The 55,646-nt window shown below is 59.8% G+C and carries 51 protein-coding genes and 9 pseudogenes (2 of these 60 cut by a window edge); 37 read left to right on the top strand and 23 right to left on the bottom strand.

The genetic code is table 11. The features are described 5' to 3' along the window. A protein-coding gene (gene ilvD, locus ISN39_RS06125; protein ID WP_194729455.1) for a dihydroxy-acid dehydratase crosses the window boundary here: on the top strand, positions 1-96 show its end. It extends 1,743 nt beyond the left edge of the window; 96 of the gene's 1,839 nt are visible here — the last part of the coding sequence; its start codon lies beyond the left edge, outside the window; it ends in the stop codon at positions 94-96. Positions 97-459: 363 nt separating this feature from the next. On the opposite strand, the gene ISN39_RS06130 is transcribed toward ilvD, so the two are convergent. Together ISN39_RS06130 and ISN39_RS06135 are read right to left on the bottom strand one after the other, a co-directional pair. Then, on the bottom strand, positions 460-1,044 hold the full coding sequence (locus ISN39_RS06130) for a GNAT family N-acetyltransferase (protein ID WP_194729456.1): 585 nt from the start codon (positions 1,042-1,044) through the stop codon (positions 460-462). A gap of 240 nt (positions 1,045-1,284) precedes the next feature. Next, a complete protein-coding gene (locus tag ISN39_RS06135; protein WP_194729457.1) occupies positions 1,285-2,190 on the bottom strand; it encodes a transcriptional regulator GcvA in 906 nt (301 codons plus the stop codon). Between the two features lie 391 nt (positions 2,191-2,581). On the opposite strand from ISN39_RS06135, the gene ISN39_RS06140 reads away from it, so the two are divergent. The 7 genes and pseudogenes from ISN39_RS06140 (at position 2,582) to ada (ending at position 7,633) form a co-directional block, all read left to right on the top strand. Beyond that, the gene (locus tag ISN39_RS06140) at positions 2,582-3,043 is read left to right on the top strand and encodes a VOC family protein (RefSeq protein ID WP_194729458.1); all 462 of its coding nucleotides are present in this window, start codon (positions 2,582-2,584) and stop codon (positions 3,041-3,043) included. Positions 3,044-3,107: 64 nt separating this feature from the next. Then, positions 3,108-3,626 (top strand): SDR family NAD(P)-dependent oxidoreductase, encoded by a 519-nt coding sequence (locus ISN39_RS06145; RefSeq protein WP_210388704.1) that lies wholly within the window; start codon positions 3,108-3,110, stop codon positions 3,624-3,626. Positions 3,627-3,646: 20 nt separating this feature from the next. Further along, positions 3,647-3,838 carry an SDR family oxidoreductase gene (locus tag ISN39_RS37600; protein WP_281438308.1) on the top strand — a complete coding sequence of 64 codons (192 nt, stop codon included), beginning with the start codon at positions 3,647-3,649 and terminating at the stop codon, positions 3,836-3,838. A 428-nt stretch (positions 3,839-4,266) separates the two neighbouring features. Then, positions 4,267-4,767: a GFA family protein gene (locus ISN39_RS06150; protein WP_194729459.1), complete on the top strand. Its 501-nt coding sequence runs from the start codon at positions 4,267-4,269 to the stop codon at positions 4,765-4,767. 459 nt (positions 4,768-5,226) lie between these two features. Then, complete coding sequence (locus tag ISN39_RS06155; RefSeq protein ID WP_194729460.1) at positions 5,227-5,997, top strand: SDR family oxidoreductase; 771 nt, start codon at positions 5,227-5,229, stop codon at positions 5,995-5,997. 116 nt (positions 5,998-6,113) lie between these two features. Beyond that, positions 6,114-6,384 (top strand): annotated as a pseudogene (locus ISN39_RS06160) (ester cyclase); the annotation flags it as partial. A 160-nt stretch (positions 6,385-6,544) separates the two neighbouring features. Continuing rightward, positions 6,545-7,633: a bifunctional DNA-binding transcriptional regulator/O6-methylguanine-DNA methyltransferase Ada gene (gene ada / locus ISN39_RS06165; protein ID WP_246763283.1), complete on the top strand. Its 1,089-nt coding sequence runs from the start codon at positions 6,545-6,547 to the stop codon at positions 7,631-7,633. 963 nt (positions 7,634-8,596) lie between these two features. Here ada and ISN39_RS06175 read toward each other — a convergent pair. Beyond that, positions 8,597-9,480 (bottom strand): annotated as a pseudogene (locus ISN39_RS06175) (LysR family transcriptional regulator). 188 nt (positions 9,481-9,668) lie between these two features. On the opposite strand from ISN39_RS06175, the pseudogene ISN39_RS06180 reads away from it, so the two are divergent. The 3 genes and pseudogenes from ISN39_RS06180 to ISN39_RS06190 all read left to right on the top strand — a co-directional run bounded on the left by ISN39_RS06180 (position 9,669) and on the right by ISN39_RS06190 (position 12,436). Further along, positions 9,669-10,800: pseudogene (locus tag ISN39_RS06180) on the top strand (MFS transporter). Position 10,801: 1 nt separating this feature from the next. Further along, a complete protein-coding gene (locus ISN39_RS06185; protein WP_194729461.1) occupies positions 10,802-11,275 on the top strand; it encodes a cyclophilin-like fold protein in 474 nt (157 codons plus the stop codon). Positions 11,276-11,323: 48 nt separating this feature from the next. Further along, positions 11,324-12,436 carry an alpha/beta hydrolase gene (locus ISN39_RS06190; RefSeq protein ID WP_194729462.1) on the top strand — a complete coding sequence of 371 codons (1,113 nt, stop codon included), beginning with the start codon at positions 11,324-11,326 and terminating at the stop codon, positions 12,434-12,436. Positions 12,437-12,661: 225 nt separating this feature from the next. Here ISN39_RS06190 and ISN39_RS06195 read toward each other — a convergent pair whose 3' ends face one another. Next, a complete protein-coding gene (locus ISN39_RS06195; protein WP_194729463.1) occupies positions 12,662-13,012 on the bottom strand; it encodes a lysozyme inhibitor LprI family protein in 351 nt (116 codons plus the stop codon). A 30-nt stretch (positions 13,013-13,042) separates the two neighbouring features. Beyond that, a complete protein-coding gene (locus tag ISN39_RS06200; protein ID WP_194729464.1) occupies positions 13,043-13,417 on the bottom strand; it encodes a YkvA family protein in 375 nt (124 codons plus the stop codon). A 117-nt stretch (positions 13,418-13,534) separates the two neighbouring features. On the opposite strand from ISN39_RS06200, the gene ISN39_RS06205 reads away from it, so the two are divergent. Both ISN39_RS06205 and ISN39_RS06210 read left to right on the top strand, forming a co-directional pair. Continuing rightward, complete coding sequence (locus ISN39_RS06205) at positions 13,535-14,938, top strand: DegQ family serine endoprotease (RefSeq protein WP_074067614.1); 1,404 nt, start codon at positions 13,535-13,537, stop codon at positions 14,936-14,938. After that, positions 14,935-16,251 carry a replication-associated recombination protein A gene (locus ISN39_RS06210; protein ID WP_074067616.1) on the top strand — a complete coding sequence of 439 codons (1,317 nt, stop codon included), beginning with the start codon at positions 14,935-14,937 and terminating at the stop codon, positions 16,249-16,251. Before ISN39_RS06205 ends, ISN39_RS06210 begins: the two co-directional genes overlap by 4 nt. A 17-nt stretch (positions 16,252-16,268) precedes the next feature. On the opposite strand, the gene ISN39_RS06215 is transcribed toward ISN39_RS06210, so the two are convergent. The 4 genes from ISN39_RS06215 to ISN39_RS06230 form a co-directional block, all read right to left on the bottom strand. Continuing rightward, a complete protein-coding gene (locus ISN39_RS06215) occupies positions 16,269-16,574 on the bottom strand; it encodes a DUF1883 domain-containing protein (RefSeq protein WP_194729465.1) in 306 nt (101 codons plus the stop codon). 142 nt (positions 16,575-16,716) lie between these two features. Further along, entirely contained in the window at positions 16,717-16,881 is a 165-nt protein-coding gene (locus ISN39_RS06220; protein ID WP_194729466.1) for a hypothetical protein, read from the bottom strand. A gap of 119 nt (positions 16,882-17,000) precedes the next feature. After that, positions 17,001-17,999, bottom strand: coding sequence for a 2-dehydropantoate 2-reductase (locus ISN39_RS06225; RefSeq protein WP_074067619.1), 999 nt, complete (start codon positions 17,997-17,999; stop codon positions 17,001-17,003). 101 nt (positions 18,000-18,100) lie between these two features. Then, positions 18,101-18,319, bottom strand: coding sequence for a hypothetical protein (locus ISN39_RS06230; RefSeq protein ID WP_039844655.1), 219 nt, complete (start codon positions 18,317-18,319; stop codon positions 18,101-18,103). Between the two features lie 198 nt (positions 18,320-18,517). On the opposite strand from ISN39_RS06230, the gene ftsZ reads away from it, so the two are divergent. Next, positions 18,518-19,537, top strand: a complete 1,020-nt coding sequence (ftsZ, locus tag ISN39_RS06235) for a cell division protein FtsZ (protein ID WP_194730116.1) — start codon at positions 18,518-18,520, stop codon at positions 19,535-19,537. Positions 19,538-19,600: 63 nt separating this feature from the next. Here ftsZ and ISN39_RS06240 read toward each other — a convergent pair whose 3' ends face one another. Then, positions 19,601-20,446, bottom strand: coding sequence for an oxidoreductase (locus tag ISN39_RS06240; protein ID WP_194729467.1), 846 nt, complete (start codon positions 20,444-20,446; stop codon positions 19,601-19,603). A gap of 129 nt (positions 20,447-20,575) precedes the next feature. Here ISN39_RS06240 and ISN39_RS06245 point away from each other — a divergent pair, with 129 nt between their 5' ends. After that, positions 20,576-21,463, top strand: a complete 888-nt coding sequence (locus ISN39_RS06245) for a LysR family transcriptional regulator (protein WP_194729468.1) — start codon at positions 20,576-20,578, stop codon at positions 21,461-21,463. 281 nt (positions 21,464-21,744) lie between these two features. On the opposite strand, the gene ISN39_RS06250 is transcribed toward ISN39_RS06245, so the two are convergent. The 3 genes from ISN39_RS06250 to ISN39_RS06260 all read right to left on the bottom strand — a co-directional run bounded on the left by ISN39_RS06250 (position 21,745) and on the right by ISN39_RS06260 (position 26,097). Beyond that, a complete protein-coding gene (locus tag ISN39_RS06250) occupies positions 21,745-22,338 on the bottom strand; it encodes a carboxymuconolactone decarboxylase family protein (RefSeq protein WP_074067625.1) in 594 nt (197 codons plus the stop codon). A gap of 136 nt (positions 22,339-22,474) precedes the next feature. After that, complete coding sequence (locus tag ISN39_RS06255; protein ID WP_194729469.1) at positions 22,475-24,862, bottom strand: phosphoketolase family protein; 2,388 nt, start codon at positions 24,860-24,862, stop codon at positions 22,475-22,477. 68 nt (positions 24,863-24,930) lie between these two features. Continuing rightward, on the bottom strand, positions 24,931-26,097 hold the full coding sequence (locus ISN39_RS06260; RefSeq protein ID WP_194729470.1) for an acetate/propionate family kinase: 1,167 nt from the start codon (positions 26,095-26,097) through the stop codon (positions 24,931-24,933). Between the two features lie 188 nt (positions 26,098-26,285). Between ISN39_RS06260 and ISN39_RS06265 the strand changes: the two genes are divergently transcribed. From ISN39_RS06265 to ISN39_RS06280, 4 genes and pseudogenes are all read left to right on the top strand, one after another. Continuing rightward, entirely contained in the window at positions 26,286-26,945 is a 660-nt protein-coding gene (locus ISN39_RS06265; protein ID WP_194729471.1) for a phytochelatin synthase family protein, read from the top strand. Positions 26,946-27,019: 74 nt separating this feature from the next. Further along, complete coding sequence (locus tag ISN39_RS06270; RefSeq protein ID WP_194729472.1) at positions 27,020-27,268, top strand: hypothetical protein; 249 nt, start codon at positions 27,020-27,022, stop codon at positions 27,266-27,268. Positions 27,269-27,597: 329 nt separating this feature from the next. Then, entirely contained in the window at positions 27,598-28,287 is a 690-nt protein-coding gene (locus ISN39_RS06275) for a gamma-glutamylcyclotransferase (RefSeq protein WP_194729473.1), read from the top strand. Positions 28,288-28,337: 50 nt separating this feature from the next. Beyond that, a pseudogene (locus tag ISN39_RS06280) lies at positions 28,338-29,149 on the top strand (alpha/beta hydrolase). Positions 29,150-30,224: 1,075 nt separating this feature from the next. Here the strand turns inward: ISN39_RS06280 and ISN39_RS06285 are convergent. Further along, complete coding sequence (locus ISN39_RS06285) at positions 30,225-31,472, bottom strand: MFS transporter (protein WP_246763284.1); 1,248 nt, start codon at positions 31,470-31,472, stop codon at positions 30,225-30,227. A gap of 343 nt (positions 31,473-31,815) precedes the next feature. On the opposite strand from ISN39_RS06285, the gene ISN39_RS06290 reads away from it, so the two are divergent. The 6 genes and pseudogenes from ISN39_RS06290 (at position 31,816) to ISN39_RS36125 (ending at position 36,471) form a co-directional block, all read left to right on the top strand. Beyond that, entirely contained in the window at positions 31,816-33,063 is a 1,248-nt protein-coding gene (locus ISN39_RS06290) for an NAD(P)/FAD-dependent oxidoreductase (protein ID WP_194729474.1), read from the top strand. A 690-nt stretch (positions 33,064-33,753) separates the two neighbouring features. Continuing rightward, on the top strand, positions 33,754-34,698 hold the full coding sequence (locus ISN39_RS06295; RefSeq protein WP_194729475.1) for a nucleotidyltransferase and HEPN domain-containing protein: 945 nt from the start codon (positions 33,754-33,756) through the stop codon (positions 34,696-34,698). 15 nt (positions 34,699-34,713) lie between these two features. Beyond that, positions 34,714-35,019, top strand: a pseudogene (locus ISN39_RS36120) (DNA helicase); the annotation flags it as partial. Positions 35,020-35,203: 184 nt separating this feature from the next. Beyond that, a complete protein-coding gene (locus ISN39_RS06300) occupies positions 35,204-35,443 on the top strand; it encodes a hypothetical protein (protein WP_092587176.1) in 240 nt (79 codons plus the stop codon). Positions 35,444-35,664: 221 nt separating this feature from the next. Further along, positions 35,665-35,913: a hypothetical protein gene (locus tag ISN39_RS06305; RefSeq protein ID WP_246763285.1), complete on the top strand. Its 249-nt coding sequence runs from the start codon at positions 35,665-35,667 to the stop codon at positions 35,911-35,913. Further along, complete coding sequence (locus tag ISN39_RS36125; protein WP_246763286.1) at positions 35,914-36,471, top strand: hypothetical protein; 558 nt, start codon at positions 35,914-35,916, stop codon at positions 36,469-36,471. It abuts the gene before it with no gap. Positions 36,472-36,748: 277 nt separating this feature from the next. Here ISN39_RS36125 and ISN39_RS06315 read toward each other — a convergent pair whose 3' ends face one another. Then, on the bottom strand, positions 36,749-36,964 hold the full coding sequence (locus tag ISN39_RS06315; RefSeq protein ID WP_194729476.1) for a hypothetical protein: 216 nt from the start codon (positions 36,962-36,964) through the stop codon (positions 36,749-36,751). A gap of 519 nt (positions 36,965-37,483) precedes the next feature. On the opposite strand from ISN39_RS06315, the gene ISN39_RS06320 reads away from it, so the two are divergent. Next, positions 37,484-39,667, top strand: coding sequence for an adenylate/guanylate cyclase domain-containing protein (locus ISN39_RS06320; RefSeq protein ID WP_194729477.1), 2,184 nt, complete (start codon positions 37,484-37,486; stop codon positions 39,665-39,667). On the opposite strand, the gene ISN39_RS06325 is transcribed toward ISN39_RS06320, so the two are convergent. From ISN39_RS06325 to ISN39_RS06340, 4 genes and pseudogenes are all read right to left on the bottom strand, one after another. After that, positions 39,661-40,170 carry a YHS domain-containing (seleno)protein gene (locus ISN39_RS06325; protein ID WP_194729478.1) on the bottom strand — a complete coding sequence of 170 codons (510 nt, stop codon included), beginning with the start codon at positions 40,168-40,170 and terminating at the stop codon, positions 39,661-39,663. The genes ISN39_RS06320 and ISN39_RS06325 overlap by 7 nt on opposite strands. Before the next feature lie 13 nt (positions 40,171-40,183). Further along, the gene (locus tag ISN39_RS06330) at positions 40,184-40,777 is read right to left on the bottom strand and encodes an ankyrin repeat domain-containing protein (protein ID WP_194729479.1); all 594 of its coding nucleotides are present in this window, start codon (positions 40,775-40,777) and stop codon (positions 40,184-40,186) included. 132 nt (positions 40,778-40,909) lie between these two features. After that, a complete protein-coding gene (locus ISN39_RS06335; RefSeq protein ID WP_194729480.1) occupies positions 40,910-41,371 on the bottom strand; it encodes a cupin domain-containing protein in 462 nt (153 codons plus the stop codon). Positions 41,372-41,672: 301 nt separating this feature from the next. Beyond that, positions 41,673-42,097 (bottom strand): annotated as a pseudogene (locus ISN39_RS06340) (VOC family protein). Positions 42,098-42,178: 81 nt separating this feature from the next. On the opposite strand from ISN39_RS06340, the gene ISN39_RS06345 reads away from it, so the two are divergent. Next, a complete protein-coding gene (locus ISN39_RS06345; protein ID WP_194729481.1) occupies positions 42,179-42,727 on the top strand; it encodes a TetR family transcriptional regulator in 549 nt (182 codons plus the stop codon). Between the two features lie 72 nt (positions 42,728-42,799). Here ISN39_RS06345 and ISN39_RS06350 read toward each other — a convergent pair whose 3' ends face one another. Next, the gene (locus ISN39_RS06350; RefSeq protein WP_194729482.1) at positions 42,800-43,219 is read right to left on the bottom strand and encodes a GNAT family N-acetyltransferase; all 420 of its coding nucleotides are present in this window, start codon (positions 43,217-43,219) and stop codon (positions 42,800-42,802) included. Positions 43,220-43,372: 153 nt separating this feature from the next. Beyond that, positions 43,373-44,266: a LysR family transcriptional regulator gene (locus tag ISN39_RS06355; RefSeq protein ID WP_194729483.1), complete on the bottom strand. Its 894-nt coding sequence runs from the start codon at positions 44,264-44,266 to the stop codon at positions 43,373-43,375. Positions 44,267-44,365: 99 nt separating this feature from the next. Here ISN39_RS06355 and ISN39_RS06360 point away from each other — a divergent pair, with 99 nt between their 5' ends. Beyond that, the gene (locus tag ISN39_RS06360) at positions 44,366-44,770 is read left to right on the top strand and encodes a cupin domain-containing protein (RefSeq protein ID WP_194729484.1); all 405 of its coding nucleotides are present in this window, start codon (positions 44,366-44,368) and stop codon (positions 44,768-44,770) included. A gap of 293 nt (positions 44,771-45,063) precedes the next feature. Here ISN39_RS06360 and ISN39_RS06365 read toward each other — a convergent pair whose 3' ends face one another. Beyond that, entirely contained in the window at positions 45,064-45,582 is a 519-nt protein-coding gene (locus ISN39_RS06365; RefSeq protein ID WP_194729485.1) for a GNAT family N-acetyltransferase, read from the bottom strand. Between the two features lie 242 nt (positions 45,583-45,824). On the opposite strand from ISN39_RS06365, the gene ISN39_RS06370 reads away from it, so the two are divergent. From ISN39_RS06370 to ISN39_RS06380, 3 genes are all read left to right on the top strand, one after another. After that, positions 45,825-46,040 (top strand): hypothetical protein, encoded by a 216-nt coding sequence (locus ISN39_RS06370; protein ID WP_194729486.1) that lies wholly within the window; start codon positions 45,825-45,827, stop codon positions 46,038-46,040. A gap of 170 nt (positions 46,041-46,210) precedes the next feature. Continuing rightward, positions 46,211-46,999, top strand: coding sequence for a GNAT family N-acetyltransferase (locus tag ISN39_RS06375; RefSeq protein ID WP_194729487.1), 789 nt, complete (start codon positions 46,211-46,213; stop codon positions 46,997-46,999). Between the two features lie 257 nt (positions 47,000-47,256). Next, positions 47,257-49,044: a flagellin gene (locus ISN39_RS06380; RefSeq protein ID WP_194729488.1), complete on the top strand. Its 1,788-nt coding sequence runs from the start codon at positions 47,257-47,259 to the stop codon at positions 49,042-49,044. Between the two features lie 1,375 nt (positions 49,045-50,419). Here ISN39_RS06380 and dinB read toward each other — a convergent pair. Next, a pseudogene (dinB, locus tag ISN39_RS06390) lies at positions 50,420-51,519 on the bottom strand (DNA polymerase IV). Positions 51,520-51,981: 462 nt separating this feature from the next. Here dinB and ISN39_RS06395 point away from each other — a divergent pair. The 6 genes and pseudogenes from ISN39_RS06395 to ISN39_RS06420 form a co-directional block, all read left to right on the top strand. Further along, positions 51,982-52,722 (top strand): ImuA family protein, encoded by a 741-nt coding sequence (locus tag ISN39_RS06395; protein WP_194729490.1) that lies wholly within the window; start codon positions 51,982-51,984, stop codon positions 52,720-52,722. Then, positions 52,643-52,825 (top strand): annotated as a pseudogene (locus ISN39_RS37840) (DNA polymerase Y family protein); the annotation flags it as partial. The gene ISN39_RS06395 and the pseudogene ISN39_RS37840, both read left to right, overlap by 80 nt. A gap of 37 nt (positions 52,826-52,862) precedes the next feature. After that, positions 52,863-53,545: pseudogene (locus ISN39_RS06405) on the top strand (OB-fold nucleic acid binding domain-containing protein); the annotation flags it as partial. A 138-nt stretch (positions 53,546-53,683) separates the two neighbouring features. Further along, on the top strand, positions 53,684-54,382 hold the full coding sequence (locus tag ISN39_RS06410; protein WP_194729491.1) for a GntR family transcriptional regulator: 699 nt from the start codon (positions 53,684-53,686) through the stop codon (positions 54,380-54,382). Positions 54,383-54,468: 86 nt separating this feature from the next. Further along, complete coding sequence (locus ISN39_RS06415; protein WP_194729492.1) at positions 54,469-54,993, top strand: flavin reductase family protein; 525 nt, start codon at positions 54,469-54,471, stop codon at positions 54,991-54,993. Between the two features lie 10 nt (positions 54,994-55,003). Then, positions 55,004-55,646, top strand: partial view of a 4-hydroxyphenylacetate 3-hydroxylase N-terminal domain-containing protein gene (locus ISN39_RS06420; protein WP_194729493.1) — the beginning only. The gene runs 839 nt beyond the window's last position; 643 of the gene's 1,482 nt are visible here — the first part of the coding sequence; the start codon lies at positions 55,004-55,006; its stop codon lies off the right edge, out of view.

Here is a 55,646-nt window from a genome sequence, read left to right on the forward strand (position 1 = left end):
CACCGCAAGCGCAATGTCACGACGGCGCTGAAGGCCTATGCGGCTTTCGCGACGAGCGCGGACCGCGGCGCCGTGCGCGATCTCGGCGGCCGCTGAGGAACTGCAAGACTCAATCAGGAGACGGCGCGTTGCGGAATGCGGGCGCCGTTTTGTTTGTCTGTTCAGAGTAGTGCGGAATATCTTCCTTTGCAGATAAGGTGTCAGAGCGGTCTGCCGCTCGCACCTTGTCAGTAGATCTTAGATTCGATGGCGAAGTAGTGCAGCCTTGAAGGGCACGGCAACTATGCGCCTCCATGTCGGTCGTTGAAGCTACATCGTCCGACTTCTAAAAGCGGACATCGCCTAAAACCCAACTAGGCGGCGGCCAGCAAACGTCTCGCCGGTCCGCCCATCTTCGTTTCGGGGCTGTGCCGCGCGCCTCGGCGCCGCTACGGCACAAACTATCTGATCGCACGAAGCTCAACGCGGCCGACGCAGCATCGGGACGAGCGTCGGCGACGAACCGACCTGGATCGCGCCGAGCGGTTCGAAGCCATAGCGTCGGTAAAACGGAATGTTGCGCGGGTTCGAGGATTCCAAATAGGCTGGCGCGTGATCGCGGTCGCACCGTGCGAGTGCGTACGCCATCAAGGCGTCGCCGTGACCTTCGCCTTGATGCGCCGGGTCGACGCCGATCAGTGGCAGGTACCAATGTGGTTCGGTCGGGTGGTACCTGGCCATCTGCTCGAATATGGCTGTGGTTTCGGGGGTAAGAGCGCGCGCAACCGTGCTCTCGAGCACCGCACCAAGCCCTTCGTCGTCGGAATGTACCCCGGGCGATAGCCACAGCGCCGTTCCGGCGTAGCCATCGGTGCAAAAGGCACTTCCGTTAGAGAATGCGCTGCTGCCGAACGCCCGGATCATTCGCGGCATCGCCGCAAGGTACTGGTGTGCCTGCGGCCAGGTCCATCGCGCCATAGGATCCGCTGCAAAGGCAAGCATGACCGTTTCGACCGCCAGATCTTCCTCGGCCGCGGCCATGACTCTCACTGTTGGCGATTTCATACTGCCCTCCTGACGTAGGTGGTCCGACGAGGCGCCCGCGACCATTCTCAGCTACGCATCGTAACCCGGACGGCGTGGAAGCGATACCGGTTGCTGCTGGCTCAGCGGCTCCCGATTCGCTCTCCGTAGCCGACAAGTGATTTTTTCGGGAGCCGTGAGAAGTCGTTCGAATGTCTCGAAGTCTCGGATGCGGATTTGCTGAATTTTGTCCGAGGGGCGGTCCCATATGAATTTGCGTGTTCAACTTTCATTAGACCTTGGCGACGAACCCATTTCACCAAACAGCCAGTCGCGAAACGCTCTGATTTTCCGTTGGCGTAGAGCCCCTTCTGGATATACGACGTAGTAGCTCCACCTCGATCGCAGCGTCAGGTCAAAGGGTCGAAGGAGCCGGCCCGCGGCCAGATCGGCCGATACCAGTGCGGCTCTCCCCAGAAGCACCCCCTCACCCTGAACTGCGGCTTCGACGGCGTAGGAGGCGGAGTCGAACCGCACACCTGCGGTGGGGTTCACATCGTGAATGCCCGCGGCCTGAAGCCAGGCTGCCCAGTCGATGCGAAAGTTATCGTGGATCAACCGATGATACTTCAGGTCTGCCGGTGTCCGCAGTGGATGCTCACCGACCAGCAGTTCCGGACTGCAGACCGGAGAGACGTCTTCTTCAGCCAATAATTCGGACACCACGCCCTCATAATTGCCTTCCCCAAACCTGATGGCGATGTCGACCCCGTCCCTGATAAAATCTGCGAAGGTACCCGAGGTCGACAGCCGCACGTCTATGTCGCTATGGGCGCGGTGAAACCGGATTAGCCGCGGCACGAGCCACCGTCCGGCGAAGCCATCCGACGTGCTCACATTGAGAACACCCGCCGATCTTGGCGCGCTGGCAGCAGTCGTCGCGACAGCGATCCGATCGAGCGCTGCGCCGACTTCGGCCGCATATGCGACCCCAGCTTGCGTCAGCTTCACCGATCGTGTCGCTCGTTCGAACAGCAAAGTGCCGAGCCCCTCTTCGAGATTGCGAACAGCCCGGCTGATCGCGCCATGCGTAACGTGAAGTTCCGCGGCTGCTTTGGTGAAGCTGAGATGGCGGGCGGCGGCGTCGAATGCGGGGAGAGTCGTGAGGGGAGGTAGTCGGCGCGGCATCAGTCACCTGTGAGTGAAACTCACAAATACTGCAGGAATAATCGGTTGTCGTCCAGTCCCACTCCGCGCATCTTCGTCATCACAGCAGGCGGAAAGCTCCCTGCCAAATATGAAAGAGATCATCGTGACCACTACTCACACGTTAGATGCCACACCGCTTTTCTGCAAAAGGGCCTCCACGCCTGACGCTCAGATCGAAAATCCAATTAGGCTTGTAGGGCACCAGGCTGTCGCATTGGTCGTCGCCATCCAGGAGTGTTGGAGGATGCGGCACTTCGAACGCTTTTCGTCCGATCGGCTGCAGGACATCGGCTTTGAACGAGATTGGGACGGTTCGATCATCCGGCTCGACCGTCGGGAAAGATGTCTCTCGTGAGAAAGGAGAATCGAGATGAGAATCTTCCCACACCTTTGGTTCGCATCCCAGGCAGAAGAAGCCATGGCGTTCTACACGTCTGTCTTCAAAGAATCGAAAACCCTAGGTCGCGTTGACCTTCCTGATCCTGAACTGTCGGTCGTCCGCTTCGAACTGGCCGGCCTGCCCATCGCCGCTTTGAACGCACATTCCCACGCAACATACAGTGAGGCGTTCTCGTTCCTTGTCGAAACGGACGACCAGGCGGAAACGGATTACTATTGGGACGCCCTGACCTCGGGTGGCGGCAAGGAACAACCATGCGGATGGCTCACTGATAAGTTTGGTGTCTACTGGCAGGTCACTCCGAAGGCGCTCCTGAAGTGGGTTGCCGACCCAGACCGGGAAAGGGCGGGCCGTGTCCTGCAGGCCATGTACAAGATGACGAAGATCATCATCGCTGATCTCGAGCGCGCTTACAGCGGCGAAACTAGCTGAGCGCAAGCGACGGCAGCGTCGCATTTTCCCTGCTCATTATCCCTACTTATCGATGGAGGAACCCATGGCAAATCTGATGGGCAAGAAGGTTATTGTTGTCGGAGGCAGCTCCGGAATTGGCCTTGGTGTCGCGGCCGCAACGCTTGAGCGCGGTGCGGACCTGATGATCGTTGGCAGATCGGCGGACAAGCTGGAGAGGGCGAGGAGGGCTCTAGGTGTTGACGGGCGAGTGGAAACGTTCGCCGCCGACATGACCCAGGAAGCCAACATTGCCGCCCTATTCGAAAGAATTGGAGTGTTCGATCATTTGGTCTCGACGGCCGGCACGCCGCCGCCGGGTGATCCTATCGACCAAACCGATATCGACAATGTCCGGCGCTTTATCGACAACAAGCTCGTCGGTGCAGTTCTCGTTGCCAAATATGCTGCGCGAACGCTTAGCCGCGGCGGTAGCATGACGTTCACGTCGGGGATCAACAAGGATCGTCCGCCGGTCCCTGGTGGTGCGGTCGTCTCTGCGATAGCCGGTTCGTTCACCTATCTCGCGCGAGCACCTCGCTTGAACTTGCGCCGTCACGTGTGAATGTCATATCCCCAGGTTGGGTGGACACACCGATGTTTACCGAGCTCGCTGGCGAGGCGAAGTCTCAGCTCTTCGAGGCCATGGCCGCGCGTCTTCCATCGGGAAAGATCGCGACTCCGGCTGACGTTGCTCTGGCCTATGTCTATCTGATGGAGAGCGAGTTCACGACTGGCCAGACCATCAACATCGATGGCGGTCAGAGCTTGATTTAAGAGCGACTGTTCGCTTGGAAGACAGAGGCTATTGCCCTGGGTAACACAGCCTCCCTTGAGGATGGCAAGAAAGCATGGGCAGGGAGTGACCGTTTTCCTCGAGCAATTCGGCTTTTTCGCGCCCGCATATCGGTCGTCAAAGCCACGTTGAGCAACTTCCAAAAGCGGACTTCGCGAGCGCTCGCACCGGAATTTCGCGGCTGCGGACCCACCCAACTGCCTCTGCGAGCTTCGGCCACCGCTTAACCGACGGTTGAAGCGGAAGTTATGGGCGGACGGTCGAGAAGGCGTGATCGGATCCATTGTTCTGGGCGGGCAAACCACACCCACTAACACCAGAATTGGATCCGCTCTGGGAGGCTGGACGATTAAAAGACGAAAACCTAAAAGAGATTAAGCCCAAACCCGCCTCTTGAAGGAGGAGAAAAATGAAACGCATCGAGATGGAGGTGAGCGGCGGCTGCCAGTGCGGTACCGTGCGCTACCACGCAACCGCTATGCTCGACAATTCACATCTCTGCCATTGCCGCATGTGCCAGAAAGCCTCGGGCAACATCTTTGCCGCGCTCGTCGCCGCGCCCGATGATGCGCTCACCTGGACACGCGGCAAGCCGAGCGTCTGGAAGAGCTCGGAGCTTGTCGAGCGCGGCTTCTGCGCCAATTGCGGCACGCCATTGTTCTTCCACCACCTCGAAAACGGTCGCACCAACCTGATGATCGGTTCGCTTGACGATCCGCACGCCTTCTCGCCGCTTGCCAATACCTGCACCGAGAACATGGTGGCATGGTTCGATACGATCACGGGCATAGAAAATACCGGTGCGACCGAAAACAACGGCGCCGACTGGGCCGCGGCGATCAAGGAGAGCAACAACCAGCACCCCGATCACGATACCACCTCATGGGCGGTGAGGGGGCGTGATGGCTAAGTCCTACTCCGGCGGTTGCCAGTGCGGCGCTGTCCGTTGCTCTCTTCCGAAAAGCCGTCGTGCCGGAAACCAACGACAGCAACAGCTTACTTTCAAGATGATGCACGCAGGGTGCCTGAAGGTGTGCTCTTTAGCTAATTCGTGCCTCGAAGCAGCTCGTCAGCTTCCGGCCCCCCCTCGAGCCATTTTCTCCCGTGCGGCCCTCAATCGGATGTCCGTAGCCGGGACGAACGTCTGGGCAAAACCGAGTAGGGCACTCGCAGGAGCATCACCACCGGCGATCCCTTTCCGCCACCCTTCCCGCCCGCGGCTCGCGCCGCGACGACGCTTGGTCAAGCACATTGCACAGACACTGGTGGGTGCCGACAAGTCATCTGATTGGAAAGCAACAAGCGGAGTGTCGCTGGAGATCCAAAGTGGCATCGTTCTTGAACAGAACTGATGACCAGGAGTTGGATTATGAACATACTTAAGGACAAAGTCGCCATCGTTACCGGAGCAAGTTCAGGTATCGGTTATGCGGCAGCGAAATTGTTCGCACAGGAAGGCGCCAAGGTCGTTGTGGCGGGACGCCGTAAGGTGGAACTCGATGCGCTTGTCGGCGAAATCGAGAAGGCCGGCGGACAAGCGGTCGCCGTTGCGGGCGACGTGAAGGACGAGGCGCACGCAAAGGCTTTGGTCGACACCGCGGTCAGCCAGTTTGGCGGGCTCGACATCGCGTTTAACAATGCCGGTTCGAGTGGCGAGATGGGCCCGGTGCCCGGCCTGTCGATCGCCGGCTGGCACGATACGATCGACACCAACCTGACCAGCGCCTTTCTTGGTGCAAAGTACCAGGTGCCCGCGATGATAGAACGTGGTGGCGGCTCCATCGTGTTCACCTCGAGTTTCGTCGGCAACACCGTCGGTTTTCCAGGCATGGGCGCCTATGCCGCCGCCAAGGCAGGGATAGTCGGCTTAACTCAGGTACTAGCTGCCGAGTTCGGGGGCGAGGGGATCCGGGCGAACGCGATCCTTCCAGGCGCTACCGATACGCCGGCCAATCACGCCAACCTGCCAGGCGCTCCGGAGGGCACTCGAGCCTTCATCGAGGGACTCCACGCGCTCAAGCGTCTTGGGCGGCCTGAGGAGATCGCCCAAGCCGCGCTCCATCTCGCGTCCGACGCATCGAGCTTCATCACGGGTGTCGCGCTCCTGGTGGACGGTGGCGTGTCGATTAACCGGACCTAGGCACTAGGAACGATCCCGCCGGGCGCAGCCAGTGCCTGGCGGATTGCTCGAACACCAGGACCAGCGGACATGCCGCCATCCGAAGGCCTCATCGAAACAACGGCAGCACATAAGGAATGCATCATTCGAAGGAACAGGATAACAAAGCCATCGTGGGACGATGGTTCGAGGGCTTCTGGGGCAACCCCTGGAATCCCGCCATTGTCGAAGAGCTCGCGGCGCCCGATATGCTCGTGCACTATTCGCTGCATGAGCCGCGCCGTGGCCGTGACGATATAAGGGCGTTCATGACCGACTTCCGCGAGGCGTTTCCCAAACCTCGTGTTTGGCGGCGCGGCCGACCTCATCGCCGAAGGCGACTATGTCGTTGGGCGTTGGGAAGGAGGTTTCTAACAACTTCGGCGTGACGCGACCGCGCTGATCGGCATCTGCGCTCGTATTCCGTCTTCACCGACCCTATTTCAATTCAAAAGCAAGAGCGGGAGTGCGGGTAGTGCCGGGGAGCATTAACTTGGGCCTTAGACAAAGAAGTCAGAAAGGGTCGATCATGAGCACGCCCGCGATGGAGAGATCGAATTCGGCTGCAGCTGCCAACGAACAGAACCCGCGGTGGGCGCGTGTTCTCGCCCGCGATCGGTCGATGGACGGCCAATTCTACTATTCCGTCGCAACCACTGGAATCTATTGTCGCCCGTCGTGTCCGTCGCGAACCGCCAACCCAAAGAACGTTCGCTTCCACGACAGCATCGCCGAAGCTGAGGCTGCAGGTTTCAGAGCCTGCAAGCGCTGCAAGCCCGACCAACCTTCGGCCGAGGTTCAGAACGCCGCAATCGTCGCGCGCGTCTGCCGGTTGATTGAGGAGGCCGAAGAGGTTCCACCGCTCGATGAGCTTGCCAAGGCGGTCGGCCTTAGCTCCGGCTATTTCCACCGCATGTTCAAGTCTATCACGGGCGTCACGCCCAAGGACTATGCTGGAGCCCGTCGCGCCGGTAAGGTCCGCGATGAGCTCGAGCGGAGCGAGACGGTGACCGCCGCGATCTACGACGCCGGATTCAATTCTAGCGGTCGCTTCTACGAGAAGTCGGACGAGATTCTCGGCATGACCCCGACCGACTATCGCGCCGGCGGCGCTAATGCCGAAATTCGCTTCGCGGTCGGCGAATGCTCGCTGGGCTCGATCCTGGTGGCAAAGAGCCAGAAAGGCGTCTGCGCAATCCTGTTGGGGGACGATCCGGACATGCTGGCTCGCGATCTGCAGGACCGCTTTCCCCGGGCATGCCTGGCGGGAGGCAACGTCGAGTTCGAGAATCTGGTGGCACGCGTGGTCGGCCTCGTCGAGGCCCCGAGGCTCGGCCTCGACCTTCCGCTCGACGTCCGGGGCACCGCGTTCCAGCAGCGCGTCTGGGCGGCGTTGCGCGAAATCCCGGCAGGCACGACCGCAACGTATACCGGCATCGCGAAAAGGATCGGCGCTCCCAAGTCTGTGCGCGCCGTGGCTGGAGCCTGCGCGGCGAATGCGCTGGCAGTAGCGATCCCCTGTCACCGAGTGGTGAAGAGCGACGGCGCGCTCTCCGGCTATCGCTGGGGTGTCGAGCGCAAGCGGGCCCTTATCGATCGCGAGGCCGCGACTGCCTGAGCGGCCATCGCCGTCACGACTGCTGCCATCACCAATCGCCCAGCCTTTCCTCGGTTCGAAAGCAAGGGTCGGAGTGCCGGTCCTTAAAGGGGATGCGAAAGTGCATCCTGACAAGAAATAGAGGACATCATCATGAACGCCATTCTCGATAGATCAACGTCCATCAGACCGCGGCGGACGATATCCGCTTCGCTTTCGCGACATTTTCGCTCGGTGCGCTACTTGTGGCGATCAGCGATAAGGGCGTCGCCGCTATCCTGATGGGTGACGACCGCGCGGCGCTCACCCGCGAGCTGACGAGCGCCTCCCCACTTACCCGCCTCGCCGCCGACGAGGCGGGACTGGAAAGCACGACGGCGACGATCGTAGCCTTCCTCGATGCACCGAATAACGGATTGGATCTCCCGCTCGATATTCGCGGCAACGGGCTGGAGCAGGCTGTCTGGCAGGCGCTACGCGCTGTGCCGTCGGCGAAACCATCACCTATAGCCAGATCGCCAAGACATTGCCGCTGCCTGCCACTGCCCAGGAGGTCGGCGCGGCCTGTGCGGCAAATATGCTCGCGGTTGCTATCCCCTGCCATCGAGTGGTCAAAGCGGACGGCTCGATCTCGGGCTATCGCTGGGGCGTGCAACGCAAGCGCAAGCTCATCAACCGAGAGGCTTGGCATGAGCACAGCAATGATGAGCACCGCAAGACAAGCCAATGAAGCGAGAGGGGTGGCGCAGAGGCGATCGATTGGCCAGCAGTCAGGTGGGGCGGACATGCCGAAGCTGTCTTTCGTGGAGGTGTGCGTCCAGGGATTTGGATCTCAGCGGAACGACCGCTTGTTGCCAACTTCACCTGACAGCCGACGGGCAGCTTCCGGCCCCGAAGCGGACATTTCAGATCAATGCATTCACCTACTGCTCTGCGCCGCCAGAAGGAGACGTCGGCCCGATCGCGGGTGAGAGGCTTTTCACCTCAAACTCGCAGCGCGTCGACGATGACCTTGAACGCAGGGGAATTCTGCCGCCTGCTAGGATAGTAGAGATAGTAACCCGGAAACATAGGCGACCAGTCGTCGAGGACCTGAACCAATCGTCCCGAAGCAATTTCGCTCGCAACAATGTTTTCGGGCAGATAGGCGATACCATATCCATTGGCCGCTGCATCGATCATTGCGTAGGAAGTGCTGAACGTGAGTTGTCCATCGACACGGACACGAAGCTCCTTCTCTCCCTTTTCGAACTCCCAGGTGTAAAGCCCTCCTGATCGGGACTGGCGATGATTGATGCAGTTATGCGCCACAAGCTCCTGCGGTGAACGGGGAGCGCGCCGCGTGGCAAAGTACGCTTCGGACCCCACTGCAACGAGACGCCAGTCCGGCCCGATCCGGACGGCGATCATGTCCTTGTCCACACTCTCGCCTAGTCTCACCCCCGCGTCGAACCGGTCTTCGACGATATTCCGGAAGGCGTTGTCCGTGTTGAGTTCGACCTTGATGTCCGGATAGTCCTTCAGGACCGGACACAGCTTGGGCCACACGACGCTTTCCAGTGCGTGATCGGACAGGGTGATCCTGACGGTACCGGATGGCGTGTCCCGGATTTCCATCAACTCGTCGATCTCCGACTCGATCTCCTCGATACGGGGAGCGAGCGAATGAGCCGCTCGCCCGCTTCCGTCGGCGAGACACTCCGTGTCGTGCGGGTGAGAAGCCGCAAACCCAGACGGGCTTCGAGATGTTTGATCGTGTGACTGAGTGTCGATTGCGAGGTGCCGAGCTTCGCGGCGGCCTTCGTAAAGCTGCGCTCCTCGGCGACGACCAGAAACCAGAGCATGTCGTTCAGGTCTTCCCTCTTCATGCACACCTCCGGATAATTTATGTCGCGGTCCGATAAGTCCATCCTAATTGCAACGGCTAATCACTGAAATGGGCCTGCTGTAGATTGCCCTCATGACACAGCAAACACTCGCACTCGATACCGACAGCAGCGCCGCCCTGGTCAGCGACAACCCCTCGCGACCCGTGTCCGGGTGCGGACATGTCCCCATGACCGCAGCCTGGGGAGCGGTTTTCTCCATGGCCCTTTGCGTCTCTGTGCTGATCGCATCCGAGTTCATGCCGGTCAGCCTGTTGTCGCCGATCGCGGCGGACCTGGGCGTGACCGAAGGCCATATGGGTCAGGCGATTTCGATCTCGGGCATCTTCGCTGTTGTCACCAGCCTGTTCATTTCGTCGGTCACGCGCAGACTGGACCGCCGTCTGGTGGTGATGTCTCTCACCCTATTACTGATCATTTCCGGAACGGTCGTCACGCTTGCGCCGAATTATGTGGTGCTGATGGTCGGCCGCACCCTGCTCGGTGTCGCCATCGGTGGCTTCTGGTCGATGTCGCCATCGTCATGCGCCTCGTACCCGAAGATGCAGTCCCGAAAGGTGTGGCGATGCTGAATGCGGGCAATGCCATCGCTGCGACGATTTCCGCGCCGCTGGGCAGCCTGCTCGGGTCCTCCATAGGCTGGCGCGGGGCCTTCTTCGCCGTGGTGCCGCTGGCCCTGCTCGCACTCGTCTGGCAGTGGATCAGCCTCCCATCCCTCCCGCCGCGCCGGAAGGAAGGCGCTTCGAACGTCCTGCGCTTGCTTGCGCGTCCGCAGGTCGCGATCGGAATGGCCTCCGTCATGCTGCTGTTCATGGGACAATTCGCGCTGTTCACCTATCTCCGCCCGTTCCTCGAAACCGTGACCCAGGTCCCGATCTCGACGCTCTCCCTTCTGCTGCTCCTGATGGGCCTGGCGGGCATCGTCGGCACTTACTGCGTCAGCGGTCTGCTTCAGACGCGGTTGTTCAGCATTCTGGGATCGATCCCGCTGGTGATGGCCGCAATCGCACTATGGCTGATCGCCTTCGGCACGTCATCGGTCGTGACCGCGACCCTCCTGATGGAACGGCCGCCCCGGTGGGCTGGGGAACATGGCTGAGCCGGACTATGCCTGACGACGCGGAAGCCGGAGGCGGTCTGCAGGTTGCCACTATCCAGCTTGCGATCACGATGGGTGCGTCCCTTGGCGGCCTTCTGTTCGACGCGGCGGGCTGGTGGACCACCTTCGTCCTTGCCGCCGTGCTTCTGACTGGCTCGTCTGTTCTTGCCACTGCGGCGTGGCGTTACAACCGGAGCATCTGACATGGTTTCGAATTCGACGACACTCAGCCGCCGTAGCGTTCTCGGGTCTATGATTGCAACGGCGGTTTTCCCGCCGCTGGCCCAAGGGCAACAGGGCAACGATCCAGCAAGCCAGGAGCCGTCCAAGGTGAAGATCAGGATGACGTTCAACGGTCAGACGATGACCGCAACCCTCTACGACAACGCGTCGGCCCGCGACTTCGCATCTATGCTGCCGCTCGATCTGAAGATCGAAGACTACTCGACCAACGAGAAGATCACCTACCTGCCGCGCAAACTGACAGAGGCAGGAAGCGGTCCGTTCAAAAACGAGCGTCCCGGCGACCTCTGCTATTTCGCCCCATGGGGCAACCTGGCGCTTTTCCATAGCGGCTACCGCTATTCATCCGGCCTGATCCGTCTTGGCCGTTTCGACGATGGCTTCGAGCCTTTGCTGATGCGCGGCGAGTTCCCGCTCCGCATCGAGAGGGTCTAACGACACCCGAGTTCGCTCCCCTTTTCCTCACCCTACGGAGACACGACGATGAACGAGAAGAACGAAATCAACGCCGCCCTTGGAATGCCCGCAGGCATCGACCGCCGCCAGCTTTTGAAAATGACCGGCGCAGGCATGGCTGCGGTCGGAGCTGCCTCTATGCTCGGCTTTTCGTCGGCAGTGGCGCAGGACATGTCCAATCGCGCGGCCAATTTCTATACCAGCGACAAGGTCACCATGCAGAAGGTGACGTTCCAGTCCCAGTACAAGACGATCGTCGCAGGCAGCCTGTTCACCCCGAAAGACCTCGATCGGAATGCAAAAACCCCCGCGATCGTCGTCGGGCATCCCATGGGAGCGGTCAAAGAGCAGAGCGCCAACCTCTATGCGACCAAGATGGCCGAGCAGGGCTTCGTAGCAATGTCCATCGACCTGCCGTTCTGGGGTGAAAGCGAAGGGGAAGCCCGCAACCTCGTCTCCCCCGACGTCTACGCCGAAGCGTTCAGCGCAGGGGTGGATTTCCTTGGTAGCCAAGACTACGTGGATCGCCAGCGTATCGGCGGTATCGGAATCTGCGGTAGCGGCAGCTTCATCATCAGCGCAGCCAAGATCGACCCTCGTATCCGGGCCATCGCTACGGTCAGCATGTACGATATGGGTGCGGCCTTCCGCGACGCTCTCAACCACTCGCAGACTTTAGAACAGCGCAAACAGTTTATCGCGATGGCGGCCGAACAGCGCTGGGCAGAGTTTGGCGGCGGGGAAACCCAGTATATCGGCGGGACGGTTCTAGAACTGACTGCCGACACCGATCCCGTCCAGCGCGAATTCTATGACTTCTACCGGACACCACGTGGTCAGTTCACGCCCGCTGGTGCGACAGTGCAGACGACAACGAAGCCGACGATGACCAGCAGCGTGAAGTTTATGAACTTCTATCCGTTCAACGATATCGAGACTGTTTCTCCCCGCCCGATGTTGTTCATCTCGGGCGATCAGGCTCATTCGAAAGAGTTCAGCCAGGACGCCTACAATCGTGCCGCCGAGCCGAAGGAACTGGTTTGGGTCAAGGGTGCCGGGCACGTCGACCTCTACGACCGCGTGGACCTCATTCCGTTCGACAAGCTGTCCACGTTCTTCGATCAACATCTCGCGGCGTGATCCAGCGTCTCTTCCGCGAGACGGTGGGAGGCCCGCAAAGAAAATCCGGGCCTCAGCCCGTTACGTGCTTTGCATGAAGCGCCGCTGGAAGACCCATTCGTCACCTTCTCTAAATGGCGCACAACTAGGCGGACCGCAAAGCTTATGCTGGCCTTTAGATAGTGCGGCGCAGCGCGTGCGGTCTTGACCCAGGTGCGGGCTCTGATCGAGAGTTGACAGGCACGGCTATAGCGGCCGGTTGATGTTCTTGTAGGTCTCGCCGAGCTGTTTCATTCGCTCGTCATAGGCGGCCTTGATGCAGGCGGCATCAGCCCTGCATTCCTGCCGCTTCTTCAGCCAGGCCGTTTGCTCGTCCTGCAGCGTGCCGCGCGAGCCCATGGCGAGCAGGCCTGAAAGAAGATCGAACGTCGTCGTCATCTTCACGTCGGCATCATTGAGCGCGCGGTTGTCGCAGATCACCTTTTCGTCCGGCTTCAGCTCCTTTGCATCGCAGTCGAAGCTCGCGGCCTGGGCGGCGCCAGAGCTCAAACATGCTGCGGACAAGGCAAGTATGGCAAGGGTGAGGGAACGTTTCATGCAAATCTTCCTGCTTCAGAAAGTAGCGTTTCAAAGGAATGCCAGTACCAGAAAGATGAAGCAGCAAGTCCAGACGGCAAGGACGAAAAGGAGCCCCGCTCTGCTACTGGCCGGACGGCTGGCGCGCAATGCGGCCTCCTTTCGGAGTTCGGCCATGATCTCCGGCGGGACGAGCTTGACGGCCAGCAAAATGCCGAGCGGCACGATGACGAGGTCGTCGAGATAGCCGAGGACGGGCACGAAATCCGGGATCAGATCGATAGGTGAAAGCGCATAGGCCGCCACTGCTGCAGCCGTTGCTTTTGCAAGCCACGGAACGCGTGGGTCGCGGGCGGCAAGCCATAATGCGGCAATGTCACACCTCAGTGACTTCGCCCATGTTTTCGCTTTTGATATCAGTTCCATGCCGCAAGTTCCTCACGTGCTTTCAAACCTGCCTTATTCCTTCATGCTTCCGCCCTCTTTCCTTTCTAGCGTCCAGCGCTACAACACTTTCTCAATACGAATTCAGAAGGGATTCCAATGCAAGGCCTGTTGAAACGCGCTTCCATTTCGCTCTTTGCGCTGGTCGTCGCTTTGCCGTTCGGCGCAGATGCGCAGGACGCGAAGGCGGTGCCGCAAAGCCAGGCGCAACTGCAGCTTTCCTTCGCGCCGCTCGTCAAGCAGACGTCGGGCGCCGTGGTGAATGTCTACGCAGAGAAGATCATCCAGCGCCAATCTCCCTTTGCAGGCGACCCTTTCTTCGAGCAGTTCTTCGGCCAGCAGATGCCGAATCGCACAGAAAAGCAATCCTCGCTCGGCTCTGGCGTCATCGTTGAAGCAAACGGCACAGTGGTGACGAATAATCACGTCATCGAGGGTGCGGACGACATCAAGGTGGCGCTGTCGGACGGCCGCGAGTTCCCGTGCAAGGTCGTGCTGCGTGACGACCGGCTCGATCTCGCGGTGCTGAAGATCGAAACCAAGGCGAGCTTCCCGACGCTGGCGATCGGCAATTCGGATGCCGTCGAGGTTGGCGATCTCGTGCTTGCGATCGGCAATCCCTTCGGCGTCGGCCAGACGGTGACGAGCGGCATCGTTTCGGCGCTTGCGCGCAACCAGGTTGTCAAGAACGAGTTCGGCTTCTTCATCCAGACCGACGCGTCGATCAATCCCGGCAATTCGGGGGGTGCGCTGATGAACATGAAGGGTGAACTGATCGGCATCAATACGGCGATCTTCTCGCGCGGCGGCGGCTCGAACGGTATTGGCTTCGCAATCCCCGCCAACCTGGTGAAGGTGTTCCTGGCATCGGCCGACGCTGGCGTGAAGTCGTTCGAACGCCCCTATGTCGGTGCCACCTTCGACGCGGTGACCTCCGAGGTTGCAGAAGCGCTCGGTCTCGACAAGGCACGCGGCGCGCTGATCGTGAAAGTGACGGAAGGCGGTCCTGCATCCAAGGCGGGTCTGAGAGCCGGCGAGATCGTCACGGCGGTGAACGGCGTTCCGGTCGAACATCCCGACGCGCTTCTCTATCGCCTGACGACGGCGGGCCTCGGCAGCTCCGTCAACCTGACCGTGGCCGAGAATGGCGGCGAACAGCAGGTGGCGCTGAAGCTCGACCGGGCGCCGGAAACCTCGCCGCGCGACCAGCGCACGATTGGCGGGCGCACGCCCTTCACCGGTACTGTCGTCGAGAACCTGTCGCCGCGCGTCGCTGACGAGCTGCGCATGCCGACGGAATCGACGGGTGTCGTCGTTGCCGATGTGAAGGATGGCTCGCCTGCAGCGCGTCTCGGCTTCGAGCCGAAGGACATCATCGTTTCGATCAATGGCGCACCGGTACAGACAACGGAGGAGCTGGAACAGATGGCCGACGCGGACCCGGGTTTCTGGCGCGTCGAGATCGAGCGCGAGGGCCAGCGGATAAGGCAGTTCTTCCGATGAGCGACGATCTCTTCGCACCGCGTGTTCCAGAGGAGGTCGCCAACAGGCGGCCTCTCGCCGATCGGCTCCGGCCACAGACGATTGCCGAAGTCACCGGCCAGGAACACCTGACGGGCGAAGACGGCGTGTTGCGCCGGATGATCGCAAGCGGTTCGCTCGGCTCCATGATCTTCTGGGGACCGCCCGGCACCGGCAAGACGACCGTTGCCCGCCTGCTTTCCGGTGAAGCGGGCCTAGCCTTCGAACAGATCTCGGCGATCTTCTCCGGCGTCGCCGACCTCAAGAAGGCTTTCGACGCCGCGCGCCTGCGCCGCATGGACGGTCGCCAGACGCTGCTTTTCGTCGACGAAATCCACCGCTTCAACCGTGCCCAGCAGGATAGCTTCCTGCCGGTCATGGAAGACGGCACCATCATCCTCGTCGGTGCCACCACAGAGAATCCGTCCTTCGAACTCAATGCCGCTCTCTTGTCTCGCGCCCGCGTGCTGACCTTCAAATCGCATGATGAAGAAAGCCTGGAAGAACTGCTGAAGCGCGCCGAGACAGCCGAAGGCAAGGCGCTGCCGCTGACGGCGGATGCACGCGCCAGCCTCTTGCGCATGGCAGACGGCGACGGCCGTGCCGTACTGACACTTGCCGAGGAGGTCTGGCGCGCCGTCCGCGACGGTGAGACGTTCGATACCGAAGCGCTTACGCGCATCGTGCAGCGCCGTGCCCCGGTCTATGACAAGGCACAGGACGGCCACTACAATCTCATCTCCGCGCTGCATAAGTCCGTGCGCGGCTCCGATCCGGATGCAGCGCTCTACTATCTCGCCCGCATGTTCGATGCCGGCGAGGACCCGCTCTATCTCGGGCGGCGGCTGGTGCGCATGGCGGTGGAGGATATCGGCCTTGCCGATCCGCAGGCGCTGGTCATCTGCAATGCCGCCAAGGACGCCTATGATTACCTTGGGTCACCGGAAGGTGAATTGGCGTTCGCGCAGGCCTGCGTCTATCTGGCGACCGCCCCGAAATCCAATGCCGTCTACACCGCTTTCAAGGCCGCCACGCAGGCGGCAAAAGAGAACGGCTCGCTGCTGCCGCCGAAGCATATCCTGAACGCGCCGACCAAGCTGATGAAGGGCGAAGGTTACGGCGAGGGCTATCGCTACGACCACGACGAGCCCGACGCCTTTTCGGGCCAGGATTATTTTCCGGAGAAGATGGGCCGCCAGACCTTCTACGATCCGCCGGAGCGCGGCTTCGAGCGCGATATCCGCAAGCGGCTCGAATATTGGGCGAAGCTCAGAAAAGAGCGCAATCCGCGCTAGTTGCGATCCGGTGACTTTTATGACGCGTGCTTCTGCCCCGCCGGCGCGGCAATCACCTTCACTGCGGAACCGGCAAGCCCGTGATGGCCTTCCATGTCCACGATCAGATGCCAGTGGCCGCTTTCGGGAACGGCGAGCCTGATGGGCGATTTTTTGGCAACTCCGCCAATATACTTGAAATCGAGAACCTCGGTGAAGCGCTGATAGTTCGGCGCCGTCATCAGCCGCACATTGTTCACCGCATTCAGTGTCACCTCGACAACGGTTCCGGCGCGCTGCTCGTGAAGATCATAATGGGTAAAGCGGAAGTTCGGTTTCGGCATCGGTCTTTGCGGATTAAATGTCTATTGCCGCTAATGTTAGGGGACGCCGGTTAAGGAAGAGTTGGGCTGCGCGAGGGTGTGAAGCGCCGGACGCTTCCCGCTCTGGGACAGCGGGAGCAGTCAGTGCTTCGGGTATCTTACCTCACGACAACTGCCAGAGATTGGCGATGACGACGTAGAGTTCGACAAAGGCAAGCACGATGCCGAAGATCATCAGGATTTGCGCCGTGTGGCGTTCGCGCATATGGCGCGCTCCGGTCTTGTGGCGCGAAGGAGGAAACGAAAAGGGCGGAAACATCAGACGCATGGCGTTTCACCTTTTTCATGATGCCAAAGGCTACCGCCGATGCGGATAGGAAATCCATTCGCGCTCACGGGTGAAGATATAAGAATGTCATAAAGACGCCTGGCAGGTGCCGGAACAGTCTACCGCTGGTTCTCCCGATCGAGCTGCGAGACCAGCGCGAATACCGTTTCGGAGACCGGCGTCGGCACCGACACAAGCCGTCCCAGCGTGACGATCATGCCGGTGAGGGGCACGATTTCGAGCGGCTTTCCGGCCAAAAGATCCTGCAGCATCGAGGTGCGCACTGCGCCTACGTGCCGTGATTGCTCGAGCCGCTCTTCGATGGTGCTGTCAAAGCGGGCGCCAAGCGCGCGGCCGACGGTGCGCACTTCGGTCATCACCTTGCCGACGGTTTCGGCAAGCGCCGGATTGGCCATGATGTCGGTCATCAGGGCTCGCGTCAGGGCGCTGATCGGATTGAAGGCGGCGTTGCCAGTAAGCTTGTTCCAAATTTCGTCGCGGATGCGCTGCGTGGCCGTAATACTGAGGCCGGCGCGGGAGAAGAGCGCGGCAATCGCTTCGAGATCGGCGGATGGTTCACCGGACGGCTCGCCCAGGATGAAGCGGCCATCGTTCGAGAGCTTCACCTGGCCGGGATTGATCACTTCCGCGCCCTGATAGGCAACGCAGCCGATGACACGTTGCGGACCGATCAGGCGCCAGAGCCGGCCGCCCGGATCGAGTTCCTCCAACTGCAGTTCGGCATGCGGGCTTTGCCTGTCGCGGTGAAAATACCACCACGGAATGCCGTTCAGGATCATGACGACACGCGTGCCGTCCTTCAGCAGGTTGGCGATGCCTTCGGCTGCCGGGCCAAGCTGATGGCCCTTAAGGCCCGTAACGATCAGATCCTGCGGCGGAAGCGCCGATGGATCATCCGTTGCGGTGATACGGGCGTTGACCGGCGTCTCGGAGCCGGCTTCGAAGAGGTCAAGGCCATTCTTCCTCATCGCATCGAGATGGGCGCCTCGCGCCACCACGGAGATCGTCGCTCCGGTGCCGAGTCCGGCTGCAAGCTTCACCGCCATGGCACCGCCAAGCGCGCCGGCGCCATAGATACAGATAGTCCTGAAAGGCATTAGGAAGGCTCCGCGATCATTGCTGTCGCGCTAGACTTAGGACGCACTCGCGGGATGGCGAGCGAACTTATCGCTTCATGAACCGATTTTTGACGCCCGTATTAATGGGACGTGACGTCCGCAACAAGCTCATTGCGGCGGAGCTCATCGATCGCGGCAACCGCGTCCTCTGCCGACCATCCGGCGCGGACGGCAGCGGCGATCATCTTCACCTCCACCTCCTGTTCCAGAGCCAGAAAGAGCGGTTCCAGCGCTTCCTGGACTGTCAGAATATGCTCGCGCGGCGAGGCGATAGTCTGGCTTGCGGCTGACAAAGGCATCTCAGCAGTTCTCCTCCGGCAAATTATTCATGAATCAATTCAACTATGCCACCAGGAAAAAAGTTCCATGGGGTATTTCAGAAGGCATACGGCTTGTTCTTTCGCCCTGCCTCTGCCTTGTTGCTCGCTTAGCCTGACACTCGATTCGGTTTGCCGCAACGAGGGCGGGGACGAGAGATGGCATCAAAGGAGAATATGATGACGGACGCCAAGAGCGGGATTTCGGGATTGCGGCCGCGGATCACGGTGATCGGCGTTGGCGGCGGCGGCGGCAATGCGATCAACAACATGATCTCCGAAAATCTGGAAGGTGTCGATTTCATCGCCGCCAATACGGATGCTCAGGTGCTGGCAACGTCCAAGGCGTCGCGCCGCATCCAGCTCGGCGCGCACGTGACCGAGGGGCTCGGTGCCGGATCGCTGCCGGAAGTCGGCCGTGCAGCGGCCGAAGAATCGATCGACGAGATCATGGATCACCTGGCAGGCTCGCATATGTGCTTCGTCACCGCCGGCATGGGCGGTGGCACGGGCACGGGTGCTGCGCCGGTGATTGCGCATGCGGCACGCTCCGCCGGCATCCTGACGGTCGGCGTCGTCACTAAGCCCTTCACCTTCGAGGGCAACCGGCGCCTGAGGACGGCGGATATCGGCATCGAGGCGCTGCGCCAGGCGGCCGACACCGTAATCGTCATTCCGAACCAGAACCTTTTCCGCATCGCCGATGCGAAGACCACCTTCGCCGACGCCTTCATGACCGCCGACCGCGTACTCTTTGCCGGTGTCGGCTGCATCACCGACCTGATCGTCAAGGAAGGCCTGATCAATCTCGACTTCGCCGACGTCAAATCGGTGATGCGCGGCATGGGCCGGGCGATGATGGGGACCGGTGAGTCATCCGGCGACGAGCGCGCGCTGAAGGCGGCCGAAGCGGCGATCGCCAATCCCTTGCTCGACGACATCTCGATGAAGGGCGCCAAGGGCGTTCTGATCTCGATTTCCGGCGGTTCGGACATGACGCTCTTCGAAGTGGACGAGGCCGCAAGCCGCATCCGCGACGAGGTGCAGGACGACGCCGACATCGTCGTCGGCGCGATCTTCGACCGCAATCTCGACGGCAAGTTCCGCGTGTCCGTCGTCGCAACGGGCCTCGACGCTGAGCTCTCCACATCGGCACCGGATGCCGTCGCTCAGCAGATCCATACGCGCACGCTTCAATAAGACGCAATTTCGCTCCGCCCTCGGCTTTTCCGCAGGCGGAGCGAAGTTACTGGCAGCAGCCCGTCAAGCGGCGGCGTCTGTTTGAAAATCCGTCGAGACGGCGAGTTCGCGCCATTCGGCAAGCTCTTTGGCAACGCTCGCATTCTGCTCCTCGATCTTCGCGACTGTATCGCTGCCGAAGGGCATGCGGAGCGGCGGGCTTGCCGCGTTCGCAAGGGTGATGATGCCGGCTGCGAGCCTTGCCGGGTCGCCCGGCTGGGCATGGTTTGCATCGGCTGCGAAATCGCGCATGTTGCCGGCCGGCGTGCCGATATAGTCCGGGATCGAGGCCGGGCTGACCGCCAGCGAGTTGTCGGCGAGGAAATCTGTGCGGAAGAAGCCGGGCTCGACGATCGTCACCTTGATGCCGAAGGGCTCGAGTTCGGCGGCCAGGGATTCCGACAGGCCTTCGACGGCGAACTTGGTCGAACCATAGACGCCCCAGCCGGGATAGCCGAAATAGCCGCCGATCGAGGAAAAGTTCAAGATGTGTCCCGAACGCTGGCGACGCATATAGGGCAGGACGGCACGGGTGACCTTCAGGAGGCCGAAGACATTGGTGGCGTAAAGCCTTTCGACTTCCTCGGCGGTTGCTTCCTCCACGGCGCCGAGCAGGCCGTAACCCGCATTGTTAGCGAGGACGTCGATGCGGCCGAAGCGTTCGACGGCTGTTGCCGCGGCCTCCTTCGCTTGTCCCTCATTGGTGACGTCAAGGGCGACGGCGACAAGGTTCGGGTGGTCGCCGAACTTGTCGGTGACGCTCTTCGGATTGCGGGCTGTGGCGACGACCGCATCGCCGGCTGCAAGCGCTTCCTTCGTCATCAGCGCGCCGAAGCCGCGGGATGCACCAGTGATGAACCAGACTTTCATGACACGTTCCTTTCAAGCTCTAGGATTTTTGGGTGTCCGCATCTCTGTGCCGACGGGAGGAATTTGACCGAAAATGCGCTGCTGTATAAGATTTGTTATTATCGAAACTATGATGAGTGAAATTCAGCAATGCGCGCCACCGAGCTTTCCGAACTGGCAGCTTTTGCCGCCGTTGCCCGGCACCGGAGCTTCAGAAAGGCGGGCGAGGAGAGGGGCGTCACGGCCTCCGCCGTCAGCCATGCGGTTCTCAATCTCGAGGACAGGATCGGCGTCCGGCTTTTGAATCGCACGACGCGCAGCGTCTCGCTGACGGAGGCGGGCGAACTCCTGAAGTCGCATCTCGATCCGGCCTTCGGTGAGATCACTGCAGCGCTCGATGCGCTGAACCGGTTTCGTGACACGCCCTTCGGCAAGGTCAGGATCAACGTTCCGAATTCGATCGCGCCTTTCGTGATCGGCCGGGTGATCGGCCCGCTGCTCGAAAAGAATCCGAACCTGCAGCTCGAAATCAGCGCCACGGACCGCCTGATCGATATTGTCGAAGAAGGTTTCGATGGCGGGATAAGGTTTGGGGAGCGGGTGACGGAAGGCATGATCGCCTTGCGCATCAAGCCGCGGCTGCGCCTGGTGGTCGTCGGTTCGCCCGCCTATTTCAAACGGCGGCCGAAGCCGGTGACACCGCACGACCTGAAGCGCCATCTCTGTATCCAGAACATGTTCCCCTCCGGCGCGCGTTACCCATGGGATTTCGAGAAGGACGGGCAGGCGATTACCTTCCACCCGGCCGGCCCGCTTTCGCTCGACGACCACGAACTGATGACCCAAGCAGCCCTTGGCGGCGTGGCGCTCGCCTATGTCTGGGAAGATCGCGTGGAGAAGATGATCGCGGCCGGCGAACTCATCCAGGTGCTCGACGACTGGTGCCAGCCGGAAGAGCCGCTCTACCTCTACTACCCCAGCCGGCGCCACATGCCGGCGGGGTTCAGGGCAGTGATCGAAGCGATGAAGGCGGAATAGCGCTAGGCGTTCTGGGTTCTGGGGGCACCTCATGCCGCGGTGACCTCATCAAGTCAGCTGGCGAGAGGAGCGAGCGGCGGCTCATGCGCGCAGCCCTCAATGGTGCCGGCGCGTCTGCCCCGCCGATTCGAGGGCTTTTCCTCGTAATCCGATGTTGGCCAGGTGCTGCAATTGCGGCACCAATGCCAAGTGTCTTTGCCCTTGCTTTTCCGATATGCCATGTCCGCCCTCCCGTAGATTGGCGCAAGGAGGTAAAGCGGCAGGGCGATTTTCAGGTTGCCTCAGGTGAGCCCCGTGACCGGGCGGCCGACGGTGAGTGCCTTGCGGAGATTGGGGTCGAGCCGTTCGGCATAGACATGGTCCGGTGCCGCACCCAGTGCATCCAGCATCTTCGAGAAGAAGCAGCGGGCTGCCGCCGCCGCGGTGATGTCGAAGATCTCGGCATCGGTGAGCTGGTGCTTTTTCAACCCGTCGACATCTTGCTGCGTCACCGAGGTCGCGTCGCGCACCACTTTGGCGGCAAAGGCCATGACGGCGCGCTCGACGGCATCGATCGGCGCCTTTTCCGTCTCGTTCGCCACGGCCGCCAGCCCGTCATTGGTGAAGCCCTCGCGCAACAGCACGGAACCGTGCGCCAGCATGCAATACGAGGACTTGAGTTCCTTTGCCGCCGCCAGCGTCACCAGCTCGTAGCGCCTGGGGCTCATATGACTGCGGATGCTCGAAAGCAGGGCACCCCAGTTCTCCATCACCTCGGGCCGGTGCCCGAAGGTGCGGTACATGTTTGGCAGATAGCCGTAGTTCGACTCGGCGGACGCGTACATGGACGCGGTCTTCTCGCTGGCGGATGCGTCGGGGGTGTGGATGAAGGGCATGGCTTGATCCTCCTCTATGATGCATGAAGGATAGGCGGAAAAACGCGGACGGCAATCTGCGGGACGGTCTTTGTGCGCGCCGGCGTGCTTGGAGTTAGGCGGAGCCTCGAAATGGCAGGGTCGGCCGCCGCCCGGCTCATGACGCCGGCCATTTCCAGTTTCTGACCTCGGGCATGTCCTCGCCATATTCCCGGACGTAGGCGTGGTGTTCGACGAGTTTCACATGCAGCCGGTCGAGAACGTCCGGCACCTTCTCCTTCAATCCCGGCACGCGCTCGATGGCTTCGATGGCGAGATGGAAGCGGTCGAGCTCGTTCAGCACCGTCATGTCGAAAGGCGTCGTAGTCGTTCCTTCCTCGATGAAACCGCGCACGTGAATGTTTTCGTGGTTTGTGCGTTTGTAGGTCAGCCGGTGGATGAGATAGGGATAGCCGTGATAGGCGAAGATCACCGGCTTGTCCTTTGTGAAGATGCGGTCGAATTCACCGTGCTCCAGGCCGTGCGGATGCTGCTCCTTGGCCTGCAGCGCCAAAAGGTCGACGACGTTGACGACGCGCATTTTCAGATCGGGGATCATCTCGCGAAGGAGGCTGACGGCGGCAAGCGTTTCCATCGTCGGCACGTCGCCGGCGCAGGCCATGATCACGTCGGGCGCGATCGTGTTATCCTCGTTGCTGGCCCATTCCCAGATGCCGATCCCGGCCTTGCAGTGCTCGATCGCCTCATCCATCGGCAGATATTGCGGCTCCGGCTGCTTGCCTGCGACGATGACGTTGACGCGGTCGTAGGTCTTCAGGCAATGGTCGCCGACCCAGAGCAGTGTGTTGGCATCCGGCGGCAGGTAGATGCGCACAATATCGGCCTTCTTGTTGGCGACGAGATCGACGAAGCCCGGATCCTGATGGGAAAAGCCGTTGTGATCCTGCCGCCAGACATGCGAGGTGAGCAGGTAGTTGAGGGAGGATATCGGCTTTCGCCACGCCAGTTCGCGGGTGACCTTCAGCCATTTGGCGTGCTGGTTGAACATCGAGTCGACGATGTGGATGAAGGCTTCGTAGCACGACAACAGGCCGTGCCGTCCGGTCAGAAGGTAGCCCTCCAGCCAGCCCTGGCAGAGATGTTCGCTCAGGACCTCCATGACGCGGCCGTCGCGGGAAAGATGCACGTCATAGGGCTCGATGTTCTCCATCCAGACGCGGTCCGTCGCCTCGAAGACGCTGCCGAGGCGGTTCGATTCCGTTTCGTCGGGGCCGAAGATGCGGAAATTCGCATTCTTGGCATTGAGCTTCAGCACATCGCGCAGGTACTGACCGAAAATCTCGGTCGATTGCACGGCCTTGCTGCCACGGTCCCCGATCTTGATCTCGTAATCGCAGATATCGGGGACGGAGAGCTCCTTGCGCAACAGGCCGCCATTGGCGTGCGGGTTGGCCCCCATCCGGCGGTTGCCCTCGGGCGCCAGCGCCTGCAGGTCGTCCTTCAGGCGTCCGTCCGTATCGAACAAGTTTTCCGGCTCGTAGCTGCGCATCCAGTCTTCGAGGATCTTCCGGTGGCCGTCGTCGCCGCGGCAGTTGGAGACCGGCACCTGATGGGCGCGCCAGAAGCCCTCGACCTTCTTGCCGTCGACTTCCTTGGGCCCCGTCCAGCCTTTCGGGCTGCGAAGCACGATCATCGGCCAGCGCGTCATGCCGGCGACGCCTGAGCGCGCTTGCGCCTGGATGTCCCTGATTCGGTCGAACACTGCGTCGAAGGCGGCCGCCATCTTGCTGTGCATGTCGGCCGGCTCGTGTCCCTCGACGAAGAAGGGCTGGTGGCCATATCCCTGGAAGAGATCGCGCAGATCATCGTTGCTGGCGCGGGCAAGAATCGTGGGGTTGGCGATCTTGTAGCCGTTGAGATGCAGGATCGGCAGCACCGCGCCGTCGCGGGCAGGGTTCAGGAACTTGTTCGAATGCCAGCTGGCTGCAAGCGGGCCGGTTTCGGCCTCGCCGTCGCCGACGACACAGGCGACGGTCAGCTCCGGATTGTCGAAGGCGGCGCCATAGGCGTGGACGAGGGCATAGCCGAGCTCGCCGCCTTCATGGATCGAGCCGGGCGTTTCGGGTGCTGCATGGCTTGGAATACCGCCGGGAAAGGAAAACTGGCGGAAGAGCTTGCGCATGCCGTCCGCATCCTCGGAAATATCCGGATAGATCTCGCTATAGGTGCCTTCGAGGTAGGTGTTGGCGACCATGCCCGGCCCGCCATGGCCGGGTCCGCACATATAGATGATGTCGAGGTCGCGGGCACGGATCATCCGGTTGAGGTGCACATAGATGAAGTTCAGTCCCGGCGTCGTGCCCCAGTGGCCGAGGAGACGGGGCTTGATATGCTCGGGCTTCAGCGGTTCGCGCAAAAGCGGGTTATCCAAGAGGTAGATCTGGCCGACGGAGAGATAATTGGCGGCCCGCCAGTAGCGGTCGAGCAAAGCGAGGTCGGCGTCGGAAAGCGTGGAAGGGACGGTGTTCGAGGCGTGCTGTTCCATGGATTCACCTTCGAAACGTGTTCAGGTTCAACTCTAGCGGCTTGCGCCGGGCCGGTTCTTGATCTGGATCACCCCGCACGGAGAATAGCGAGCGCCTCGTCGGCGATAACCTGCTCCTCGTCCGTGGGGATGACGAGCGCGGCAATCCTGCTGTCCGGCGTGCTGATGACCGTCATGTTGGCCTCGTTCCCGCCATCATCGAGACGAAGGCCCATCCAGCGGAGATGGGCGGCGACGCGGCGCCTGATTTCCGGCTGGTTTTCGCCGATGCCGGCGGTGAAAACGATCGCGTCCAGGCCGCCCAGCGTCACCGACATGCGGCCGATCTCGCTGGCGATGCGGAAGCAGAAGAGATCGATGGCCTGGGCAGCTTCCGGCCGCTTGTCCTTCAGAAGATCCCGAGTATCCCCGCTGATGCCGGAGACGCCCAGCATGCCGCAGGCATGATAGAGGAAGTGTTCCAGCTCGCTGGGATCGCGCGTTCCCTTCCGCATGAGATAGAGGAGGGCGCCTGGATCGAGCGACCCCGGCCGCGTTGCCATCGGGATGCCGTCAAGGGCCGAGAACCCCATGCTGCAATCGCGGCTGATGCCGCCCTGCAGGGCGCAAAGGCTGGCTCCGCTGCCGAGATGGGCGGCCACGACCTTTCCGCCGGTCACCTCCGGCGCCTGCCGCTTGAGCGCGCCGGCGATGAATTTGTAAGACAGGCCGTGGAAGCCGTAGCGGCGCACGCCTTCGTCATGCAGCGATCGCGGGATCGCCATGCGCCGGACGAGATCGTCCTGCGTCGCGTGGAAGGCGGTGTCGAACGATGCCGTCTGCAGAATGTCGGGTCGCAGATCCTGCAGCGCGCGGATCACCCGCAGCGCCTGTGGCTGGTGCAGTGGGGCAAGCGGAACCATCGCCTCGATCTCGCAGATCGTCTGCGCGTCAAGCGCTGCGGCCTCACGAAACCGAAGGCCGCCATGGACGACGCGATGGGAGGCGAGCTTCAGGGAGCCGGGTGGCAGTTGAGCCAGCAGGTGATCCAGTGTGCCTTCGATGACCTCGGCAAACCGCTCGCCATTATCGCCCGAAAGCGGGCGCTCGAAGCTGTCGTCCCCCAGCGAATAGCGCAGGACGAGCGCGCTGTCGTCGAAGTCGATCTTTCCCTTGCCGATCGGCCGGGCGGCGCCTGTGCCGGCATCGAAGATGCCGATCTTGAGCGCAAGAAGAAGCCCGCCGGAGCGGGCCAAGGTTGGGAGGTCTTCCCAGGGGAACTGGAGTCACCGCCTGATGTTAGGCTACTGCGGGCAAAAATTGAAGTACGTTCGGCAAATTTCCGCGCATTTGGGCAGCCACGGCTTGCCTGCCTCTAGTGTCTCGTTGCTGTTGCGGCTGCTCTGAAGTATCGTCTGGTGCTCATCGACCTCGAGGTTCGGCGATGAAGCGCGGGTGGATTTCCGGTTTGATTGCTGGCGTCGGCCTGTCGGCCGCAGCCGCGCTATATGTCATCAGCCCGTCCAAAGTTTCGCCTGATCAGATCCAGGCCTCGGTCACCCAAGCGCCGGATCTGATGAACCGCGCCTGGGTGCTCCCGGCAGCCGCCACTTTCAAGTCGAACGTCACATGGCAATCGAACGGTTCGCGTTGCGGCCCGGCGAGCGTGGCAAATGTGTTCCGATCGATCGGCGAGGAGGAGACGACGGAAGCCGAGGTCCTCGACGGCACTGGAAAATGCTGGACAGGCGTCTGCATCATGGGGCTGACGCTTGATGAGCTTGCCGAAGTCGCAAAGGCACAGACCACAAGGGACGTTTCGGTCCTTCGCGATCTTACGAGCGAGGCGTTTCACGAGCATATGAGGCGAGCCAACGATCCCGGCCGCCGCTACATCATCAATTTCAGCCGTGAGATGATTTTTGGCGCTGGCGTCGGCCACCACTCGCCAATTGGCGGCTATCTGGAAACCGAAGACATGGTGTTCGTTCTCGATGTGAACGAAGACTTCAAGCCCTGGCTGATCGAGCGCGAGCGCCTTTTTTCTGCGATGGACACCATGGACGGCGACAAAAAACGAGGCCTGTTACTGATCGACGAATAGCGTTGTCCGGAGGCGTCATCATCTCGTCATCTTTAAGAGCGACCGTTTGGGATGGACGAGCTTGAGAGGCTTCCATGGATCACCGCCTCAACCATTACATAGAGATCACCAGCCGTATCAGATCGGGCAGGAGGTTTTGCGAGTTCATTGCATCCGGCGGAACGGTATGGGACCAGCCGGCCGGATCTCCATGGCGCAATGTGACGATCGAGGTGATGGAGCGGGAGCGGCGGAACGTGGAGGAGCTGGAACGCATCAGGCTTAGGCTCTATCCCGATCTGGCCGCCGAAGACGTGTCGCCGCCGCTCTACAAGAGCCACTGACAGCTATCGCATTTCGCCTTACACGAGTCGGTCCTGCTGAATGCGCCAGCTATGGTTCGGCTACGGAAAACAGGCTCGAAAATCTCGTTGGAGGGACTACTCCGCCAGCTTCCCGGAAAATGAAGTCGAGAGCTGACGCCTACCAGCTCCTTGGCGTCCTAAGGAGGCAAACACTATTGACCTCAATCCAACTTGAGTTCGAGTGTAACCCCCATCGTGAACCTGGAGGTGAAAGATGCTTATGCTTACTGACGAAGCGTTAACTGGCGACACGGGCTTTGCTTGGAAGTATCATTCGTCAGCAATAGTTCCTTCAGCGGTATGATCTCATGCGAACCCGTCAAATAGCGCTCACGCCAGAGCATCTGGCTCAGGTTCATTGCATCTTGAAGGATCCTGGTCCGGACCCAACTTGGACCTATCACGCCGACCAAGACTATAAGGCCATCGTGCAGGGCCTGCTGGCCTCGCGCCCTGGCGGGCCGGACGCGTGGCTCTTTGCCTACGGCTCCCTGATCTGGAAACCTGAGCTCGTCCATGTTGAGGCACGCCGCGCTACGGCCCGAGGGTGGCACCGCTCCTTCTGCTTCCGGATCGAGCGGTTCCGGGGCACCAAGCACAAGCCGGGACTGATGATGTCGCTCGACCGGGGCGGCCAATGTCGGGGCGTCGTCTTCAGACTGCCGCCGGACGATCTGGAAAGCCAGTTGGACAAGCTGGTGCGGCGTGAGATCACGGTGAAGCCGCCCAACAACATCCCGCGCTGGGTCACCGTCGAAACGGATAAGGGATCGCTGCGCGCCATCGCCTTCGTGATGAACCGGCAGTCGCGCTTCTACACGGGCAGACTGCCACCTGAGGAGGTTGCCGACGTGTTGGCGGAAGCTTGCGGCCACTGGGGTTCCGGCGCCGAGTATCTCCACAACACAGTGGCGCATCTCGAGGAGCAAGGCATCCGCGATCGCAACCTTTGGCGCTTGCAGGCTCTGGTTGCGGAGCGGATCAGACCCAATGCATAGTTTGGCGCCTTGGGCCGAATGAAATGAAGGCTACGCGGGGTCATGCTGCCGTGAGCGCCACAAGACTGCTACTGATCCTGCCGCTGATGGCGGCTTTCGTCTACTTGGCCCTTGTAGGCCTGGTGTATTTTTCTCAGCGTGCTCTCCTCTTTCCCGGTGCGAGCGCCACACGTACTCCAGAGCGTGCGCGCTGGGGCGAGAACGTATATATCCAGACGCCCGACGGAGAGGGCTTCATGGACTCTACAGCCAGGGCGAATTCGACAAGCCCTGCGTGCTGCTCTTTTTCGGAAACGGTGACCTCGTCGACAATTACGGCTTTCTCGCGCGGGCGCTGGCCGCGCGAGGCGTTGGAATGCTGGCCATTTCCTACCGCGGCTATCCGGAATCGATGGGCTCGCCGAGCGAGGAGGGGCTGCTGACCGACGGCATCGCCGCGTTGGACTGGCTTTCAGTACGCTCCAAAAGCAAGATCATTGTGCTAGGCCGGTCGCTTGGCACCGGCGTCGCGGTGAACACGGCCGGGCAGAGGCCGGCCTTCGGCGTCATCCTGGTGTCCCCATACCTTTCGGTTCTGTCAGTGGCGCAGACGCATTATCCGTTCTTTCCGGTTGCGCTTCTTATCAAGGACCCGTTCCGTTCAGACCTCAAGATCGCGAAGGTGAGACAACCGAAGCTGTTCATCCACGGTCGACGTGACGATAGCATTCCCTTATCTTCGGGCGAGGCGTTATACCGCATCGCTCCCGAACCCAAGCAAATGCTGATCTGCGACGGCTCGGGTCACAACGACATTTTTAACGACAGCATGGTGGGCGACGTGATCCGCTTCATCGAGACGCTGAGAAGAGACGTCCCCTAGACCTGTGACCATTTGAAATTACGGCAATGACTATTTGAAAGCCAAGTAGTGACGGGAAACTCGATGTCCCATCACAAGCCCGCTGGCCGACAATCGGTCCCAAGAGCCCGGCACGACCCAGGGCTCTTTTACACGGGATCAATCCTTCCCCGCGTTGTCGACCCTACGGATCAGTTTCCGCTCATTTCGGCGATCTTGTCGAGACCGGCTTTGTAAATGCCGCTGATGACGTCCTTGGCCTCGCTATCGGCTTCCCGATAGCGACGCATGCCCGAAGACCAGTCCGCCGTGCGAAATAGCAACGCCCCTATTGGCGCAAGAGAGCAATGACGAGCTACCTTGGCGAGTGACTGCTTACCCACCCTTCTCGGACCTTCCCTGCGTGATCTTTGGTTTCAATCCGTTGATTTCTGAGCGCTCCACTTTCTGCATCTCACAGCAGAGGCTCAGATGCTCAAGATACAGCCCGCACTGAAATTCTTGCCCGGCGGCCACGCAGACGGGGTCAGAGGCGGCTGCCAGTCGGACAAGCAGCAAGATTGTTGCCCGTTTCCAAACGAAAGCGAACTGGCTGGTTGATCGGAGTTTAGGACGAAGCTGTCGTCAATCCGAACGATAGTTCATTCTTCTACCTAGACGACTGAATGAACGCACCGGTACCGATCGAAATGCTCCGTCGTGCAGACGGCAACATCGCTTCGCAGACAAGGACCGCCGCTGGTCTTATGAATGGACCATGAAAGTGTCCATACCAAGCCGCTGGCTGACGCTGCGTGCGAAGCAGCTAGCGTAATGGCCTCCTGTTCGGAATCCTTCAATTGCCCAAGGATCAATCCGCACAGCACCCCAAGCTGTCCGGCCACATACTAGGGGCGACCGACGCTGCCAACCACTCTGCCCAAGCCAGACCAAGCTCGTCATCCTCCGATGGTGCGATGCTTCTGCTAACAAGACCGATGACCTCGCCTGCAGAATTGAAGTCCGGTCCCCCCGACATCCCCGACGGCCAATTATCCGGCCAACGGCGCGCGTCCCTGGCATGAAGCTAATGGATCGGTTGAGGCGGTCGATGTCGTCAGCGCTCCTCTGGCGGACGATGCTTCCGGAACATGAAGAGCAGCAGGAGGTCATAGACGATCTTCAATGCCGCTGCGGCGACGAGGGGCCAGCCGAAACTGGAAACGGACATCAGCCAGCCTGCAAGAAGGGGACTCGACGCTGCCGCCAGGCTCCGTGGAACGGCCGTGACGCTTGCCGCCGCCGCCCGTTCGCCGGGGGTGACGATCGCCATGACGTAGGAGGTGCGGGTCGGAACGTCCATCTGCGACAGGGCGCTTCGTATCAGAAGCAGGACGATCGTCGTCGCAAGGTCCGGAACAAAGGGGATTAGCAGAAGACAAACGCTTGAAGGCAGGTGCGTGAAGACCATTGTGTTCACGAGCCCAATTCGGTTGGAGAGGCGGACCGCGACCAGATAGGAGGCGGCCGAAAAAACTCCGGACCAGAAGAAGATCGCTCCTGTCGCTGCAAGAGATAATCCGAAGCGATGATAAAGCCATAGGGCCAGAAGCGACTGCACGATCAGGCCGCCGGCAAAGGCGTCAAGGCTGAAGAGGGTGGCGAGCGTCAGGACCAGCGTCCTCGACTTTTGAAGCGGCTGAGCCGGGGATGTGTTGACGTCGGCCTGATCACGCGGCACGCGCCGATACACCAGAAACGACGCAAGTCCCACGGCGGTGTAGAGCAGGAACACCGGCTGCAAGGCCTGCCCGACGCTAAGTCCCATCACGGTCTGGAGAAGCTCTGGAAGTCCCGCAGCGAGTGCACCGAAAGCACCAAAAAGCGAGCCGATCAGGCTGTAGCGCGCGAACATTGCGGTGCGATCCCTGTCGGAGACACTATGGGCGAGCTTGGCATGCTCCAGAGGCAGGAAGACGCTCACGTCGCCGGAAGACGGATTCAGCGTTCCGACGAAGGCCACGATCACCAGGGGCCAGAAGTCCTTCACAAAGAAAAATGCGAGACCCGTCAGCATCATCAGCATCGCGGCTGACAGTAGCATCCGGCGCTGGGAGAAATGATGCGAGAGCATGCCCACGGACAGGGTGAGGATGGCCGACCCGGCGAGCGTCGCCGTGGTCAGCACACCTACCTCGAACAGATCGAAGCCGATGGATGCGAGGTAGATCGGTAACGAAAGGCTGACGAGGCCGTCCGCAAACGCGCGCATTCCGCGCGATGCAAGAAGACGACCGGCGGTCGGGTCCGCACTCGCCGGTAGCGAGACAAGAAAGTACGCTCGTTTCGGCAAAGACGCTGTCACGATCTGATCCTTCCAAGCGCCGTAGCGTCGACGCCCAGCTTCACCTCGACGGCTGACGTGTCCAGGAGCCAAGCTTGAAGCGTATGCGTTCGTGTCCACGACTCAGCCCATATCTGCCGATGAACGCGACGCTATCGCATTTAGATTTTTCCAGAATTCGGTAGCAAATGCCACGAGCTATTTTGAGGTTGGCCGCTTCGAGCCACATCCAGTACTTGAATATTGATGCCACGAAGGTCCCGTCACGACCCCAAGCAGACCTGAAGGAACCTTTAGCCGGACCTCCTCTAGTCTCGCCTGAACCCGAGGCGTAGGATGCACCAGACCTTTAGGCGGGGGACGCATGGGCGAAGTTCTCGACGTAGTCGTGATTGGCGCTGGCTCGACTGGGCTCGGCATCAGCTACTTCCTGAAGCGCGAAGCCCGCGAACATAAGGTGCTTGATGGAGGTCGAATCGGTGAGACGTGGCGAACGCAGCGATGGGACTCGTTTCGACTGAACTCGCCGACTATCCGCTCCGTATTGCCCGGCGATGCCTATCGGGGACCGGACCCTTGGGGCGCGATAACCCACCACGAGTTCGTCTCTTACCTCGAAGACTATGCGGAGCGACACTGCTTGCCGGTAAGCACTCAAACCTCGGTGAAGGAGCTGACGCGAGAAAATGGGCTATTTCGGTTAACGACTGCTCCCGGCGTCCTTCTGGCACGCAACGTAGTGATCGCCACTGGCGACCAGAATCGACAGGTCCGGCCGCCGGAGTCGGCGGATTTGCCGGTCGAACTTCGCCAAGTGGACTCTTCGGCCTATCGCAACGCGGCCCAGCTTGAGCATGGCGCGGTGCTGGTCGTCGGCAGCGGTCAGTCGGGCGGCCAGATTGCTGAGGACCTGGCGCTGGCTGGACGCGTCGTGTTTCTGGCGACCAGCCGCAACGGCCGTTGGGTGCGGCGCTATCGCGGAGGCAACATACTTAATTGGCTGACGCTGTCCGGCTTTCTCGACGTCCCGCGCAAGGAACTCGTCCTCCCTTCCGGCAAGGTGCCGGCCCGCGCGCTTGTCGGTGCGACGCACACGATCAGCCTGCAATCGCTGAGCGCACAAGGCGTCGTGTTGCTCGGCCGCTTCCGAGGCGTGGAAAACGACAGTCTCGTTTTCGGCGATGAGCTCCACGCCAATATGCGATTTGCCGACGAAGTCTCCGCGAACACCAAGCGCCTCGTTGACGAGTACATTGAGCGCGCCGGCCTTGATGCGCCGCCAGCCGAGGGCGATCCAGCCGAGACGGTCGAACCGCGCATACCCGATCCTCTGATCCGTACCATGGACTGGAGGGCGTGCGGCATCAGGTCCGTGGTGTGGTGCACCGGCTTCACCGGCGACTTCACTTGGGTCCACCTCCCTGGCGCGCTCAATGCAGTCGGCCAGCCTGTCCATGCCGACGGCGTCGGTGCTGTTCCAGGCCTATATTTCGCCGGCCTCGATTTCGGATCGACGCGGAAATCAGGCACTATACCGGCTCTCGCAGAGGAGTCGGCTCGTCTCGTGGAGCGACTCGTCAAAGGCGGAGCCACCCACCGCCTGAAGGATTAAAAGAGGTTTATCAGCGATGGTCCGGCATGACAGAGCAGCCTTGCTGTGCTCAACCGCCTATGACGCCGCGTGATTGCAATCCAAGCCGAAGCCGGATTGGGGGTCTTCTCCGGCGCGCTGCAGCAAGCGAGGTCCGTGGGTCGCGACACACTGCTGAGATTGATGCAAGGACTGAACAGGGAGGTTTGCGCTGTCGAACCGTTCACGGATTTCCGCTTGAAGAGGATCGATGACCAGCAAGCATGTCCCATCGACACGCCGGCGAACAGGCCGAGCGTTGACGCTAGTAGCCTCTTCATTTCTGTTCCCTTTTTGGCGGCGCGCCGTTGAACGAGGCTGGATCGCCGCGCATTCCAGCTTCGCCTCATCGTCAAATGCGCGGGCGGCGCGGACGAAACTCCCCCACTCAGCTCCAGCGCTCCGGCGGGTAAAAATGCGGGGCAGAAAAGTCATTGGAGCCGACGGACGGTCCGAGAAAACTCTCGTGGACCGGAGAGCGACAGCCGTCACCACAATTCCGATTCCGAGACCAGCGGACGTGCTCTAGCTTCAGCTTGCCCCCTGGAAAAGACAAGGGAGATCATCCCGCTCCACCGTAGCCGCAGGAGATTGCGCCACCTTGCAAGTCGCTGCGGTTCCTAGAGTTTCCAGTAGTAGACGGCGAATCGTCTTTGGCCTATCGATGAACCCATGCGATCGTCCTTGGAACATCTGCCGGAAGAAAAGCAGCGCGAGCTTGCCCGCGTCGTTGCGATCATCCATGAGGAGTTCGCCGATGCGCTTGCTGGCACGTCTGCCGCATTCAAGAAGCGCGGCCGGATCTTGAAGATCATCCTGTTTGGCTCGTATGGGCGCGGCACCTGGGTCGACGAGCCGCACACGATGAAGGGTTATCGCTCCGACTACGATATCCTGGTGCTGGTCAATTCCAAGCAGCTGGCGGAACCGCAAATATGGGACAAGACGACCGACCGGCTGATGTGGGATAAGGACGTGAAGACACCGGTCGGGCTCATAGTCCATGGCGCCAGGGAGGTGAACAACTTCCTGGCCGACGGCCAGTATTTCTTCGTCGACATCCTGCGCGAGGGCATCGTGCTCTACGAGCTCGACGACCGGCCGCTCGCTGAACCGAGAAAGCTCTCCGCAGTCGATGCGTATAGGGTGGCGAAGGAGCACTTCGAAAGGCGCTACCCCGAGGCTCAGTTAACCCTTCGGACCGCGCAATGGCAGGTCAGCCAAATTGGTGAAGCGACTGAATGGGCACGTCTGGCAGCGTTTAGCCTGCACCAAGCAAATGAGCATGCATTTGCGACGGCGCTCCTGACGCTGACGAATTACAGCCCGCCATCGCACAATTTGAAGTTCCTGAGGGGACTGGCTGAAGATCAGGACCGCCGCTTGATCGACGCTTGGCCACGTGACCAGCACCGCTATACCGCCTGGTACAACATCCTCAACGAAGCCTATGTGAAAGCGCGCTACTCGAGGCACTTCGAGGTCACAGAGGAGGCACTCGGCTGGCTGCTCGAGCGAACGGAGCAGCTCCACCAGATTGTCGCGGCGATTTGTAACGAGCGTCTTTCAGAACTGGAGCAGGCAAGCGCTGCCAACTGGCGACCAAACCTGCAATAAGAAGGTCGGCATCCCATTCGAAACTGACCCCCGTTGGATGAAGGCTCTCACGGCTTGGCGAAATTCTGGAAATCGTGACGTCGGATGAAATCAGCGCGGAATACATCATTCGCTATTTGTCGGGGTCGAGGCCAGGAAACGGTCGCCGTTATCGACTATCTGCAGATACTCGACCAACAGCGAAGCAAGCCCGCACTTTCGGACCAGGTCCTCGCTCTTGGAGATTTCGCCAGAAAAACTGGTGTTGTCCGCGGGTTCATCTCACAGATTGATTGGTCGTTTGATCCAGAGAGCAAACGCGTGCCGGATATCTGGGACATTCTTCTATGGTAGCCGAAGCTTATGGCGGAAAAATAATGGGACGGCGTATCAATCCGAAATACCGCTCGGTCGTCTACCATATACCATCGACCTGATATCAGACGGCGTGACACCCTCAACTCGCTGGCTGCAAATAACAGATAAGCGGAGACTGAGTGTGGGCCGAAAGGAAGCAAATCAATTGATGGACGAGGACAAGCCTGAACTGACTGCCCTTTTTAAGGCGGTGGCCGAAAGCCCAAAGCGCGACAACAGCGCCTATCACAAGGCACTTGCCGAGGCTCGCCAGGCTTTCGAAGCCGCCGAGCTGGCATTAGGCGGAGCGTTTCGCGTGCAGACGAAGACCAAGATGAAGCGCAACGGCGATTACGTCGTGAAATGGACTTTCAAGCGGCATACTGGCGAAAAGCCGAAATCGCGATGATCCCCGTGGTGGATGATGGCAATCGTCTTCCGCGATGCTTCCGACACTCATCCGGCTTCGATGTCGCGGAGGTTATCTGCGTGGCGGTCGGCACGGCTGCCACGGGATTGTAAACTGACGAACGCAGGCCTTCGGCGTCGCTCCTCGAACATCTGCACCGTCGACTCCGCTCATTTCGTAACCGCGCATTTACCAGCTTCCTATCTGAGCGCAGCGTCATCTTGGAAGCGACGGTTGTTTTTCGTACAACGATTCCACTAACAGGGGTTGTGTTCGTGATCTTCGTTGCTGTTGGACTTCTTATTGCTCATGTTGTTTTGATCGCCACTGGGTTTGGTCTTCGTAATAGCGAGGAACAATGGGTGCTCGGCCTGATGTTCGGCTGGTATGGTTTCGCCATGCTTGGCTCCATTGGTACGATATGGGTTCACTATAGGAAATCCACCCGGCGCGTGGAGCCGTCTTGCTAGATGCAGCGCCATCCAGCTTCGAAGCCAAGCGGCGCGGCGTTCGTGCTCTTCGAGACGCAGTATCTCAAAGCCAATATTCGCGCAGCACTGGCCGAAGCGACGCTCAGTCCGTGGCAGCGTAGCTTTCTCTCGGACGTGCTTCACAGGCTGGAGAGATACGGTGGCGGGACGCGCCTGAGCGACAAACAACTGCTGAAACTGAATCAAATTCTCGGACGTGGTGACATGCGGCGTCAAAAAGTGATGACGACGTCCCACGCGACCCCGTACCCACGCCAGTCGCGACACCGGAAAATACACGTCGTCTTCAGCGGGCGCGAAGCCTTCGACGACGCCGCGGACGATCGCTATTGCTTCCGGCGACGCGAACGTAGTGGCGTCCGACCCGGTGAACTATATTTCGGTCAGCGTCGAAACCACGGCGCCTCTCACGTCGGAACCGTCGTCGATTTCCGCGCAGCCGGCGATGTTGTCAAACAGGTTGTCGTCGCCGATCGCGGAGTACAGCACGTCGCACGCGACGCGGGCCGGGATCGGAGCGGACATCACCCGCGCTAGCCGTTCCGCCTGCTCGGCGGTCTTCGGTAGGCTCCAGGTCCCCATGGCTATGCTCCCCTCGCTGACTGGAAGCATAAGAGCCTGCGGGAACGCATTCCGCAACAACCGCCGATTGGGTGCTTGCCGACCGGACCGTCAGATGGCCGCTGCGAGCGCGCTCGTCAGGCGCTTCTCGATGATCTCCTCCCTGATATGCCTCAGGGCGGTCTCGATATGGGAATCGTCCAGATCGCCGTTTTCGCGGGAATAGAGCCAATGCGGGCTGCGGCCATCGTATTCAAGCGCGCTGGACGTCGCTGTGGTGTCGCGGGTGATCGTCGTTGCTTCGATCGATATTGACCGTCAGAACGAGGTCCCACATGTCGCGCATGTCGACATTGTCGAGGTCGATAGGCTTGCTCCAGATGAAGTTTCGGCCGGTTTCATCGATCTGCCGGACGATTTCGTGGATGTCCTCCGAGAGGCTCTCGTAGACGTGCCTTGGCATGCGCATTTTCGTGTCTCCTTGGGTTGACCCCAGGCTATCGGAGCAGGACGAAAGCAACAAAATGCGTCGGATGCCACCGAGAGGCTTGTGGGCGGCTGAACTTCTGCTCAGCGAGTGACGTGTTCATGGATCGGCAATACCACCGTCGCTCCAGGCGCGTCAGCCAGTTGAAGCAGGCACTCTCAACAACCATTGGGTATGAAAACTATCCACGCGTATAATGTCCTCTGCAGCCGCCTTGTCTTAGACTCGAAGCGATCCTTAAACGGGGAGCGGTCATGATGGTATACCCATACTTGTCCCCCACGCGTCCTCGGCATCCAACACCAGGAAATCCAGTGTGTTGGTCGCGGATCCGGAAATCGACGTTTTTCTCCTCTTGTTGCACGTCTCCTTTCTGAGGGGGACTGGCGGTTCGGCTGATGCAGCCGCGGGCTGCGAGCCGTACGAGATTGGCAACGCCTGCGCGCCTTCGAGGTGGTAAAATAAACAGCTCTCTTACGACATCGAAAGGGGGGCGGAGATATGGAGAGGCGGCTCACCGCGATACTTTCTGCCGATGTGGTCGGCTATAGCCGCCTCATGGGAGAGGATGAGGCCGGCACGCTGGAGCGGCTGAAGGCCTGCCGCCGGGAGTTGGTCGATCCCACGTTCGCGGAGTTCCACGGGCGCACCATCAAGCTCATGGGCGATGGTGTGCTGGTTGAGTTCGCGAGCGTGGTAGACGCCGTCCAGTGTGCCGCAATGATCCAGCGGGAAATGGCAGGCCGCGATCAAGGCGTATCCGAGACAAAGCGAATTCAGTTCCGGGTCGGCGTCAATCTCGGCGACATCATTGTCGAAGGGGATGACATCTACGGCGACGGCGTCAACATAGCGGCGCGCCTGCAGGGTATCGCCCCGCCAGGGGGAATCTGCATATCCGGCACTGCGTTCGATCACGCCGCCCACAAAGCCGACGTCGGGTTTTCAGCCCTCGGTGAGCAGCACCTGAAGAACATGGCCGATCCGGTTCGCGTGTATCGCGTTCTGCTCGACCCCTCCGAGGCGGGCAAGATTGTCGCCGCCCCCGCCCGCCGGGCCGGACGGCGGGCTATCGTCCTGGCAACGCTCGCAGCGCTGATGATCGCGATCACCGCGATTGTGGTGGCATGGCAATGGCCGTTTGCGCAGCAACGTCCATCTATCGCGGTACTTCCTTTCGCCAATTTGAGCGGCGACCCCCGCCAGGATTATTTCACCGATGGAATCACCGACGATCTGATCACCGATCTTGCCAAGCTTTCGGACCTTGACGTCATCTCTCAGAATTCGGTGTTTGCCTACAAAGGCAAGCCCCGCGTTCTGGCAGACATCAAACGCGATCTCGGTGTCCAGTTTGTCGTTGAGGGCAGCGTGCGGCGGACCGGCGGTCAAATCCGCGTCAACGCGCAACTGATCGATGCGGCAAGTGGCGACCATCTGTGGGCCAACCGATTTGCCCGCGGCGGGGCGGGTGTGTTTGCCGTGCAAGACGAGATGAGCCGCCAGATCGCCGAAGCGCTCGGCCTTGAACTCACTCAGTCCGAGGCCGAGCGGATTGCCCGGCCGCCGACAGCAAATCTCGAAGCATACGACTACTATCTGCGTGCCGAACAGGCGACGCGGACCGGCCGCCGTTCCCGGATGCTCGAGGCCCTGGCGCTATTTGATAAGGCGCAGGCCCTCGACCCCGGTTTTGCGGAGGCCTTCGCGGCGGACGCGCACGCTACCGCCTATGTCTGGCGAAGCGCCTACGACGACGTTCTACAGAGCGCGTTGGCGCGAAAAAGGGCCTACGCCAAGGCGAGTCGCGCCCTGGCCCTCGACCCCGATCTTCCATCGCCGTACGCCGTTCTTGCCGTCATGCAGGTCGTGGACCGCCGTTACGGGCAGGCGGTCGCCTCGGCGCAGAAGGCTGTGTCGCTCGGACCCGCCGATGCCGAAGCTCATATGGCGTTCGCATACGTTCAATTGATCTCCGGTAATCATGCCGAAGCCGCTGCGGCCGTCGAGACGGCGCTCAGGCACGATCCGAATCTCTCCGCCATCGACAGGTACACTGCCGGCCTCGTCTACTATCTTCAGCGCGACTACGCGAAGGCTATCGACAGTTTCGAACGCGCGCGCGACGGTTCGCCGGGGAACGGCGAATTCGTCACCCCCCTCGCCATGGCCTATGTCCGTGCCGGCCGCCTCGATGACGCGCGCGCGGCTGTCGCCGAGGGACTCCGCCTTCTCGCGGGACGCGATTGCCTAGCGGGGTGGCGGATCAGCCACGCGCATTTCCGCAAGCGGGATTTGGCGTTTATCCTCGATGGCCTGCGCGAGGCCGGCCTGCCGGAATGGCCGCACGGTTTCAAGGGCGACGAGCGTGACCGGCTGAACGGTTACGAGATCGCCCGCACCGTCATGGGCAAACTCCTGCGGGGCAGGACCCATCCTTCTGGAAACCCCGCACTCATGCAAATCGGCCTCGATGGCAAGGCGGCATTCCGCTCGGCGACGCAGTTGATGACCGAAATTGTTTTCGTCAATGGCGACATGTTCTGCGAACAGAGTGAAAACGCATTTGGTAGAGCCGATTGCGGCCCCGTCTATAGACGTGCGAACTCGACAGATGAAACCAGGTACGCTTACGTGAACTCGACCAAGGTCTTCTATTTTTCGCCACATCCTGCGGGTCAGTGATACTGATCCAGCTCGAGATCGGCTGCGACCTTCGGCCAGTTCTCATCCGCCTTCGCCACGGCTTCCGCCGCATGGGCGGCGAACGACTCCGCCGATCCCTTGTCGTAGATCAGATAAAGCTTGCCGTCGATGATCTTGAATGCTTCCGGATCGGTGTTGACCGTGACCGATCCGAGAGCCACCTCGCCCGCGCAGTATCCGCCATACTGAGGCGCATATTTGAGCGGCTCGCTGATGAACATTTCGCGGTGTTTGGCATTGGCGAAATGCCACGGCGTCCCCAGCCATTCGTAGGAGAATTTCTCTGATCCCTTCGTCGCTTTGCCTTCCGTGAAGTAGGCGACCGTGTCGTATCCCATGATAGCCACGCCGCCGAAGTAACCCGTGTTTACCGAGTCGTCGGCGAAAGCCGGCGTTCCACCGACAGCCACTGCCACAGCCATGACGGTCCCCGCCACAGAGCGACCAATGCCTCGTGCGCTGCTTCTGGTCATTACATCCATCTGAGCCTCCTGTTCAATCTTGAATTTCCATGCACTTCGCGTACCCCTTGTCGCCGATGAGGCTGGCCGGAGGGCAGGTCGCGCCGTGCCGCTTGAACAGCCGGATGATGTCTGTGTTGCCCTTCCAGAATGCCCTCGTGATCGGGGTGTAGCCGTGAACCTCGGCGTGACCGACATCGGCTCCCTTGGCGAGCAGAAACTCGGCGAGGGCTGCGTGGTTTTCCTCACCGGCCACCATCAGCGGCGTCACACCCGCCTTATTGGCCGCGTCGTCAAGCGTCGCACCATGGTGGAGCAGCAGCTTGCTGATCGGCAAGCTGCCGGAAAAGGCCGCGGCATGAAGCGGCGTAAACCCGCCCGCGTTGCGCGCCATGACGTCAGCATCTTTGCCGATCAGCAATTCCACCATGGCGAGCTGGTCTGCGAGGGCGGCGTTCATGAGAGGCGTTGCCTGGTCGCGGGCCCGACTGTCTACATCGGCACCAGCGGCCAGAGCCTGCTCGACGGCGGCGGTGTCTCCGGCCGCAACGGCATCGAACAAGGGATCACCTGCGGCGGCCATTGTCGCCGCAAAAAACAACGCTACCGATGCAAGCAACCGGCTCATGACTCCACCCTGGATGTTTCTAGTTTAAAATAGCACAACCCGCCGACTTTGGGTAGGCATGTGCGCTGGTAAGTGGCGTTCGGCCGATCGCGGTCCTTCCGAGAAAAGGCGCGCTGCCGCGGTTCTGGAATGCTACTCGACGGCAATGGAGCTGGGTTTGCCTTTCGCTCCGACCATCACGACCAGGAGTTTCGTGGGGACGCCGCCGTTGAAGGCTTGCATGGGGGTGTTCATCGGCTCCGCTACAGCCTCACCAGCCTTATAGGTCCGTGATACACCCCCAACCCGAGTTTCCAGCGTTCCTTCCAACACATGAGCGATGACCGGAACCGGATGTTGATGAAGGTTGCTGTGACCGTTCGGTTGGATTGTAATGACCATCGAGGTTATTTCGGGCGTATCAGTCTGGGGCAGGGTCAATGGTTGGTCAGTTGCTGTTGCCGTCGTCTTCAGTAGAATTTTCCCTTCAAAGCCCACGGCTTCGTGCGAGTGATCCTGGGCAAGTACGGTCGTCGGGAACGGCGTCAACCAAGCGCACCCCGCCGCAACAGCAACGCCCAAGGTGAGGGATAACGTGCGCATAATCGTGTTCATCGCTTCCTCCATCTAGTCGAGGAATATTAGGTAATCCGAAATCAACCTAAGAGCGATAACGATGGGTTGTCAAATCAACTTTTGGGAAATAGCGCACCTGCCGCGTCCACTGGGGACCGTACGGAAAAGTTCCGCCCAATTATAATGCGGCGGCCATTAGTGAGCGGCCGCAATGGGCGGCAATGAGCGTTCGGCCGGATCAGATGGACTTCAGCTTTTGGCGCATTCCGATCGCTGTTGGGCGCGAAGCCGCCAAGGTACCAAGGCCTTCTATCACCCCTTGGTCGGCTGGGACCTCAAACTATCGCGGGAGGGAACCAGCCTCGTACATCTCCCCGTACTGGTCGCTCGGGGGGATCGGCTTGATGATATCGATAAGGACCCCATTCGGGTCGGCTGTTATAAAATGCCTCTGGCCAAATTCCTCATCCCGAAGCTCAAGACGGATGGGCAGGCCCGCTTTCAACAGCCTCTGATATGATCCGTCTACGTCCTCAACCTCGAAATTGAGTAGCAACCCCGACGCTTTGCCTCGAGCCCCTTCTGGGATCGTGCTGTGACTGCCGTCGAGCACAGCCAGGGCCACATGTTCGCTGTCTTTGGACTGCAGATGAACATACAATCTGCTGAAAACTGCGCTTCGAAGCCAAAGTGTTCGATGTAGAAGGCTGCTGTCGCGGCGACGTCGTCCGTCATAATGACCGGGTAGTAGCTCGTTGTCTTCATGGCTTTCGCTCCTGATCAACATCAATTACATTCAATCTGCATGTTTATAGAAACATTCTGCCTGTATGTAAAGGAATGCCGATGGCACGCAACAATCGAGAACGGACAGATGCCACTCGGACAGCACTGCTGGATGCCGCCAGAGCCCTCTTCGTGGATAGAGGCTATGCCGAAACCGCGACTCCGAATATCGTCGCTGCAGCGAACGTGACGCGCGGCGCACTCTACCACCACTTCCCGGACAAGAAGGCGCTGTTCACCGCAGTGGTCGAAAGGGAAGGCGCTGCCGTAGCTTCCGAAATAGAGGAGCGGTCGTCGGCAACGTCCTCTGCGCGTGATGCAATCCTCGCTGGGGCGGCCGCATACTTCGACGCGATGGCCGTGCCAGGGCGGACCAGGCTTCTGCTGCTGCAGGCTCCGGCTCTCGTCAACGAGGATCAGGTCGAGAGCACTCTCAGGAGCGGGCTCTCGGCACTCTTGGCAACTTCAGGGTCGCTGGGCCTCGTCGACCCACTGACGGTCCTTCTTTCGGCCGCGTTCGACCGGGCGGCACTCGAAATTGATAGGGGCCGGAAGAGGTCGGACTACGAGGAGGCGATCGTAACGTTGATCGACGGCCTCGTGGATTGAACGTCCGCGTACGGCGCATTGCTGTCGAGACGTTCGTCTGCAGTCGGCCCAAAGCGGACTTTGCATAGAAGGCTAAAGCAACTTTCGCAAAAATATTCTCTGGTGTGTCTCGGGGGGATATCGTTCCAGCGTGCCGAACACAGAGTATCCTTGCTTTTCATAGAAGCCTGGAGCCTGAAAGCTGAATGTGTCAAGCCAAATCCCGACGCAGCTTTGTTGTTTGGCCCATTGCTCCGCCTGAGCCAGAAGCTTCGCCCCCAGTTGCTGGCCCCTCATAACTTCGGGCACAAAAAGCAGCTCGACGAACAGCCAGTCATAATAGCATTTCGCCCATAGGCCACCTTGGATTCCGCCCTCATCATCGCGCAGTAAAATTGCGAGCGGCTTGTAACCATCCTGTCCAGCCTTCGAATCATTAAACGCGAGCAGGGGATTTAGGATTGCCTGGCGGACATCTTCGTTAGGGTCGAGCTTCAATTCTAAAACAGGCATTTCGTATCTCCATTCAGCCATTTCCGCCTATGTGGCCGATGTAACAGACACGTGAATTTGTCGCCATACTCGGGAGACCACTTTTGGCGCTTTCCGGAAGAAGATGGTGCTCCCCTTTCGCCAGCGGGAGAAAGGTCCAACAGGGCAGAGTCCTCATCCCATCAATAGTGGTCTTAGCGTGTTGAGGTGATCCACGGTATAGTCGAAAAAGGCAATAATCCTTGGCGTTTTTCGTATGTCCGGATGGGTCAGCAGATACCACCCGCGGTTCAGCTCTTCGACCGGTGCGGAGAGTTGAACAAGGGTCTCATGCATGTTGGCGATCGTGGTAGGCAATGGAGAGATTCCGAGGCCAGCCATTACGGCATGGAGGACACCGAGAACACTGTTGTTCGTCGCGGCGGTCTCCGCATCGGGAGCTATCCGTCGGAGCCACTCTGCAGCACGATGGTTTGACAGCGCGCCTTCAAATCCGATGATTGTATGGTTGGCGATGTCATGGAGGCCATTCAACGTCCCATGGCGATGGACGTAGTCGCGACTGCCGTATACAGCCCAGACTGAGTCGCCGATCCTTCGTCCCACCAGCTTTTCATCTGCCTGTTCGCCTGATCGGAGAGCTACGTCTGCTTCGCCCTTGGACAGGTCGAGATAGCCGTCGCTCATCACAAATTCCACCCGGAGGCTGGGATAGAGTTCGTAGAAGTCACTCAGGAACTGCGAGTTGGAAATTCGTGACACGAGGGGCTCAGGGCAGGTTAGCCGAATGATGCCTTTTAGTTCGTTGGCGTAGGCCTTCGCCTGCCGTTCGATGGCGATCATCGCTTTCTCGGCGTCTTCTGCCAATGGCAGGAGTGCAAGGCCAAGTTCCGTTAGCTGGTATCCCGACGGATGTCTTCGGACGAGGCCATGCCCGATCCTCCCTTCCAGTTCGGCGACGCGGCGATGAACCGTCGACTGATTGACGCCCATCGCTCTTGCCGCCGACAGGGTGCTCCCGTGCCTGGCAACTGCGATGAAGTATCTGATGTCGTCCCAGCCGAGCATAGGTCCACTATGCGCTTTTGCGCGCAACCTTTGCAATGGTGCTGCTCCCGGCCGAACCGCCACTTCTCTAGTGTGGCGCAATTGGAAATGGAGGCAATCATGCAAGACATTAACGTACAGGATGCGATCTCGGCTCTTTTAGTCGGAGCAACGACATCCGCCGCGCCCACCGGAATGGCCAAGTTAAAGGTCCTTCACCGAGAGGCGACCCAGAGCCTTCCCCAACAGGAGGCGCAGGAAATAAGGGTACTCCTTGCGACGTTGGAGCCGGGTGATCGCACTCCATATCACTCTCATCGGTTTCCGGTAACGGTCTTTATGCTGAGCGGCGAATTCACGTTGGAACTCGATGGTCGAGACCCGGTCATCCTGCACGCGGGGAACGTCTTTGTTGAACCGTCCCTCGTTGCGATGACCGGACATAATCGGAGTGAAAGGCCCACGACAATGGCCCTGTTTTATGTCTCTGATCCCGACACGCCTTTCGCCGATGCGATCAGCTAGGCGGTCCCTGACTGGATTTGCGCGGAGCGGAAGAGAGCTATCTTCCGCTACCGGCCAGAGCTGCCCTGTCTTTGGAATTGCTCGGAGATGGCAATAGGATAGTCCCGACGACGGTTCTTGAGCGAGTGACGCCAATCCTCCGACTTCAGCAAGACCACCTGTCGGTCGTCATTATTGGCCAACCATAGGACTGTATAGCGTTGCAACTTCAAGCTAGCGCGTCTTGGCACATACTCGTTTGGGCTGGCTTGAGGCCAATGCCGCTTTCGGCCCTCTGCGGACATCAGCTTTCGTTATCCCGTTGTCGCTCTGTCTTTGGGAGACCAGCCTTCCCTTGTGGTGACATAGACGAGATTTTTTTGGGCGTTTTCAGATACCCGAGGGATTGCACCGATTCTTTTTGCGACGGCGATGGAGGCATAATTTTCAGGATGAATGATGTGGACTGCTTCCATCCAACCAAGCTCTTCAAACGCCCAAATTAAGCAGCGAGTTGCCGCCTCAGTGGCGTATCCTTTGCCCCAAACGTCGCGACTGAACGCCCAGCCAATCTCAGGGCCTACCCATCCGGGAGGGAACCACGCGCCCGCGCGGCCTATCCAACGACCCGTCGCCTTCTCGATTACCGAGAAATTGCTATACCCCTGAACGCTCCAAGCCCCTGCGAAAAGGCATAGATTGCGCCACGCACCTGTAGCATCTTGCGGGCCGCCGATGAATCTAGTGACCTCAGCGTCGGAGAGAAACACGGTCCAAGCAGGGAGATCAACCGCGCTGGGATGCCGCAACAGAAGACGCTCTGTTTCTATCATTTTGTCGCCTTTGGGAGTTGCCGTGAACCACCGCATACCGCCGCTACAAGACATAACGATGACCGCTCATGGCGCATAGTTGCCACGCCTCTCCAAGGTTGGTGGCATTGATCCTAACCAAACTTTCGTCGCATGTCGGCCTCCACCTCCGGTAAAGGTTCTTGGAGCGGCTCTGTTACGATTTACTCACCTTAAAGCAGCTTCCAAATTGATGCGTTGCGCGGAAGTTGTAGTCTCGTGTCATGATTAGCAACCTGCTCTTCGTCGCAGCCGCTGTGACGTTATCTGTTGTGCTCTGGCTGATGCTTCCGGCCATCGGGAGCCGATACGTCCACCCGCCGAGCCTGTCGCCCGACGAGATCGCGGCCGGATATCTGCGCCATATCCCCACCGGATCGAAAATCACGGGGTCGCGAAAGAAGTGGTCTGTGAACGACAAGACTGCAATCGCAGCGTGACGCGACACGAGCCAGTGAATCTGCTAGGCTTAGATGTTCCTTTGGTTCGAATGGGAGCGCGTGAATGCGCGGACCGCTGGACCCCGACTGAATGCAGCAAGCATGTGCGCGCGCCGTGGACCGTCCGGCTGTCGGTATCAGGCGGCCGACCAGGATCAATGCGAGGGGCGATGAACTACTACGGCACTGAGAAACAGCAACGTCTCCAGCGGCAAAGTGACGAGGCGCAGTCGATGATTGCGGCGACGCCCGGCCTTGTGCAGGCGGGAAGGTTCTTCTCCGTCGATGACATCGACCGCATCGACTGGGCTTTTGTCGAAGACCGCCTCGCGAGCGACGGTGTGTTCGGATTTCGCATGATGCCGACCACTCGGATCGAGGAAATCCGCGAGCAGCTGGGATCGTCCTATCGGCTCGACATGTGGAGCGTCTTTAGCGCCGATCGAGACACGGCAATCGCCGCCTGCACGTCAATTTTGGAAGCTGATCTGCCCGATGGCCTGACACACGTCGACCTGACCGATCACTCCCCAGACGAGGCGATCAGGCTTATTCAAACCTGCATGGCTGAAAATGGCATCGCGCCGTTCTCCGGCGCGATGCTGATCGGCAAGGTGGTGCCCGCAGCCACGATCGCGTTCGCCGATGTCGATGGCCACATCGCCGCAACGGCACATGCGAACATGGCCTTCAATTCCCACAGCAGACATCGAAGCACCGCGTGGGTGGGGCTGATCACGGTGGCGGCGCAGCGGCGTGGACGCGGCCTCGGCCGCTCTATCAACGCGCTGGCGATCATGGCGGCGGTCGAAGGCCTGGGCGCAAACGCAGTCGTCGAGTTCGTGCACGCCGACAACACGGTTTCGCGCCGTATGGTCGAATCATGCGGCCTACGTCTCGACCCGGCGCTCGTCTGTGGCCTTGCAGTGCCGACAGTTGACGCGCGCTTTACAACATAGCCAGCGGCATCGCGGCTGGGGTTCCTCGCCCGTGGACGAGAAGAGATGGCGGCGTGACGCGACACAAGCTGGCGAATCTGCGCAGTGTTCCTTCCATCCGCCTACAGCACAAGATATTCCGCGAGTGAAGCAATTTACGGCTGAATTTCGTTAGACTTTAATAACCATTTCTGTTGAATTTTTACATCCAGAAGATGCATGATGCGTCGATTCGTTTCGCCTCCTCGACGCTATCAGTTTCATTTTCAGGATCATTGATGTCCTCCATCAATACGAATTATGCCGCCATCGCTGCCCTCCAGTCGCTGCGCTCCGTTAACTCCGACTTGCAGGCCGCCAACACAAGGATTTCTTCCGGACTGAGAATTCAAACTGCTGCTGACAACGCGGCGTATTGGTCAATTGCAACAACCATGCGGTCCGACAAGTCGGCTGTCTCTGTGGTCAGGGATGTGCTCGATGTTGGTATGAGCGTAGTTGACGTGGCGTATGAGGCAATGTCGCAAACGACATGGGTATTGTCCGACATCCGGGCCAAGCTCGTGACTGCGACGGAGGCCGGAGTCGATAAGTCGAAAATCCAGGACGAGATTTCGCAACTCGCCGCGTCAACTCAAAGTATCGCGGCCTCGGCCTCGTTCAATGGGGTGAACTTTCTCGACACAGATATACACGATCTCTACGAGGCGATGCCGGCGGATCGATCTGCCAAGTTGCCATCGTCATTCATTAGAAACGCCGGCGGGTCTGTCATGGTCGGTATGACGTTGTTCGACCAAATCAACACCTCCCTTTTTAACAAGGAAGGCGACGGCATGTTACAGGGCGACCCGCGCAGTCCAAAGACGATCGGCGGCATTCGCCCCTACGGCGACCCTTACACGCCGGACATCATCAATGACTACTTGTCTTACTATACGCTGCCAGGCCTGCCGGCGATCAGTCACGAGAACCTTCCGTTTACCGTTATCTCGGGAACCGAGGCGCCGACTCCCATATCCTTCGGCGCAGGTGACAAGATTAGCTTCGACCTCACCATCGATGGAGACAACCTGGCCCAAGGTCTCGCGGCACCGCTTCACCCAGGGATTACCGCGACCGATATCACGATCGACTCTGCGATGGTGAGTTCGCTGGGCGGAGCGATCCACAACGCGACCGAGATGGCTCAAATGCTCAATGCCGCGTTTGCAGCGAAGGGCATTGGGTCATTGGTCTATGCGTCACCAGTGTGGCACGACCCATTGAACGCACCGCCTTATCCTGATCCCGTGCGATACACGATTTCGACCACTGAACAGTCACTCCTGAACGGCTCGCAGGTGCAGATCAGCAACTTCAGTTCGACCGTTGCCGCCGGGAGCCTGACCAATCTGAACACCTACGGATCGCTCGGTTCATCATTCACTCTGAATTTCACGCCATTCAAAATATACCGGGACGTCTCCATCGATTTCACGTTCGGGATCAACAGCGAGGCGACCGAAACCCATACGATCGATCGGAATACGGTGAACACCATCCTCGGGACGACGGATGGTTGGATAAACACGGCCGATGACATGGCCACTATTCTGAACGCGCTGATCACCCGGCCGAACACGATTATCGAAGCCAATGGCTCTTCGATTCTTGTAAGGTCCGATCCCTTGGATGATCGGTTGAATGGTGGCAGGACGCAGATTGGATTCACCAATATGACGGTGAATGTCGAACCGATCCCCATGAATGGTGTGATGGACATCGATATCGAAAAGTATCCGGACTCGGTAAATTCCTTCCTCTACAGCGTCGACGCCATGCTGGCGAGGGTAACCAATGGGACGGCGGCACTTGGCGTACTGAAGAACAGACTGGAGAAGCAGTCCGCTTTCGCGGAGACTTTGCTTGACAATCTGTCCTCCGGCATCGGTCGCCTCGTCGATGCCAACATGGAGGAGGAATCGTCCAGGCTGACTGCACTTCAGACGCAGCAGCAACTAGCAATTCAATCGCTTTCGATAGCCAATGGAACGCCGCAAGCCCTATTGAGCCTGTTTGCGTAACGATTCGTCACCTGCGCGCAGTCGGGCGTCCACGAGCGTCGCGATAAGGCTCTTGATGCCCCTCTGATACGTCAGGCTTCCTTGGGGGCCGGATCACATGCTGACCCTCTTCGACTCCTTGATGAAGGGCTATCCGATCAGCTCGTTTCTTTTCTGGAACGTTGCTCCGGAGAATGAGCTGCACTGGCAAATCTATAAGTTCTCGGAAAATTTCCGGTACGGAGAGGTCCACAATGAGAACGCAGACGTGTCCGGAGGGAAGCTAACGCTTATACTAGACGGGCAGCAGCGCCTTACATCTCTCCTGATCGGTCTACGCGGTTCATTCACAGTCAAAGCGAAACTAAGTGCTGGGATAGTCCAGACGCCTGGCAGAAGAAGAAGCTCTATCTCGACCTTCTTGTCGATCCGGCTCAGATTCCCAAGAACGAGGAGAGCGAGGACGACATAGAGCACGCATACGGTTTCGAGCTCTTCGAAAGTCCACCTCAATCCGGGCCGGCTAACTTGTGGATCAAGGTTGGCGAAACCCTGAACTACGGCGAGCGGAAAGCCTTCGCCGAGTTCGTGACGCGCTAGAATGCCGGAAACCAAAAACTGGACTGTCAAAGAGACGGTAAAACGGAATCTGGAACGCCTCTACCAGATGATCTGGGTCGAGAAGATCGTCAGTTATTACACCGAGGCAAACCAAGACTACGACAGAGTACTCGGGATTTTTATCAGGGCGAACGACGCCGGCCAAGCTCAGCAAGTCCGATCTGATGCTGTCCATGCTTTCGTCGAAATGGACGGACATCTCAGCTCGCGAGGAAATCTATAATTTCGTCGAGACGCTCAACGCCGCCACGATCTGAATGGATGGCAGCGGAAGTTCCTCACCGACATCCTGGCTCGCATTGATCGCAGCGGCGACAGGTTCGCTCTCACCGACAAGCAGTGGAGAAAGGTCTTTGTGCAGCCGAATTAGATGCCCGCCGACGCCGCGACCATGGTGCGGCTGAGTTGGTCTTCTCAGGTCCATGAGTTCTTAAATCGATTTTAAAATCTTGAATTCAAATTCTAATCGATTTTAATTATTCTGTTTAAAAATTCTTGTTGCGGTGCGAAAGAATTCCAACCTTAAATGGCTGGCGAAGTCTGCTGTTTGGAGGAACTTGGATGACCTTTACATTCCCGCTTACCGAGAATCGCAATGTCGAGGAACTGCTGAAACACCTGGCACAGCACAAACTCAGCTGTCCAGGGAACTGTGTCGTATCGGTGAAAACCCACGTCGCTCATGTATCGTCCATGCTTACGTTCGCGCTGGGTACTGCCCGTACCGCCTGGTAACGACGAAGGAGGCGGGCCAACGGCACTATGCTGAGATTTGTCACAGCTTCAGTGCCAGTTGCTCGAAACCCATGTCGGCCTGGTGCTCCAGCGAGGAGAGCGTCACACCGAGGAGGCGTATCCCTTTCCGGGTCGGAAAGACGGATTCCAGCAGGACGCAAACTGTCTCCTCGATTTCCTCTGCGGATCGGAACGTTCGACCAAGCGTCCTGGCGCGGGTGATCTGCGTGAAGTCGGCGTACTTGACCTTGAGTGTGACGGTCTTGCCCGTGATGCTGTTTGCCTCACAGTGACGCCAGACCTTAGCGACTAACGGCTTCAAACCGTCCACTGCTGGGTCGTAGGCGTGGATGTCCGCAGCGAAGGTGTCTTCCGCGCCGACGGATTTTCGCACCCGGTCTGGCTTGACCTGTCTTTCGTCGGTGCCGCGGGCGATGCCATAGAAGTACGGGCCGGACTTGCCGAAATGCCTGACCAGGAACTCGATGTCCTTCTCCCGCAGATCAGCTCCTGTTTCGATGCCAAGGCGGTGCATCTTCTCGGCGGTCGCCGGCCCGACGCCGTGGAATTTCTTGACGGGGAGACCCGCGACAAAGGCCGCTCCGTTTTTCGGCGTGATGACCGCCTGGCCGTTCGGCTTGTTCAGGTCGCTCGCCAGCTTGGCCAGGAACTTGTTGTACGAGATACCGGCAGAAGCGTTCAGCCCGGTTGCCGCCTTGATCTTCGCCCGGATTTCGAGGGCGATCTCGGACGCGATCTCCATTCCCTTCAAGTTCTCGGTCACGTCGAGGTAGGCTTCATCGAGAGACAGCGGCTCGACCAAAGGCGTGTATTCGGCGAAGATTTCCCTGATCTGGGCAGATACGGCCTTGTAGACGTCGAAGCGCGGCCTCACGAAGATCAGGTCGGGACATTTGCGCTTGGCCGTCACCGAAGGCATTGCTGAGTGGACGCCGAACTTGCGGGCCTCATAGCTTGCAGCCGCCACCACACCGCGTGCTTCCGAACCACCGACAGCGACGGGTCGACCGCAAAGCTCCGGGTTGTCGCGCTGCTCACAGAAGCGTAGAAGGCATCCATGTCGATATGGATGATCTTGCGCGGACGCTCAGTAGAACGGCTCTCGAGATGGTCACTCATGGGACATCCGCATCCGCGTCCGCGTCGAGGCAGGGAAAGCAAGCCTGGCAGCGATCGATGCCATCGGTGCTGTTCATACGAGAGCAACCGACGGTGAGCCGACGTCGAAGCTGCCGGAAAGACAGGTTGGCCCCATACTGCTTGACCAGAACCTTCCGATCAAGATCGCTTCTCCGATCACAGGCATCGCATTCGATGGTGATTACGGCGTCCCGATAGTCTCGCAATGTTGCGTCAACGCAGGAATTTTTTCTCATCCGTAAGATATCATACGCCCTGTGGATCGCCTGCGGCTACTGCATTGAATTCCCTTATGGATCGCTGGCTCGGTGCCGCTGCGGATGAGGTGTTTACACAAATCCACCCGACACGCGCCCGTTGACTCGAATTCCGGAAAGGAACAAATGTAGAACATACTCGCTTTTGGACGAGATGGAACCCTGATTTTGGCGAAGGCTACCGATGGCGCAAGTGCGCGCAAACCCTGTCATCACCGAACTTCGAGAACGCATATCGCATCTCGAAAGCAATCCGGCGCGGCGAAGGCAGACCTTACCGTTCGGCGTCCGCGAGATTGATGACCACCTGCCTGGTGGTGGGCTGTCCTTTGGGGCGATCCACGAGTTCGCCGGTGGCGGGGCAGGGACTGACGCGCTGCTCGCAGCCGGGATCGCCGCGCGAACGAAGGGCAAGGTGATCTGGTGCCTTACAAGGCCTGACCTCTTTTTCCCGGCCCTGGCGCAAGCCGGTCTTCATCCGAACCGGGTCGTCTTCGTTGAGGCCGAGAAGGAGGAGGATGTCCTCGCGTCCGTGGAGGAAGCTCTGTCGTTCCGCGGGCTCGGAGCGGTTGTCGCCGAACTCGTCCGCCTGCCGATGACGGCCTCGCGACGGTTGCAGCTCGCGGCCGAAAAGTCCGGATCGATGGGACTCGTCGTTCGACGATGGCGGCGGCAGACCGAGGCGAGCGACTTCGGCCAGCCGACGGCGTCGACGACACGCTGGAGAGTGAGTGTGATGCCGTCAGAAGAGCTCCCGGTTCCCGGCGTTGGTCGAGCACGGTGGTTCCTCGAGCTGATGAGAGTGAAGGCGGGCGAGCGCGCAGAGTTTACAGTTGGAGCGTGTGATGCCGCGGGTCGTATCGATCTTTCTACCGGATTTGCCAACGGACAGGATCAGGCGGGCCGATCCGTCCATTCCCGTTGACCAAGCGATCGCGGTCATCGCGCGCAGCGGTTCCAAGCGCTGGGTCTCTGCTGCCGACGCCGCTGCGAGGAAGGTCGGCGTCCATGTCGGTATGCCGGCGGCACATTGGGTTTCCATACCGTCGGCGAACTTTCCGCGACAGGCTCGGGATGCGTCTGGTCAAGGGATTGGCCGTTGCCGACGCCGCGCGGATCGTCGCTGCGAGGATGAACTCGTCGTTCGAATCCGTCGATGACGTCTGGCGACGGTCAAACGTTCCAACCGAAGCGCTCGTACAGCTTACCCAAGCCGATGCTTTCCTACCCTCTCTTGGGCTCCAGCGCCGGGATGCCATATGGGCGATGAATGCGCGTGACGGCCGTTGGCTGATGACGGCGGGGCTCGTCCTCGTCCGTCAAAAGCCTGGGTCCGCCAAAGGCGTCATGTTCATGACGATTGAAGACGAGACCGGTCCGGCGAACGTCGTGTTCTGGCCGAGTCTGTTCGAGCGGCGTCGACGCGTCGTTTCTCGGAGCGTCGATGATGGCAATCAACGGCCGCATTCAACGGGAAGGGGAGGTCGTGCATCTTGTCGCTCAGCAGTTGTTCGACCTCTCAGGCGATCTTTCCGGTCTTGCCGAGCGCGACATGGAATTCCGGTTGACGACCGGGCGCGGTGACGAATTTGCGCACGGCTCGCCGGGAGCTGCGGATTCCCGAGACCGGGCTGCGGCGAGGCCTCGTGACATATTCGTTCCATTATGCCGAACTCGGCATAAGGGTATTTATCCCGAGCCCGATACTATGCCGAGCCCCATTCCCTAAAGCCCGAGATTTCCGGTAATCCAACATTGAAAGCTCGGCATAATTCGAACGTGTTGGTTGGAAGGCCGGGTTCGGCCCAGAGCGGCCATTCCTGTCAAAGGAGTCATCGTCGAAATGCGCTTGACTTTGTTATACGCATCTTGTATGCAACATGCTTATGACAACCAATTCAGCCAGCGGCGCTGCCGCGCTCCAGCGAGGTGATGCAGCGCAGGATGTCGTTTATGCCTGGCTGAAGCAGCATGTGCTGACACTGCCGCGCCATGAGACGACGTTCCTTACAGAGGCGCAGGTCTGTCGGGAAACAGGCGTCTCGCGAACCCCGGTCAGGGAGGCGTTTCTGCGACTGGAGGCCGATGGCTTATTGCGGATTTTGCCCAAGAAGGGGGCATATATCGCGCCGATCACCGAGATTGAGGTTGACGCGATCATGCAGGCACGCGGCCTAGTCGAGGAATGGTGCGCACAGCAGGCAAGCCGCTTCGGGGTGGACTTGGCCGCTGAGTTGGACCGCCTGATCGCTCAGCAGGAGAAGGTCCGAAACGATCGCGTCGCGTTCATCGAAAGCGACCGAGAATTTCACCGGGCGATCGTGAGGGCTGCGGGCAATCCTGTTCTGGCGACCTTCTATGAGAGCCTTCGCGATAGACAGGTTCGAATGGGGGTCCATGCGATCTCTGTCGGCAGCCGCGTTGACGAGGTGCTGTCGGAGCATCGGGCAATAGCGCAGGCTATTCGGACCTCTCAAGCGGACGAGGCCGCCGCGGCGGTCGGGGTGCATTTGGCTCGGACTTTGGCAGCATTGCGGGCACCTACACTCGGCGACTGGTCGCCCGGCTCGCGCGCGGTGGTATAGGCTCGCAGCTTGCGGCCAGGTTAGCAAAGAACGCAGAAATTACAGGATTGGCAATCAGATAGATCAAATCGACATCGGGGGAAGCCATGGAACCGGTCATGGACGTGCGTTCATTCAGGCAGGCTTTAGGGCAGTTCCCGACTGGGGTATGCGTGGTCACCAGCACGATCGGCGCGGAAAAACTCGGCGTCACGATCAGTTCGTTCAACTCGCTGTCGCTCAACCCGCCGCTGATCCTTTTCTCCATTGATCGCCGGGCCGCCAGCCTTTCCCAGTGGGCGGAGGCGGAGGGCTACGCGATCAACGTGTTGTCTGAGAACCAGGCGGATTTGTCGAGCCGATTTTCCAAGCCGCTTTCCAACAAATGGGAAGGGATCGCCTGCGAGACGATAGTCGGGCATGGTATCGTCCTTCCAGGAGCTGCAGCAGTGTTCCACTGCGCGCCTTGGGCTGCCCATGACGGTGGCGACCATCTGCTGTTCATTGGCAGAGTGACATCATTCCAATCGTTTTGGGACCGCCGGCCGCTCGTGTTCAGCAAGGGCCGATATGCCGCGCTAGAAAGTGAGAGGCACAACGAAGCGTCCTGGCCACTAGCCATGCACTATTGAGGGGGATGACATGTTGAAAACGGGTTCAGAGCATATCGAAACCCTGCGGGATGGCAGGCACGTGCTCATCAACGGAAAGCGCGCCGACGATGTCACGATCCATCCGGCCTTTTGCCAATCCATACAATCAGTGGCGCGGCTCTACGATTTCCAAAGCGCCGAGCAGAATCGCTCCCTCATGACATACGAGGTGAACGGCGTCGGCACTGCAAGCCGCATTTGGCAGATGCCTGGCAACCATGCGGAGCTGGTGGAGCGCCGAAGAGCGCTGGAGACCTGGGCAACGTTGCATTGCGGTTTCCTTGGCCGTGCGCCGGACCATGTCGCTTCCTGTCTGGCCGGCATGATGATGGGAATTGAGGTCTTTCAGGCCTACGATCCGAAGCGAGCCGACGCCCTTGCCGACTACTATCGATACGCCCGCGACAACGACCTTTACCTGACCTACGTGATCATCAACCCTCAGGCTGACCGGTCGAAGAGCGCAAGCCAGCAGCAGGACGGCACCTTGACGGCCGGCGTTGTCGACCAGGACGCGGAAGGTCTGACAATCCGCGGCGCAAAGATGTTGGCGACAGGCGGCATCATGGCCAACGAGGTGATCGTCACTTGTATCCAGCCGCTTTCACAAGGAGACGAGCCCTATGCAGTCT

The organism is Rhizobium sp. 007 (assembly GCF_015353075.1).
Classification (GTDB): domain Bacteria; phylum Pseudomonadota; class Alphaproteobacteria; order Rhizobiales; family Rhizobiaceae; genus Rhizobium.

What these genes read in the sequence shown, in the direction of transcription:
- ISN39_RS06130 (WP_194729456.1), bottom strand. Translation starts at nt 1,044, where the DNA reads ATGAAATCGCCAACAGTGAGAGTCATGGCCGCGGCCGAGGAAGATCTG.
- ISN39_RS06135 (WP_194729457.1), bottom strand. Translation starts at nt 2,190, where the DNA reads ATGCCGCGCCGACTACCTCCCCTCACGACTCTCCCCGCATTCGACGCC.
- ISN39_RS06140 (WP_194729458.1), top strand. Translation starts at nt 2,582, where the DNA reads ATGAGAATCTTCCCACACCTTTGGTTCGCATCCCAGGCAGAAGAAGCC.
- ISN39_RS06145 (WP_210388704.1), top strand. Translation starts at nt 3,108, where the DNA reads ATGGCAAATCTGATGGGCAAGAAGGTTATTGTTGTCGGAGGCAGCTCC.
- ISN39_RS06150 (WP_194729459.1), top strand. Translation starts at nt 4,267, where the DNA reads ATGAAACGCATCGAGATGGAGGTGAGCGGCGGCTGCCAGTGCGGTACC.
- ISN39_RS06155 (WP_194729460.1), top strand. Translation starts at nt 5,227, where the DNA reads ATGAACATACTTAAGGACAAAGTCGCCATCGTTACCGGAGCAAGTTCA.
- ada (WP_246763283.1), top strand. Translation starts at nt 6,545, where the DNA reads ATGAGCACGCCCGCGATGGAGAGATCGAATTCGGCTGCAGCTGCCAAC.
- ISN39_RS06185 (WP_194729461.1), top strand. Translation starts at nt 10,802, where the DNA reads ATGGTTTCGAATTCGACGACACTCAGCCGCCGTAGCGTTCTCGGGTCT.
- ISN39_RS06190 (WP_194729462.1), top strand. Translation starts at nt 11,324, where the DNA reads ATGAACGAGAAGAACGAAATCAACGCCGCCCTTGGAATGCCCGCAGGC.
- ISN39_RS06195 (WP_194729463.1), bottom strand. Translation starts at nt 13,012, where the DNA reads ATGAAACGTTCCCTCACCCTTGCCATACTTGCCTTGTCCGCAGCATGT.
- ISN39_RS06200 (WP_194729464.1), bottom strand. Translation starts at nt 13,417, where the DNA reads ATGGAACTGATATCAAAAGCGAAAACATGGGCGAAGTCACTGAGGTGT.
- ISN39_RS06205 (WP_074067614.1), top strand. Translation starts at nt 13,535, where the DNA reads ATGCAAGGCCTGTTGAAACGCGCTTCCATTTCGCTCTTTGCGCTGGTC.
- ISN39_RS06210 (WP_074067616.1), top strand. Translation starts at nt 14,935, where the DNA reads ATGAGCGACGATCTCTTCGCACCGCGTGTTCCAGAGGAGGTCGCCAAC.
- ISN39_RS06215 (WP_194729465.1), bottom strand. Translation starts at nt 16,574, where the DNA reads ATGCCGAAACCGAACTTCCGCTTTACCCATTATGATCTTCACGAGCAG.
- ISN39_RS06220 (WP_194729466.1), bottom strand. Translation starts at nt 16,881, where the DNA reads ATGCGTCTGATGTTTCCGCCCTTTTCGTTTCCTCCTTCGCGCCACAAG.
- ISN39_RS06225 (WP_074067619.1), bottom strand. Translation starts at nt 17,999, where the DNA reads ATGCCTTTCAGGACTATCTGTATCTATGGCGCCGGCGCGCTTGGCGGT.
- ISN39_RS06230 (WP_039844655.1), bottom strand. Translation starts at nt 18,319, where the DNA reads ATGCCTTTGTCAGCCGCAAGCCAGACTATCGCCTCGCCGCGCGAGCAT.
- ftsZ (WP_194730116.1), top strand. Translation starts at nt 18,518, where the DNA reads ATGACGGACGCCAAGAGCGGGATTTCGGGATTGCGGCCGCGGATCACG.
- ISN39_RS06240 (WP_194729467.1), bottom strand. Translation starts at nt 20,446, where the DNA reads ATGAAAGTCTGGTTCATCACTGGTGCATCCCGCGGCTTCGGCGCGCTG.
- ISN39_RS06245 (WP_194729468.1), top strand. Translation starts at nt 20,576, where the DNA reads ATGCGCGCCACCGAGCTTTCCGAACTGGCAGCTTTTGCCGCCGTTGCC.
- ISN39_RS06250 (WP_074067625.1), bottom strand. Translation starts at nt 22,338, where the DNA reads ATGCCCTTCATCCACACCCCCGACGCATCCGCCAGCGAGAAGACCGCG.
- ISN39_RS06255 (WP_194729469.1), bottom strand. Translation starts at nt 24,862, where the DNA reads ATGGAACAGCACGCCTCGAACACCGTCCCTTCCACGCTTTCCGACGCC.
- ISN39_RS06265 (WP_194729471.1), top strand. Translation starts at nt 26,286, where the DNA reads ATGAAGCGCGGGTGGATTTCCGGTTTGATTGCTGGCGTCGGCCTGTCG.
- ISN39_RS06270 (WP_194729472.1), top strand. Translation starts at nt 27,020, where the DNA reads ATGGATCACCGCCTCAACCATTACATAGAGATCACCAGCCGTATCAGA.
- ISN39_RS06275 (WP_194729473.1), top strand. Translation starts at nt 27,598, where the DNA reads ATGCGAACCCGTCAAATAGCGCTCACGCCAGAGCATCTGGCTCAGGTT.
- ISN39_RS06290 (WP_194729474.1), top strand. Translation starts at nt 31,816, where the DNA reads ATGGGCGAAGTTCTCGACGTAGTCGTGATTGGCGCTGGCTCGACTGGG.
- ISN39_RS06295 (WP_194729475.1), top strand. Translation starts at nt 33,754, where the DNA reads ATGCGATCGTCCTTGGAACATCTGCCGGAAGAAAAGCAGCGCGAGCTT.
- ISN39_RS06300 (WP_092587176.1), top strand. Translation starts at nt 35,204, where the DNA reads ATGGACGAGGACAAGCCTGAACTGACTGCCCTTTTTAAGGCGGTGGCC.
- ISN39_RS36125 (WP_246763286.1), top strand. Translation starts at nt 35,914, where the DNA reads ATGCAGCGCCATCCAGCTTCGAAGCCAAGCGGCGCGGCGTTCGTGCTC.
- ISN39_RS06315 (WP_194729476.1), bottom strand. Translation starts at nt 36,964, where the DNA reads ATGCGCATGCCAAGGCACGTCTACGAGAGCCTCTCGGAGGACATCCAC.
- ISN39_RS06320 (WP_194729477.1), top strand. Translation starts at nt 37,484, where the DNA reads ATGGAGAGGCGGCTCACCGCGATACTTTCTGCCGATGTGGTCGGCTAT.
- ISN39_RS06325 (WP_194729478.1), bottom strand. Translation starts at nt 40,170, where the DNA reads ATGGATGTAATGACCAGAAGCAGCGCACGAGGCATTGGTCGCTCTGTG.
- ISN39_RS06330 (WP_194729479.1), bottom strand. Translation starts at nt 40,777, where the DNA reads ATGAGCCGGTTGCTTGCATCGGTAGCGTTGTTTTTTGCGGCGACAATG.
- ISN39_RS06335 (WP_194729480.1), bottom strand. Translation starts at nt 41,371, where the DNA reads ATGAACACGATTATGCGCACGTTATCCCTCACCTTGGGCGTTGCTGTT.
- ISN39_RS06345 (WP_194729481.1), top strand. Translation starts at nt 42,179, where the DNA reads ATGGCACGCAACAATCGAGAACGGACAGATGCCACTCGGACAGCACTG.
- ISN39_RS06350 (WP_194729482.1), bottom strand. Translation starts at nt 43,219, where the DNA reads ATGCCTGTTTTAGAATTGAAGCTCGACCCTAACGAAGATGTCCGCCAG.
- ISN39_RS06355 (WP_194729483.1), bottom strand. Translation starts at nt 44,266, where the DNA reads ATGCTCGGCTGGGACGACATCAGATACTTCATCGCAGTTGCCAGGCAC.
- ISN39_RS06360 (WP_194729484.1), top strand. Translation starts at nt 44,366, where the DNA reads ATGCAAGACATTAACGTACAGGATGCGATCTCGGCTCTTTTAGTCGGA.
- ISN39_RS06365 (WP_194729485.1), bottom strand. Translation starts at nt 45,582, where the DNA reads ATGATAGAAACAGAGCGTCTTCTGTTGCGGCATCCCAGCGCGGTTGAT.
- ISN39_RS06370 (WP_194729486.1), top strand. Translation starts at nt 45,825, where the DNA reads ATGATTAGCAACCTGCTCTTCGTCGCAGCCGCTGTGACGTTATCTGTT.
- ISN39_RS06375 (WP_194729487.1), top strand. Translation starts at nt 46,211, where the DNA reads ATGAACTACTACGGCACTGAGAAACAGCAACGTCTCCAGCGGCAAAGT.
- ISN39_RS06380 (WP_194729488.1), top strand. Translation starts at nt 47,257, where the DNA reads ATGTCCTCCATCAATACGAATTATGCCGCCATCGCTGCCCTCCAGTCG.
- ISN39_RS06395 (WP_194729490.1), top strand. Translation starts at nt 51,982, where the DNA reads ATGGCGCAAGTGCGCGCAAACCCTGTCATCACCGAACTTCGAGAACGC.
- ISN39_RS06410 (WP_194729491.1), top strand. Translation starts at nt 53,684, where the DNA reads ATGACAACCAATTCAGCCAGCGGCGCTGCCGCGCTCCAGCGAGGTGAT.
- ISN39_RS06415 (WP_194729492.1), top strand. Translation starts at nt 54,469, where the DNA reads ATGGAACCGGTCATGGACGTGCGTTCATTCAGGCAGGCTTTAGGGCAG.